29 protein-coding genes and 2 pseudogenes are annotated in these 43,956 nt (G+C 71.5%); 16 read left to right on the top strand and 15 right to left on the bottom strand.

All coding sequences use genetic code 11. From position 1 onward, the window contains the following. The 8 genes from EBH09_RS39465 to EBH09_RS32160 form a co-directional block, all read right to left on the bottom strand. Positions 1-1,280: condensation domain-containing protein (locus EBH09_RS39465; protein WP_238697581.1), on the bottom strand; the 1,280-nt coding region annotated here is incomplete at its 3' end. 5 nt (positions 1,281-1,285) lie between these two features. Next, positions 1,286-9,031, bottom strand: coding sequence for a non-ribosomal peptide synthetase (locus EBH09_RS32190; protein ID WP_121750370.1), 7,746 nt, complete (start codon positions 9,029-9,031; stop codon positions 1,286-1,288). After that, positions 9,028-16,800 (bottom strand): non-ribosomal peptide synthetase, encoded by a 7,773-nt coding sequence (locus tag EBH09_RS32185; protein ID WP_121750369.1) that lies wholly within the window; start codon positions 16,798-16,800, stop codon positions 9,028-9,030. The genes EBH09_RS32190 and EBH09_RS32185 overlap by 4 nt, the downstream gene beginning before the upstream one ends. Before the next feature lie 44 nt (positions 16,801-16,844). Beyond that, positions 16,845-18,032 (bottom strand): NAD(P)/FAD-dependent oxidoreductase, encoded by a 1,188-nt coding sequence (locus tag EBH09_RS32180; protein WP_121750368.1) that lies wholly within the window; start codon positions 18,030-18,032, stop codon positions 16,845-16,847. Between the two features lie 61 nt (positions 18,033-18,093). Further along, positions 18,094-18,336 (bottom strand): acyl carrier protein, encoded by a 243-nt coding sequence (locus EBH09_RS32175; RefSeq protein WP_121712959.1) that lies wholly within the window; start codon positions 18,334-18,336, stop codon positions 18,094-18,096. Between the two features lie 34 nt (positions 18,337-18,370). Continuing rightward, a complete protein-coding gene (locus EBH09_RS32170) occupies positions 18,371-19,957 on the bottom strand; it encodes an amino acid adenylation domain-containing protein (RefSeq protein WP_121750367.1) in 1,587 nt (528 codons plus the stop codon). A gap of 78 nt (positions 19,958-20,035) precedes the next feature. Continuing rightward, complete coding sequence (locus tag EBH09_RS32165) at positions 20,036-20,779, bottom strand: LmbU family transcriptional regulator (protein ID WP_274595155.1); 744 nt, start codon at positions 20,777-20,779, stop codon at positions 20,036-20,038. A gap of 51 nt (positions 20,780-20,830) precedes the next feature. Next, the gene (locus EBH09_RS32160; RefSeq protein WP_121750366.1) at positions 20,831-21,046 is read right to left on the bottom strand and encodes an MbtH family protein; all 216 of its coding nucleotides are present in this window, start codon (positions 21,044-21,046) and stop codon (positions 20,831-20,833) included. 551 nt (positions 21,047-21,597) lie between these two features. Here EBH09_RS32160 and EBH09_RS32155 point away from each other — a divergent pair. The 12 genes from EBH09_RS32155 (at position 21,598) to EBH09_RS32100 (ending at position 31,505) form a co-directional block, all read left to right on the top strand. Next, on the top strand, positions 21,598-22,503 hold the full coding sequence (locus EBH09_RS32155) for a thiamine pyrophosphate-dependent enzyme (protein WP_238697502.1): 906 nt from the start codon (positions 21,598-21,600) through the stop codon (positions 22,501-22,503). Next, positions 22,503-23,480, top strand: a complete 978-nt coding sequence (locus EBH09_RS32150; RefSeq protein ID WP_121750364.1) for a transketolase C-terminal domain-containing protein — start codon at positions 22,503-22,505, stop codon at positions 23,478-23,480. Before EBH09_RS32155 ends, EBH09_RS32150 begins: the two co-directional genes overlap by 1 nt. Next, positions 23,477-23,740 (top strand): lipoyl domain-containing protein, encoded by a 264-nt coding sequence (locus tag EBH09_RS32145; RefSeq protein ID WP_121750363.1) that lies wholly within the window; start codon positions 23,477-23,479, stop codon positions 23,738-23,740. Before EBH09_RS32150 ends, EBH09_RS32145 begins: the two co-directional genes overlap by 4 nt. A 52-nt stretch (positions 23,741-23,792) precedes the next feature. Further along, positions 23,793-24,041: a phosphopantetheine-binding protein gene (locus EBH09_RS32140; protein ID WP_121712949.1), complete on the top strand. Its 249-nt coding sequence runs from the start codon at positions 23,793-23,795 to the stop codon at positions 24,039-24,041. Next, a complete protein-coding gene (locus EBH09_RS32135) occupies positions 24,038-24,976 on the top strand; it encodes a ketoacyl-ACP synthase III (RefSeq protein WP_121750362.1) in 939 nt (312 codons plus the stop codon). Before EBH09_RS32140 ends, EBH09_RS32135 begins: the two co-directional genes overlap by 4 nt. Positions 24,977-25,057: 81 nt before the next feature. Continuing rightward, positions 25,058-26,188 carry a zinc-binding dehydrogenase gene (locus EBH09_RS32130; protein ID WP_121750361.1) on the top strand — a complete coding sequence of 377 codons (1,131 nt, stop codon included), beginning with the start codon at positions 25,058-25,060 and terminating at the stop codon, positions 26,186-26,188. 23 nt (positions 26,189-26,211) lie between these two features. Continuing rightward, complete coding sequence (locus EBH09_RS32125; RefSeq protein WP_121750360.1) at positions 26,212-27,372, top strand: acyl-CoA dehydrogenase family protein; 1,161 nt, start codon at positions 26,212-26,214, stop codon at positions 27,370-27,372. A gap of 352 nt (positions 27,373-27,724) precedes the next feature. Next, positions 27,725-28,240 carry a toxin-antitoxin system HicB family antitoxin gene (locus tag EBH09_RS32120; RefSeq protein ID WP_121750359.1) on the top strand — a complete coding sequence of 172 codons (516 nt, stop codon included), beginning with the start codon at positions 27,725-27,727 and terminating at the stop codon, positions 28,238-28,240. An 82-nt stretch (positions 28,241-28,322) separates the two neighbouring features. Then, the gene (locus EBH09_RS32115; RefSeq protein WP_121750358.1) at positions 28,323-29,165 is read left to right on the top strand and encodes a DUF4097 family beta strand repeat-containing protein; all 843 of its coding nucleotides are present in this window, start codon (positions 28,323-28,325) and stop codon (positions 29,163-29,165) included. 71 nt (positions 29,166-29,236) lie between these two features. Beyond that, positions 29,237-30,214, top strand: a complete 978-nt coding sequence (locus EBH09_RS32110; RefSeq protein WP_121750357.1) for an ATP-binding cassette domain-containing protein — start codon at positions 29,237-29,239, stop codon at positions 30,212-30,214. Continuing rightward, positions 30,211-31,002: an ABC transporter permease gene (locus EBH09_RS32105; protein WP_121750356.1), complete on the top strand. Its 792-nt coding sequence runs from the start codon at positions 30,211-30,213 to the stop codon at positions 31,000-31,002. The genes EBH09_RS32110 and EBH09_RS32105 overlap by 4 nt, the downstream gene beginning before the upstream one ends. 302 nt (positions 31,003-31,304) lie before the next feature. Further along, the gene (locus tag EBH09_RS32100; protein ID WP_121750355.1) at positions 31,305-31,505 is read left to right on the top strand and encodes a hypothetical protein; all 201 of its coding nucleotides are present in this window, start codon (positions 31,305-31,307) and stop codon (positions 31,503-31,505) included. 164 nt (positions 31,506-31,669) lie between these two features. Here the strand turns inward: EBH09_RS32100 and EBH09_RS38065 are convergent, their stop codons facing one another. From EBH09_RS38065 to EBH09_RS32075, 5 genes are all read right to left on the bottom strand, one after another. Continuing rightward, positions 31,670-31,825: a hypothetical protein gene (locus EBH09_RS38065; RefSeq protein ID WP_193776642.1), complete on the bottom strand. Its 156-nt coding sequence runs from the start codon at positions 31,823-31,825 to the stop codon at positions 31,670-31,672. Between the two features lie 444 nt (positions 31,826-32,269). Next, a complete protein-coding gene (locus tag EBH09_RS32090; protein WP_121750354.1) occupies positions 32,270-34,321 on the bottom strand; it encodes a beta-galactosidase in 2,052 nt (683 codons plus the stop codon). Positions 34,322-34,373: 52 nt separating this feature from the next. Continuing rightward, on the bottom strand, positions 34,374-35,711 hold the full coding sequence (locus EBH09_RS32085; protein WP_121750353.1) for a sugar ABC transporter substrate-binding protein: 1,338 nt from the start codon (positions 35,709-35,711) through the stop codon (positions 34,374-34,376). Between the two features lie 88 nt (positions 35,712-35,799). Then, positions 35,800-36,744, bottom strand: a complete 945-nt coding sequence (locus EBH09_RS32080) for a carbohydrate ABC transporter permease (protein WP_121750352.1) — start codon at positions 36,742-36,744, stop codon at positions 35,800-35,802. Positions 36,745-36,749: 5 nt separating this feature from the next. Then, entirely contained in the window at positions 36,750-37,676 is a 927-nt protein-coding gene (locus EBH09_RS32075; protein WP_121750351.1) for a sugar ABC transporter permease, read from the bottom strand. A gap of 261 nt (positions 37,677-37,937) precedes the next feature. Here EBH09_RS32075 and EBH09_RS32070 point away from each other — a divergent pair, with 261 nt between their 5' ends. Next, positions 37,938-38,930 (top strand): LacI family DNA-binding transcriptional regulator, encoded by a 993-nt coding sequence (locus EBH09_RS32070; protein WP_121750350.1) that lies wholly within the window; start codon positions 37,938-37,940, stop codon positions 38,928-38,930. Between the two features lie 122 nt (positions 38,931-39,052). On the opposite strand, the gene EBH09_RS32065 is transcribed toward EBH09_RS32070, so the two are convergent. Both EBH09_RS32065 and EBH09_RS32060 read right to left on the bottom strand, forming a co-directional pair. Further along, the gene (locus EBH09_RS32065; protein WP_121750349.1) at positions 39,053-39,445 is read right to left on the bottom strand and encodes an SgcJ/EcaC family oxidoreductase; all 393 of its coding nucleotides are present in this window, start codon (positions 39,443-39,445) and stop codon (positions 39,053-39,055) included. Between the two features lie 148 nt (positions 39,446-39,593). Next, positions 39,594-39,815 (bottom strand): annotated as a pseudogene (locus EBH09_RS32060) (DUF2071 domain-containing protein); the annotation flags it as partial. A 295-nt stretch (positions 39,816-40,110) separates the two neighbouring features. Between EBH09_RS32060 and EBH09_RS32055 the strand changes: the two are divergent. The 3 genes and pseudogenes from EBH09_RS32055 (at position 40,111) to EBH09_RS32045 (ending at position 43,712) form a co-directional block, all read left to right on the top strand. Beyond that, positions 40,111-41,211, top strand: coding sequence for a MerR family transcriptional regulator (locus tag EBH09_RS32055; RefSeq protein WP_121750348.1), 1,101 nt, complete (start codon positions 40,111-40,113; stop codon positions 41,209-41,211). Positions 41,212-41,395: 184 nt separating this feature from the next. Continuing rightward, a pseudogene (locus EBH09_RS32050) lies at positions 41,396-42,573 on the top strand (AAA family ATPase). A 101-nt stretch (positions 42,574-42,674) separates the two neighbouring features. Continuing rightward, positions 42,675-43,712 carry a LacI family DNA-binding transcriptional regulator gene (locus tag EBH09_RS32045; RefSeq protein WP_121750347.1) on the top strand — a complete coding sequence of 346 codons (1,038 nt, stop codon included), beginning with the start codon at positions 42,675-42,677 and terminating at the stop codon, positions 43,710-43,712. Positions 43,713-43,956: the final 244 nt, after the last annotated feature.

Here is a 43,956-nt window from a genome sequence, read left to right as displayed (position 1 = left end):
GCGGCCACCTGTTCCAGCACGCGCACGAACCGCGCGACGACGGCTTCCGCCGTGTCCCGGTCGAACAGCTGGGTGGCGTACTGGAGGTCGCCCCGCAGGGCACCCGTCTCGTCCATCGCGATGCTGAAGAACAGGTCGGACAGGGCGGTCTGGGTGAGGTGCTGCTCGAACTCCACCTTGAGTCCCGGCAGTTCGAAGTCCTGACGGGCGAAGTTCTGCCAGGCGAACATCACCTGGAACAGCGGCTGGTAGGCCAGGGAGCGTTCGGGGTTGATCTGCTCGACCAGGGTCTCGAACGGCACGTCCTGGTGCTCGTAGGCGGTCAGCGCCTTGTCCCGGACCTGCGCGAGGAGATCGGCGAAGGTGGGATCGCCGGAGAGGTCCACGCGCAGGACCTGGGTGTTGACGAAGAACCCGACGAGATCGGCCAGCGCCTCGTCGGTCCGCCCGGCGATCGGGCCGCCGATCGTCACGTCGTCCCCGCCGCCGAGCTTGCCGAGCAGCACTCCCACCGCGGCCTGCAGCACCATCGCCATGGTCATACCGCGCTCGTCGGCCAGCTTCTGCAGGCCGGCCGCCACCGCGGCCTCCACCACGACGTCGACCGCCTCGCCCTGGGAGCTGCGCTCGGCGGGCCGGGGCCGGTCCAGGGGGAGGTTCAGGGGCTGGGGTACGCCGGCCAGTTCCGCGCGCCAGTAGTCGATCTGCGCGGCTGCCAGGCTGCCGGGGTCGTTCACGTCGCCGAGCAGTTCGCGCTGCCAGAGCGCGTAGTCCTTGTACTGCACGGGCAGCGGCGCCCACCGCGGTGCCCGGCCCTCGCGCCGAGCGGTGTAGGCGGCCGTCAGGTCACGCGCCAGCGGCCCTCCGGAGACCCCGTCGGAGGCGATGTGGTGAATGACCAGCACCAGAACGTGCTCCTCGGGCGAGCAGCGGAACAGGTGCGCCCGGAAGGGGATCTCGGCGGCCAGGTCGAAGCGGTGGGCGATGACCTCGTCGATCGCGCCGGGCAGTTCCTCGGGGGTGACGTCGGCCACCGGCAGCGGCACCGGCGCGTCCGCGGCCGCCAGGATCCTCTGGTGGGGCTCGTCGTCCTCGTCGGTCACGTACGTGGTGCGCAGGGTCTCGTGGCGGCCGACCACGTCACGGATGGCCGCCGCGAGGGCGTCCCGGTCGAGCGGCCCGGTCAGCCGGAACGCCGGGGAGATGTTGTAGGTCTCCGCCCCTCCCTCGATCTGGTGCGTCAGCCACATGCGGCGTTGTGCGAACGACAGCGGAATCACGGGTGTCACTCCTCGACGGTCATCTGGCGGAGATTGGGGCGAAGGGGTACGGCCGACTCCTCGGACCAGGCGGCGAGCGCGGACACGGTCGGCAGGTCGAAGATCTTGCGGATGGGTATCTCGGTCCCCAACTCGGCGCGCGCCCGGCTGATCAGCCGGGTGGCGAGCAGGGAGTGCCCGCCGAGCGTGAAGAAGTTGTCGTCGACACCGACCCGGCCGACGCCCAGCACTTCGGCGAACAACCCGGCCAGCGCCGCCTCCCGGGCGCTGCGCGGCGCCCGGAAGGGGGTGGTGGGGGTGAGGTCGGGGACGGGCAGGGCCTTGGTGTCGAGCTTGCCGTTCGGCGACAGGGGCAGCCGTTCGACCGGCACGTACGCGGCGGGCACCATGTAGTCCGGCAGTCGCTCCGCGAGGTGGCGTTGCAGTCCGGCCGGGTCCGGGGCGGTTCCGCCCGGGGCGGGGACGACGTAGGCGGCCAGGTACCGGGTGCCGCCGGCCTGCCGGGGCACGACGGCGGCCTGGGCGACGCCGGAATGGGCCGTCAGGGCGGCTTCCACCTCCCCCGGCTCGATGCGGTAGCCGCGGATCTTGACCTGGGTGTCGATGCGCCCGAGGTGGTCCAGTTCCCCGTCCGTGGTCAGGCGGGCGAGGTCGCCGGTGCGGTACATGCGGGAGCCGGGCGGCCCGAAGGGGTCGGCGACGAAGCGGTCGGCGGTCATGCCGGGCTGGCGGTGGTAGCCGCGTCCCGCTCCGGCCAGGTACAGCTCGCCCGGGGTGCCCGGGGGCAGCAGAGCGAGGGCGGGGCTCAGCACGTAGGCCCGGACACCGGGGAAGGGACGGCCGACGGGAACCCCGCCCGGGTAGGGCTCGTCGGGGTCCAGGAGGTGACTGGTGGCGTAGAAGGTCTCGCTGGGCCCGTAGCTGTTGATGACGCGCGCTTGGGGCCACAGGGAGCGGACTCGGGCCGCCAGGGCCGGTGTCAGCACCTCACCGGAGATGTTCAGGGCCGTGGGGCTGATACGGCCGGGCAACTGGTCGACGAGTTCGGCGAAGGCGGACGGCACCGAGCAGACGACGTCGACGTCCCAGTGGTCGCGTTCGGCCAGTTCCAGCACGTCGCGGACGATCTCGGCGCTGCCGCCCGTGGTGAGCGCGGCGAACGTCTCGAAGGTGGCGACGTCGAAACCGAACGAGGCGGCGACCAGGATCCGGGCCCCGTGTTCGGCTCCGGCCTGCGCGACCATGGTGTCCACGGCGTTGACGACCGTCATGTGGGTGACGGCGACGCCCTTGGGCACGCCGGTGGAGCCGGACGTGTAGACGACGTAGGCGAGGTGGTCGGGGCCGGCCACGGACCGCGGGGCGGCCGCGGTGCCCGGCGTCGCCGAGAGCACGAGGTCGTCGAGGAGGACGACGGGGGTGTCCGTGGCGGGGACGAGCGCTCGGGTCTCCTCGTCCGCCAGGAGCAAGTCCGGCCGGGCGCCGGGCAGCACGTGCCGCAGGCGGGCGGTGGCGTAGGCCGGGTCGACGGGCAGATAGGCACCACCCGCCTTGAGTACGCCCAGCAGGGCCACCACCGCGTCCATCGTGCGGGGCAGGACCACGCCCACCACGCTCTCCTGGCCGATCCCGCGCCCGGCCAGCCCGGCCGCGAGCCGCTCGGCGCGGGCGTCCAGCTCGGCGTAGGTCAGCGTGTCGCCGCCGGCGCGCACGGCGACCGCGTCCGGGGTCCGCGCCACCTGTGCCTCCACGCGCGCGGTGATCGTGTCGTGCGCGGGCGGGACGGCCTCGTCGGCGAAGAGGCCGAGGACGCGCTCGCGCTCGCCCGGTCCCAGGGTGTCGATCTGCGCGACCCTCAGCCCGGGGTCGGCGGCCAGCTGCCGCAGCACACGGGCGAGGCGGGCCGCATACGTCTCCACCGCCCCGCGGTCGAAGACGCCCGGTGCGTACTGGAAGGTGAGCTGCAGGTGCGGGTCGGCCGCCGCCAACAGGCACAGCGGGTAGTGGTTGCCCGCGGACGGGCGCAAGCCCGTGTAGGAGATGCCGCCCGCGGCGTCGGTGGCGGCGCTCAGGCCCTTCCGGTCGACGGGGTACGACTCGAAGACGAACAGAGTGTCGAAGAGCGACTGCAAACCGGTGGCCCGCTGGATCTCCGCGAGTCCGTGGAAGTGGTGCTCGGCCAGCCCGGCCTGCCGCTGCTGCAACCGGGTGAGGAGCGCGGCCACGGTCTCCCCGGGCCCGTACGTCACCCGCACGGGGACGGTGTTGATGAACATGCCGACCATCGACTCGACGTCCGGCACGGCGGGCGGGCGGCCGGAGACGGTGGTGCCGAACACCACGTCCGGGCGGCCGGTCAGCTGCCCGAGCAGCAGCCCCCAGGCGCCCTGGACCAGGGTGTTGAGGGTGAGGCCGAGCTCGGTGGCGCGGCGGGTCAGCGCGCGTGCCTCCTCGGGCGTGAGGGTGACGTCGACCTGGCCACGGCTGCCGTCGTCGGCGCCGGAGGCGTCGGCGGCGAGCAGGGTCGGCTCCTCGACGCCGTCGAGTTCGTCCGCCCAGGCCCGTGCCGCCGCCTCCCGGTCCTGCCGGGCGAGCCAGCCGAGGAAGTGGCCGGGGTCGCGGGGGGCGGGCAGCGCGGACGGGTCGCCGTCGGAGGCGTAGAGCAGCAGCAGGTCCCGCATGAGCAGGGGGGTGGACCAGCCGTCGTACAGCGCGTGGTGGGCGGTCAGGACGAGTTCGGGCCGGCCGGGTTCGAGGACGGCGAGGGCCAGCCGCAGCAGGGGCGGGGCGTCCGGGTCGAAGTACCGGGTGCGGTCCTCCTCCAGGAACCGCTCGAGCACCTCGGTGCGCTGCGCTTCTTCGGTTCCGGTCAGGTCGAGGTGCTGCCACGGCAGGGTCACCGCGGCCGGCACCACCTGTACGACGTCGCCGTCGGCGCGGTCGGCGAACGCCGCGCGCAAGCCGGGGTGGCGGTCCAGCAGCGCCTGTCCGGCCCGGCGCATCCGGTCGGGGTCGACCTCTCCGGACAGGTGGAACACCAGCTGGATGTGGTAAGGGTCGAACGAGGTGCCGGCCAGGGTCGCCTGGAAGAGGATCCCGGACTGCGCCGGGGTCGCCGGCCACACCGCGGCGAGCCGTCCGTAGCGTGCCTCCCAGGCGTCGATCTCGCTTTGGTCGACGGTGACCAGGGGCGCGTCGCTCGGGGTCAGTCCGCCGGCCCCGGGGCGTGTGGCGTGCCGGGCCAGGGCGGTCAGGGCCTCGACCCACAGCCCGGCGAGTTCGGTCACCTCGTCCCGGGTGAGCACGCCCGTGGGGAAGCCGAAGTAGGCGGTGAGTTCGTCACCGTCGGGGGCGGCGGTGGCGACCACGTTCATCTCCAGCGCCGACAGCACCGGCATGTCCGGGTCCGGTGCGGCGATCAGGTCCCGGTGCGTGGTGTCCGGCGCCCAGCCCAGGCCGCGCAGGTCCTCGGGGAGGTCCGCGCCGGAGGACCTCCCCAGGTAGTTGAAGCCGATCTGAGGTTCCCGCAGCCCGGCCAGTTCGTCGGCGGTGCGCGGGTTGAGGTGGCGCAGCAGGCCGTAGCCCAGGCCGTGGTCCGGCACACCGCGCAGTTGTTCCTTGACGGCCTTGACGGCCTGACCGGCGGCCGGGCCGGCGGCGAAGGCGTCCGCCAGGTCGATGCCGGCCAGGTCGAGGCGCACCGGGTACATCGCCGTGAACCAGCCGACGGTGCCGGACAGGTCCGCCCCGGGGGCCAGGTACTCCTCCCGGCCGTGTCCCTCCAGCCGGACCAGCGCCGCCGAGCCGCCGCCGCGCGTCTGCCTCCGGCGTGCGAGGGCCAGGGCCAGCCCGGCCAGCAGCCCGTCGTCGGGCCCGCCGCGGAACAGCTCGGGCACGGTGTCGAGCAGGGCCCGTGTGACGTGGGCCGGTACCTGGACGCGCACGGTGTCCACGGTGGCGGCGACATCGCGCGCGGGGTCCGGCTCCCGTGTTCCGAGGACCGGTTCGTCCGCGCTCAGGATCTCTTGCCACACGGGCAGTTCGGCGACCCGTGCGGGGGCGGCGGCCTCCTCGGCCAGGGCGTGTGTCCACCGGCGCAGGGAGGTACCCGCCGGGGCCGGTGGCAGGGCGCGGCCCTCGCGCACGGCCTGCCAGGCGGCCACCAGGTCGGGCAGCAGGATCCGCCACGAGACGCCGTCGACGACCAGGTGGTGCAGCACGATCAGCAGCCGGTCGCCCTCGGTGGCGGAGGTGAGGTGCACGAACTGCGCCATCACGCCCGCGTCCGGGTCCAGCCGGTCGGCGGCCGCGTCCAGTTCGGCCTGCATCCCGGCCGCGTGGTAAACCGCCTCCCGCACCAGCGCGTCGGCGTCGACGCTGCCGGCGGGCCCGATCAGCAGTGCGGGTCCCTCGCGGTCGAGCCGGGAGCGCAGGACGGCGTGGCGGTCGAGGACCGCCCGGACGGTCGCGACGAGTCCCGCTCGGTCGACGTCCGCGGGCAAGGTCACAAGTGCGGACATGCAGAAACGGCCGAGGGCGCCGCCGAGGGCCAGTACGTGTGCCGCGGTCGGCGGCAGGGGGGCGGGTCCGACCGAGCCGCCGGGCAGTTCGGCCAGGACCACGCGGTCCTCGTCGCCGCGCTCCTCGGCCAGTTCCGCGAGGCGGGCCACCGTGCGGTGCTCGAAGACTTCGCGGGTGCTGACGGTGACGCCGCGCGCCCGGGCCCGGGCGACGACCTGGATGGAGCGGATGCTGTCGCCGCCGGTGGTGAAGAAGTCGTCGTCCAGGCCCACGCGCGGGACGCCGAGCACGTCGGCGTACACCTCGGCCAGGACCTGTTCGGTGGCGTTGCGTGGCGCCCGGTACTCGCCGCCGCCGAACTCCGGCGCCGGCAGGGCGCCCCGGTCGACCTTCCCGTTGGCGGTCAGCGGGAGTTCGTCCAGGACCACGAGGTGGGCGGGGACCATGTAGTCCGGCAGCCGCCGGGCCGCGTACCGGCGCAGGTCGGCCACCGGGAAGGGGGAGCCGGTCCGCTGGTCGCCGTCCCCGGCTGCCGCCGAGGTCACGTAGCCGACGAGCCGTCTGGCGCCGGCGGAATCCTCGCGGGCCGTCACCACGGCGCGGGCGACCGCGGGGTGACGGGCGAGCACGGTCTCGATCTCGGTCGGCTCGACCCTTATGCCGTTCACCTTGACCTGGGTGTCGGCGCGTCCCGCGTAGTGCAGCAGGCCGTCACGGTCCCACCGGGCGAGGTCGCCGGTGCGGTACATCCGCGCCCCGGCGGGGCCGAAGGGGCAGGCGACGAACCGTTCCGCGGTGGCCGCGCCGGCGCGGTGGTACCCGCGGGCGAGCTGCCCCGCGACGTACAGCTCGCCGGTCACCCCGGGGGCGACGGGGGTGAGTTCGGGGCCCAGGACGTAGGCGCGCATGTGGAACAGGGGCCGGCCGACCGGTACCGCGCCGCTCGCCTCGGAGCGCGGCGGGACGGTGTGGGTGGAGGCGTAGAAGCTCTCCGTCTGCCCGTACGCGTTGACGACGCGGACCCCGGGCAGGGCGTCGCGTACGCGGTGCACCAGGTCGGCGGAGAGGGCCTCCCCGGCGAAGACGACGGTGTCCGCGTGCAGTGCGACGCCGTCGGCGGCGATTTGGTCGAGCAGCGCGGAGAAGACCGCCGGCACGGCGCTCACTGTGGTGCCGGACCAGCCGTCGCGCGTACCGAGTTCCAGCACGTCGTGGACGAGGTCGACGCATGCCCCGGTGGTGAGCGCGGTGAACGTCTCGAACACGGAGACGTCGAAGTTCACGGAGGTCGCGGCGAGCATCCGGGAGCCCTCCCGGACGCCGGTCACGCGGCGCAGGTCCGCGACGCCGCGCACGACGCAGGCGTGGGTGACGCCGACGCCCTTGGGCGTCCCGGTCGATCCGGACGTGAACATCACGTAGGCGAGGTGGTCGGGTGCGACGTGGACGTCCGGCGTCCCGGGTGCGGGGCCGTCGAGGTCCAGGTCGTCGAGGCACAGCACCGGTGGCCGGCAGCCCGCGACGGCCGGCTCGGTCACGCGGTCGGTCAATACCAGGGCGGGCCGGGCGGTGTCGAGCAGTTGGGCGACGCGCTCGGCGGGGTAGTCCGGGTCGACCGGCAGGTAGGCGCCGCCCGCCTTGAGCACACCGAGGAGGGCGACCACCAGGTCGGCCGTGCGCGGCAGTGCCACGGCCACCAGCACGTCCGGACCGACCCCGTCGTCACGCAGGACCGCGGCCAGCCGGGCGGCGCGGGTCTCCAGCTCCCGGTAGGTCAGCGCGGTACGGCCGGACACCACCGCGGTCGCGTCCGGGGTCCGTGCGGCCTGGGCGGCGACCAGTTGCGGCAGCGTCGCCAGGTCCTCGGGCCGCACCGGCTCGCCCGGACGGATCAGTCGGTCCCGCTCGGCGCCGGTGAGCACGTCCGTCGCACCGAGCCGTGTCCCGGGATCGTCGACCACCTGCCGCAGCACCCGTGCGTACCGCTCGACGAGACTCTCGGCCGTGGTGTGGTCGAACAGGTGCGTCGCGTACTCCAGGCGTCCGCGGGCGCCCCCGGAGGGGTCCGGGACGATGTTGAAGAACAGGTCGAACTTGGCGGTGCCGGTCCCGACCGGGACGGGAGTGACCCCGAGGCCCGGCAGTTCGACGTCCGACCAGGCGAACTGCCAGGCCAGCATCACCTGGAACAGGGGCTGGTAGGCGGTGGTGCGGTCCGGGTCGAGCAGTTCCACCAAGTGCTCGAAGGGGACGTCCTGGTGGTCGTAGGCGGCGAGGGCCCGGTCTCGTACCTGGTCCAGCAGGTCGGTGAAGGCGGGGTTGCCCGACAGGTCGGCGCGCAGTACCCAGGTGTTGGCGAAGAACCCGACGAGGTCCTCCAGCTGCTCGTCGGGGCGGCCCTCGATCGGGCTGCCGATGGTCAGGTCGTGTCCGGCGCCGAGGTGGTGCAGGAGTACGGCGAGAGCGGCCTGGGCGACCATCGGGGCCGTGGCTCCGCGGTCGGCGGCCACCTTCCTGATCCCGGCGAGCAGGTCCGCGTCGAGCGCGATGTCGACGTGGCCGCCGCGGTGGTCGGCCGCCGTGGGCCGGGGCCGGTCCAGCGGCAGCTGCACCGGCTGGGGCACGCCGTCCAGCTCCTCGTGCCAGTAGGCGAGTTGCTCGGCCACGACGCTGTCCGGGTCGTCCGCGTCGCCCAGCATCTGCCGCTGCCACAGCGTGTAGTCCTTGTACTGCACCGCGAGCGGAGCCCAGTCGGGCGCGGCACCCCGGCGGCGCGCGGTGAACGCGGTGACCAGGTCCCGCAGGAAGGGCGCCATGGACGCCCCGTCCGCGGCGATGTGGTGGAAGACGAAGACCAGCACGTGCTCCTCGGGGGAGACGCGCAGGACGGTGACGCGCAGGGGCAGTTCGGCGTCCAGGCGGAAGCCCGCGCTCACCGCCTCGTGCAGGGCGTCGTCCACCGCGTCCGAGGCGACGTCGGTGACCCGGAACGGGAAGACGGCCTCCTCGGGGGGCAGGATCCGCTGTTCGGGCGTGCCGTCGGCGTGCTCGACGATCAGGGTGCGCAGGGTCTCGTGGCGGGTGACGACGTCCGTCACCGCGGCGCCCAGCGCCGCGGTGTCCAGCGTGCCCTCCAGACGCAGCACGAACGGAACGTTGTAGGTCGCGGAGGGGCCTTCCAGGCGGTGCAGGAACCAGAGACGGCGCTGAGCGAAGGACAACGGGATCATCGACGGTTCTCCTCTACGGTCATCTGGCGCAGTCGGGGACGGCTCGACCGGGTCAGCTTCCGGATCCGGCCCGCCAGTTGGGCGACGGTCGGATTGCGGAACACCGTGGTGACCTTCACGTCGACGTCGAACTCGGAACGGATGCGGCCGACCAGCCGGGTGGCCAGCAGTGAGTGCCCGCCCTGGTCGAAGAAGTCGGCGTCGACGCCGACCTCGTCCACACCGAGCAGGTCGGCGAAGAGCCGGCAGAGGACCTCCTCGTCGGGGGTGCGCGGTCCTCGTCCCACCGGGGCCTCGGTGTGGCCGGGCGCGGGCAGGGCACCGCGGTCGAGCTTCCCGCTCGGTGTCGCGGGGAACGCGGCGAGCGGGACGATCGCGGAGGGGACCATGTACTCCGGCAGGCGCTCGCGCACCGATTCCGTGAGGGTCGCGGTGTCGAGGGCGGACGGGTCGCTCCCGCCGGCCGGTACGACGTACCCGACCAGCCGCTGGTCGCCGGCGCGGTCCTCACGGACCACGACGACCGCGCTGTCGATGCCGGGGTGCGCGGTCAGCGTCGCCTCCACCTCGCCCAGTTCGATGCGGAAGCCGCGGACCTTGACCTGGAAGTCGCTGCGGCCGAGGTACTCGACCTGGCCGTCCTCGTTCCACCGGGCGACATCACCGGTGCGGTACATCCGCGTGCCCGGTGCGCCCCAGGGGCAGGCCACGAACCGTTGCGCGGTCAGCGGAGTCTGTCCCAGGTAGCCGCGGGCCAGTCCGGCCCCGGCGAGGTAGAAGTCGCCGGCGACGCCGGGCGGGACGGGGCGCAGCATCGCGTCCAGGACGTAGACCTGGGTGTTCCAGATGGGCGCGCCGATCGGCACCCGGTCGGAGCCCGGGACGTGCTGCCATCCGGTGACCTCCACCGACGCCTCGGTGGGTCCGTAGAGGTTGTGGGCGGAGCAGCCGGGCAGCAGTTCGGTGAAGCGGTTGGCGAGTTCGGCCGGGAAGGCCTCTCCGGCGACCTCGATCCAGCGCAGGCTGGTGCACTGCTTGGCCAGCGGTTCGGCGACGAAGGCGGACAGCAGGGACGGCACGAAGTCGGCGCCGGTCACCCGCTCGCGCTGGATCAGCTCGGCCAGGTAGGCGGGGTCCCGGCGCCCGTCGGGGCGCGAGACCACCACCGCCGCGCCGACCTGCAGCGGCGCGAAGAGTTCCGGCACCGACACGTCGAAACTCGCCGACGTGCTCAGCAGCACCCGGTCCTCGACGCCGACGTCGAAGTGGTCGAGACCCCACCGGATCCGGTTCATGATCGACCGATGCGCCACCGGCACCCCCTTGGGACCACCGGTCGAACCCGACGTGTAGATCACGTACGCCGCATGATCCGGCACCAACTCCCGCACCGGATCCCACTCCGGATACCCCGACACATCCGGCAGCCCCTCCTCCAGCACCAGCAACGGCCGCGCACTGTCCAGCACATGCCGCACCCGGTCCTCGGGCAGATCCGTGTCCAAGGGCACGTACGCCGCCCCCGACTTCACCACCGCATACACCGCCACCAGCAGATCCACCGACCGCGGCACCCGCACCGCCACCAGCCGCTCCGGCCCCGCACCCCGCTCCACCAGCCAGTGCGCCAACCGGTTCGCCCGCCGGTTCAGCTCCCCGTAACTCAGCGACTCCCCCTCCGCGATCACCGCCACCCGATCCGGATCACGCACCACCTGCGCCTCGAACGCCCCCGGCAAGGTGCCCGGCTCCACGGCGACCGCCGTGTCGTTCACCCCCCGCACCAACCACTCCCGCTCCTCCACCGACAACACCTCCACCACGCGCACCGGCAGCAGCGGATCGTCGTGCAGCTGGTCGAGGATCCGGACCAGCCGGGCGGCGATGGCCTCGGCGTCCGCGCGGTCGTAGAGGTTGTTCTGGTAGTCGAGGGAGAGCCGCAGGTAGGGGTCGGAGGCGTTGAGGGTGAGGGGGTAGTGGGAGCCGGCGAAGGGGCGGATGGCGTCGATGGTGAAGCCGGCCGCGAGGTTGGCGTCGACGATGCCCTCGCGGTCGACGGGGTAGTTCTCGAAGACGACGATCGTGTCGAACAGGGCGGGCAGCCCGGCGCCGCGCTGGATGTCGGCGAGGCCGAGGTGGTGGTGGTCGAGCAGCGCGGTCTGCCGGTCCTGGAGGTCGGTGACGAGGTCGCCCACGCTGCGGTCCGGCCGGATCGTCACCCGGGTCGGCAGGGTGTTGATGAACAGGCCGACCATCCCGTCCGAGCCCGGTACGTCCGCCGGACGGCCGTTGACGGCGGCTCCGAACACCACGTCCTGCTGCCCGGTGAGCGTGGACAGCAGGATTCCCCAGGCTCCCTGGAGGAGGGTGTTGAGGGTGACGCCGAGCTCCGAGGCGCGCCGGGCGAGTCCGCGGCCCTTGTCGATGGACAGGGGCACCTCGATGCGGCCGAGGGCGGACACGTCCTGCTGGAGCGGGGCGTTGGGGGCGACGAGGGTCGGCTGGTCGAATCCGTCGAGCGCCGCGGCCCATCCGGCGGCCGCCGCCTCCCGGTCCCGGGTGGACAGCCACGTCAGGTAGTCGCCGTAGCTGCGGACCGGGGCGAGCTCCTCGCTGCCGGCGTAGAGCCGGACCAGGTCCGTGATCACCACCGGGGAGGACCAGCCGTCGAACAGGGTGTGGTGGGCGGTGATGATCAGCTTGGCCTGCGCCGGCCCGTAGGTGAGCAGGGCGAGGCGGAACAGCGGGGGGCGGGCGGGGTCGAGGCGGTCGGCCCGGTCCTCGGCGAGGGTCCTCTCGAGCGCCGCGTCCGTCTCGGCCGCGTCCCGACCGGACAGGTCGATGTGCCGCCAGGGCAGCCGGACGTGTTCCGGTACGACCTGCACGGGGTCGCCCCCGGCCGCGGTGACAAACGCCGACCGCAGGTTCGGGTAGCGGTCGAGCAGGGCCTGTCCGGCCGCGCGCATGCGCTCGGAGTCCACCGGGCCGGACAAGTGCAGCACGAACTGCATGTGGTAGACGTCGAAGGAGCCGTCCGCGAGCGCGGCCTGGAACTGGATGCCGGACTGTCCCGGGGCCTGTGGCCACACCTCGGTGAGCCGGCCGTAGTGCTGTTCCCAGGTCTCGATCTCGTCCTGTCCCACCGCGACCAGCGGTGCGTCGGCGGGGGTGAGACCGCCGGCCTCTGGGCGGGTGGCGTGCCGGGCCATGCCGTGCAGCGCCTCCACCCACAACCGGGCCAGCTCCGCGGCCCGCTCACGGGACAGGACGCCCGTGGCGAACATGAAGGCGGTCTGCAGCCGCTGGCCGTCGGCACCGTCCGTGGCGACCGAGTTGACCTCCAGCACGGACAGCGCGGGCAGGTCCGGGTCGGGTGCCGGGACCAGCTCGGTGGACCAGGGCGACGGACCCCAGCCGTCCGCGCGCAGTTCCTCGGGCACGTCGGCGCCGGAGATCCGGCCGAGGTAGTTGAACCCGATCTGCGGTGCCGGGTATCCGGAGAGCTGCCCGGCCGTGTCGGCGTTGAGGTGGCGCAGCAGCCCGTATCCCATGCCCTTGTCGGGGACGGCGCGCAACTGCTCCTTCACCCGCTTGATCGCGGCCCCGGCCGCAGGGCCGCCCGCCAGCACCTCGGCCCACCGCACTCCCCTTACGTCGATCCGGGCCGGGTGCATGCTGGTGAACCACCCGACGGTCCGCGAGAGGTCGGCTCCCGGGACGAGTTCCGTCTCGCGGCCGTGTCCCTCCAGGCGGACCGGCGTGGGGCGGTCCGCGCCACGCCAGCGGTCCACCGCCAACGCCAGGGCGGCGAGCAGCACGTCGGTGGCGGTGCCCCGGTACGCCGCGGGCAGGGTGGTCAGGACCGACTCGGTGACGTCGGCGGGCAGCTCCACCCGCACGTTGTCGACGGTGGCCATCACGTCCACCGCCGGGTCGAAGGGCCGGGTGCCGATCGGCGGGTCTGGCGTCTCCAGCAGGTCCAGCCAGTAAGGGAGTTCCTCCTCCCGCTGCTCGGAGTGCGCCTCCTCCTGAAGCGCCGCCGCCCAGCGTCGGGCGGACGTGCCGACCTCGGGCAGGCCGGGGGTCCGGTCGGCCCGGATCCGTTGCCACGCCTCGGCGAGGTCCGCCATGATGATGCGCCAGGAGACTCCGTCCACCACCAGGTGGTGCACGACCAACAGCAGTCTCCCCGCTCCCGACGGTGCGGCGAACCAGACGGCGTCCACCAGGATCCCGGCCTCCGGGTCGAGGCGCCCGGCCGCCGCGTCCAGCTCCGCCCTGGCCGCCCGCAGCGCGGCCGGCTCGTCCCAGTGGCCGTCGCAGGGCACCCGGTGGATCAGGTCCGCCGCCCGTACGGTGCCCCTGGGGCGTGCCAGGAGGGCGGGTTCGGGGCCGCGCACCAGCCGCGCGCGCAACAGATCGTGCCGGTCGAGCACGGCGTCGAGCGTCGCGGCGAGTTTCTGCTCGTCGATGCCGGCGGGCAGTTCGAGCGTCATCGCCATGGCGAACCGGTCGATGCCGCCGCCGTGTTCGAAGACGTGCCGGGCCACCGGTGGCAGGGGCATCGGCCCGACGCCGCCGTCCTCGTCCTCGGCGAGGGCGGGGGTGCGGTCCCGGCGGGCGGACGCCACCTCGGCGAGGCGGGCCGCCGTGCGGCACTCGAAGATCTCTCGCGTGGTGAGGTCCAGGCCGCGGGCCCGGGCCCGCGCCACCACCTGGATGGACCGCAGGCTGTCCCCGCCCACCGCGAAGAAGTCGTCGTCGGCGCCGACGCGTTCCACCCCGAGCACGTCGGCGTACGCGGCGGTGATGACGGCCTCGGCCTCGGTGCGCGGCTCCCGGTAGGTCTCCCCGGTGAACTCGGGTTCGGGCAGCGCGGAGCGGTCGAGCTTGCCGGTCGGGCCGAGCGGCATCCGGCCGAGCGCCACGAACGCCGACGGCACCATGTAGTCGGGCAGCCGTGCCGCGACGAACCGGCGCAGCTCGGCGGGTGAGGCTCCGGCCATCACGTCCACGTCGCCGATGCCGCCGGCGCCGTCGTCGCCGACGGCTCCCTCGCCGGTGTGCACCACGTACGCGACGAGCCGCCGACCGCCCGACGGCGCGTCCCTGCCGATCACCACGGCTTGGCTGATTCCCGGGTGCTGCAGGCACGCGGCCTCGACCTCGGCGGTCTCGATGCGGAAGCCGCGCACCTTCACCTGGCCGTCGGCCCGGCCCAGGCACTCCAGCTCGCCGCGCGCGCTCCAGCGGGCGAGGTCGCCCGTGCGGTACATCCGCTCGCCCGGCGGGCCGAACGGGCTGGCCACGTACCGTTCGGCCGTGATGCCCGGGCGGCCGTGGTAGCCGCGGCCGAGGCAGGTCCCCACCACGTACAGCTCCCCGGTCACCCCCCGAGGCACCGGGGCGAGCCCGGGGCCGAGGACGTAGGCGCGCATGTTGTCCAGGGGCGTGCCGATGGGGGCGACGTCGCCCTGCGGCACCTGCTGGGCCGCGGTGAGGGAGAACGTCGTGGCGTAGAAGCTCTCGCTCTGGCCGTAGGAGTTCACCACCTGTACGCCGGGGAGGGCCTCGCGCACCTGGCCGACGAGGGCGGCGGGGAGGACGTCGCCCGCGAAGACGACGGTGCGCACGCCGCTCATCCGGTCCAGATGGCCGACCAGTTCCGCGAGGACCGATGGCACCGCGCTGATCACCTGGCCGTCCCAGCCGCCGCGCTCGACGAGGGCCAGCACGTCCGGCACGATCTCGGCCGTGCCGCCGGTGGTCAGGGTGGAGAGCAGCTCGAAGACCGAGACGTCGAAGTTGACCGAGGTGCCGGCCAGCATCCGGAAGCCGGCCGGCGCGTCGAGCACGCGGGCCAGCGCCCGCACGCCGTTGACGACGTTGCGGTGGGTGATGGCCGCGCCCTTCGGCGTGCCCGTGGAGCCGGAGGTGTACATCACGTACGCCAGGTTGTCCGGGTGCGGCGTGCCGGTCCGGCCGGGTGCCGGTCCAAACGCGTCCCACTCCGCGCGGCGGTCGAGGTCGACGACCGCCATGGCGTGGGGCGGCAGGGCTGCGGCCGTCGCGGTGTCCGTGACGACGAACCGGGGGCGGGCTTCGGCCAGTACGGTCGCGGCCCGCCCGCCGAGGTGCCGGGGGTCCATCGGCAGGTAGCCGGCGCCGGACTTGAGGATGCCGAGCAGTCCGGCGACCAGGTTCTCGGTGCGCGGCAGGGCCAGGACCACCAGGTCCTCGGGTCCGGCGCCGCGTCGGGCGAGTTCCCGGGCGATGCCGTCGGCCCGGTCGTCGAGCTCGCGGTAGGTCAGCGTCCGGTCGTCGCACACGACGGCCGGGGCGTCCGGTGTACGGGCCACCTGGCGTTCGAACAGGCCCGGGACGGTCACCTCCGGCACTGCGGTCGCCGTGTCGTTGAGCCGGATCAGCAGCAGGTCCCGTTCGGCCGGGTCGAGCACGTCGAGCCCGCCGATGCGCTGCCCCGGGTCGGCCACGAGACGCTGGACGACGCGCACGAAGCGGTGCGCGAGGGACTCGGCCGTACCGGGGTCGAACAGGTCGGTGGCGTACTCCAGGCGGCATCGCGCTCCGCCCGTGCCGTCCGGGAGCATGTCGAAGAACAGGTCGAACTTGGCCGTCGCCGTCTCCAGCCGCTCGGCCCGCACGCCGAGGCCGGGCAGTTCCAGGTCCGGCACGGGCGGCTGCCAGGAGAGCATGACCTGGAAGAACGGGTTGTAGGCGGCGGAGCGTTCGGGGTTGAGCAGTTCCACGAGCCGCTCGAACGGCATGTCCTGGTTGTCGTAGGCGGCGAGGGAGGTGTCCCGTACCCGCTCCAGCAGGTCCCTGAAGTTCGGGTCGCCCGACAGGTCGACGCGCAGCACCCAGGTGTTGACGAAGAAGCCGACGAGGTCGCGCAGCTCCTCGTCGGTGCGGCCGGCGATCGGTGCGCCGATCGGGATGTCGTCGCCGCAGCCGAGGTGGTGCAGGAGGACCGCGAGTGCCGCGTGCATGACCATCGACACGGTGGTGCCCTGTTCCGTGGCCAGTCGCTCCACGGACCGGAGCAGTTCCGGCTCCACGGTGAACCGGATCACGTCGCCGTGCGGACCGACGGCCTTGGGGCGGGGGCGATCGGTGGGCAGGGCCAGCGGCTGCCGCAGATCGGCCAGCGTCCGTCGCCAGTAATCCAGTTGGCGGGCGGCCAGGCTGGCAGGATCCGACTCGTCGCCGAGCACGTCCCGCTGCCACAGCGTGTAGTCCGCGTACTGCACGGCGAGCGGCTCCCACGCCGGGGCCCGGCCCTCGCGGCGGGCACCGTAGGCGAGGGCGAGGTCACGGAACAGCGGCCCGAACGACTCCCCGTCCACCGCGATGTGGTGGGCGACGATCACCAGGGTGTGCTCGTGCGGCCCGGACCGCAGCAGCCGGGCGCGCAGCGGGACGTCTGCGGCCAGGTCGAAGGGGGCGGTGGCCGCTTCGTGCACGGCCGCCGCCCGCTCCTCCTCCCGCGCGACGCCGACGACCGGCAGGGCGAGGGGCGCCGTGTCCGGCGGCAGCACCCGCTGATGCGGAACGCCGTCGTCGTCCTCGGCGATCACCGTGCGCAGGACCTCGTGCCGGTCGACGAGGTCGCGGAGCGCCGACTCCAGGGCGCCCACGTTCAGGTCACCGGTCAGCCGCAGGGCGAAGGCGCCGTTGTACGTCGACGACGGACCCTCGAACTGGTGCACGAACCACAGCCGACGCTGCGCGAACGACAACGGGATCATTGTTTCTCCAAAATCGGCGGGGCCGCCGCGCAGCGAGCCGTCACTCAGCTCTGGTCGAGCAGCGTCAGCAGGTCGGTGTTGTAGAAGTCGTCGATGGAGCAGGCGCCCGACAGGGTCGAGAAGTACCGGTCGATCAGGTCCTGATGACCGACCAGTTTCCGGAGCATCTCGGTGCGCCCCTCGGGCTTGAGCTCGGCCACGTTCAGGGCGGCCTGGTAGAAGCTGGCGTGGTCCTCGTCGAGGTCTTCCTCGTACCGCTCCAGCGCCGCCTCGAGCGCCCCGGGGTCGTGGAGCCGGTCCCCGATGTGCTCCGTGAGCGTCCGGGCCTGGAGGAACGCCTCGGTGATGCCGCGGGCGGTGATGGAGTCCTTGTGATTCACCGCGTCGCCGACCAGGGCCCAGCCGGGGCCGTAGGCCTTGCGGAAGAAGTTCTCCTGGTGCCCCGTGCCGTAGAGCTGCTCCATGCGCTCGCCCGCCCGCATCCGCTCGTACAGCTCGGGCGCCGTGGTCCGAAAGGCGTCGAGGTAGGCGGGTTCCACCGCCTTGCGCACGTCCGAGAACTCGTCCTGCGGGAAGTAGGCCATGAGCAGCGTGAGGTCGTCGTTGGTCGGGATGACGCCGATCCAGCGCCCGGGGCGCGCGTAGGACTCGAAGTGCGCGGGCACCCCGGCCCAGTAGCTGTAGTAGGTGCAGGTCTGGCGGGGGTGTTCGACGACGTTGCGCGCGCCGGCCTTGCGTGCCACCAGCGACCGCATCCCGTCCGCGCCCACGACGAGCAGGGCCCGCTCCGTTGCCGTGGACCCGGCGGGCGTGGTGTACCGTACGCCGACGACCCGGTCGTTCTCGAAGACCAGGTCGGTGACGGCGCAGGATTCCCGGAACTCCGCACCGGCCGCCACGGCGCCGCGTGCGAGGATCGGGTCGAGGACGTACCGCCGGGGCGCGTACGTGGTGCGCTGGCCGTCGACCGGCAGGGAGAAGCCGTCCAGGCGGACACCGGGCGCCTCGTAGCTCTGGTGGTCAATCGGGCGACAGCCCGCCGCGCGCAGTTCGTCGAGTAGTCCCCACTGGTTGAGCAGGGCCACACCCGGCTGGTGGATGTAGTGCGAGGACAGGGTGTCCTGCGGGAAGCGCGCTTTCTCCAGGAGCAGGACCCGATAGCCCCGACGTGCGAAGAGCATGGCCGTCGGCGCTCCCGCGCAACGGGCACCTATGACAATCACGTCGTACATGGCGCCTCTCTCTTGCCAGGCAGTCTGTTGTTCGGAGTGACGCGGAGTGACGGGGCACCGCTCAGGTCCGATGCGGAGGAGCCACCGGGTCGAGGGACCCGATGTATGCGGAGATCGAGGCGATCGTCGGGTTGAGGAAGAGCCGGTCCATGGGCACCTCGACGCCCAGCTCGTCGGCGAACGCGCCCTGGATCCTGGCCATGATCAGGGACTGGCCGCCCAGGGCGAAGAAGTTCTGGTCGTCCGCTATGTGGTCGCGCCGGAGTTCCCGGCACCAGATGGCGCGCACGTCGTCGCTGATCATTTGCGTTCTCCTCGTAGTCCTCGCGGTCCGCGAATCAGGCCGCCGTGCCGCTGCCGGCGGGGCCGTTGCGGTAAGCGTCGAGCAGCGCCGCGCGGTCGACCTTGCCGTGCGGACTCAGCGGGATGCGCGGAATGCCGATGAACCGGGCCGGGACCATGTTCCGCGGCAGTGACCGCAAGAGGCGCTCGCGCACCTCGTCCTCGGCGAGGACGTCCCCGTCCGGCACGACGAACGCGGTCAGCTCGGCCTCGCCCGACTCGGCGGGAGCGACCACGACCGCGGCCTCCCGCACCCCGGCCAGGCGGCCGAGCGCCCGCTCGACGTCCGCGGGGTCGATGCGCATGCCCCGGACCTTCACCTGCGCGTCGATCCTGCCCAGGACGACCAGGTCCCCGGCCTCCGTCACGTAGCCGCGGTCGCCCGTGCGGTACAGCCGGCGGGGCACACCGTCGACCTCGGCCGAAGTGAACCGCTCGGACTCGGGACCCGAGCCGTTGAGGTAGCCCGCGCCGACGCCGGTCCCGGCGATGCAGATCTCGCCTCTCTCTCCCGGAGCGACGCCGCGCAACTGCTCGTCGAGGAGGAGGATGTCCGTGTTGTGCACGGGCCGGCCCACCGGAGCCGCCTGCCCGTCGCCGGGCCGGTGCCCGGCGAGGTCGAAGGAGGTCGCGACGTCCGTGCACTCGGCGACACCGTACTGGTGCAGGAGGGTGCACGTGGTGCCCTCGCGCGCCGCCCAGTCCGCGATCCGTTCGCTCTTCAGCGGCTCGCCGCCGAACAGCAGGTAGTCCAGCCGGGCAAGCGCGTCACCGCCCCGCGCGGTCTCCCGGTCCACCAACAGGTACAGCGTGCTGGAGGCGCAGTGCACCACGCGGATGTCGTGCTCGGTCAGCATGCGGTAGGCCATCATCACGTCGACGTTCCGGCTCGCCATCAGGTGCTGGGTGGCGCCGCAGAAGAGCGGAGCCATCAGGCTGCGCTGGGAGAGGTCGAACCCGAAGGCGCTGACGACCAGGTGGTGCGAGCCGCGGTGCAGTCCGTACTCGTCCGTCAGCCAGTTCAGCAGGTTGAACCAGCCCTCGTGCCGGACGGCGGTGAGCTTCGGCGTCCCGGTCGAGCCGGAGGTGAAGACCGCGTAGCAGATGTCGTCCCCGGTGACACGGACGTCGGGGCCGGTAGCGGGGTGGCCGGCCGGAGGGCCGGGCAGCCGGCGGACGTCGATGACCTCGGCGCGGGACGACGCGACCAGCGGGGCCGTCGCCGGGGACGCCACGATCAGGGCGAGATCCGGGATCTGCCCGAGCAGCAACCGTAGCCTTGCCTCCGGGTAGGCCGGGTCGAGCGGCACGTAGGCCGCCCCGGCCTTCAACGTGCCGAGGACGGCGACGAGCATGTCGATCGAGTAGTCGAGGCAGATCCCGACCTTGGCGCCCCGCCCGTGTCCGCGGGACAGCAGGGCGTGGGCGAACCTGTTCGCCTCCGCGTTCAGCTCCGCGTACGTCATCCGGTGCCCGGCGCACAAGACGGCGACGGTGTCGGGGGTCGCCTCGGCGTGCGCCTCGAACCGCCGGTGGACGACGGGCTCCGGGGGCAGGTCGACCCGCTTGCCCTGAAGGATCATCAACTGACTCCGATGTGAGGGGTGTGGGGCCGGTCGGGTCGGCCCCACACCACCGGGGAAGGGGCCTTGACCGGCGCACTAGGCGGTACGCCGGTCGACGGCGTCGAGCATCCGGGTCACCCACTGCTCCAGGGGCAGACCGTGCGCGGCGGCCACTTGCGAGTAGTGGTCCAGTTGCCCGGCGGACAGTTCGATGGTGAGGGTGGCGACCTTCCCGCGCGGTTCGGCGGTGGCCCTTGGGGCGCTGGTCCGGGGCGCCGTGTCGCGCGTGCCGTCGCCGGCCGCCGCGGCAGCCCCGGCCGACGGGATGCCGCCCGGGACCGATCCGGCCGCTGCGCGACGCTCGGCGGGTCCGGCGCGCAGAGCCCTGCGCAGCTCGTTGCGCGACCACTTGAGCCGGTCGGCCTCGTGCAGCCAGTGGTCCTGCTCCGCCGGGGGCAGGCTGGTGACCTCCGCGTGGTGGGCGAAGCTGAGGCTGTCGCGCCTGCGGTGGTGCTCGAACCTGCGGGCCACCCACGCGTAGTTGCGCAGCGTCTGGTAGTCGAGGCCGGTCCGCTCGACGGCCTCCCGGTAGCGCCGCGCCCTGTAGGTGGTCTCCCCGTAGATCAACCAGTCGCCGAGCCACCACGCCGAGGAGTTCGTGAGCTCACGCAGGCCGCTCCCGATCCGCTCCCAGGACCGCTCAGGCAAGCCCTGCGGGAAGGTCATCCCCGACGTGCCCACCGTGGCCTGTCCTCCGACGAAGGACAGCACCGCGTCACGCGGCGCGCCTCCCCCGCCGGCTCCGGCCATGGTCGTCGTGTACCGGCTCACCGTCGTCACAGGATGCCCTCCCCACCGTCGTCTCCCCACCGCGGTCCGTACGGCCGGAGTTCAGCCCTCCGCCATCGCCTCACGCAGGCTTCTCGGGCGCAGGTCCGTCCAGTTCTGCTCGACGTACTCCAGGCACTCGGTCCGGGACGCCTCACCGAAGACCACCCGCCAGCCCGTGGGTGTGTCCACGAACACCGGCCACAGGGAGTGCTGGTCCTCGTCGTTGACCAGCACATGGAAGCGACCGTCTTCGTCATCGAAAGGGTTCGTGCTCATTCCACCGTCCTTGAACGTCGCGGGGACTCGGCAGGAATAAACGCCAGGCCGAGTTCGGGAAAGCGTCAGGGGCGGGTTCGCCGATGGGCGTCGTCCCGTCGACGGGACATCCCGGCATCCGCAGCGCCCCTGGAATGCCAACGCCAACTTAGGTCTCGGCCGCCGACCTCACAAGGCGGAAGAACACCGGCCTCGTGGTCGTCCGCCGCAATCTGTATCCGCCGGGGTTCTTGTGCCACCATGACCGATCAGCGGCCCGGGGCGGGCACACCCGTATTCGGCTGGGTCCATTCCCCGCAACGGATCGGGACCGTTTCGGAGAACGGTCGGCCGAAGGTTTCTCTTTTCACCATTCCGCACCGGACGACTACCGGGGTGGACACGCACCGACGTACGCCTCACCTGCGCGCGAGCACCGGTTTCTCCTATTCACCGGTATTCCGCGTCCGGCCCGCGCCGTGCGGTTTCCCTTTGCGCGGGAAGCCCTCCGGTGTGTTCCGCACGCATCACGGCAGAAAGCTCCTCGACGGACCTACGACTGGTGATCGGACTTGACGTCAGAATCCGAGTACACGACAGATCCAGACGACGACACGCGGCGGTCGCTGTTGCGCCACATGCTGGTGGCGAGGGGCGTCGACGAGGAGGCCCGGCAACTGCAGAAGCAGGGAGCGCTGGACCTCTGGTTGTCCTGCCAGGGGCAGGAGGCCGCCCAGGTGGGCTCCGCGCTGGCCGTCGGCCCGGCCCCGACCGTCTTCCCCAGCTACCGTGAGCACGCCGTCGCCCTCCTGCGCGGCGTGACGCCCGCCGAGCTGGTCGCGCAGTGGGGTGGCCGGACCTTCTGCGGCTGGGACCCGCTCAGCCTGCGCTTCTTCCCCTACACCCTGGTGCTGGCCGCACAGACGCTGCACGGCGTCGGCTACTCGATCGGACAACGCCTGCAGGGCCGCGAGGACTTCGTCGTCGTGTACATCGGGGACGGCGCCACCAGCGAGGGCGACATGTCGGAGGCGATGAACCTCGCGGCCGTCGAGTCGGCTTCCGTGCTGTTCGTCTGCCAGAACAACGGCTGGGCCATCTCGAAGCCGGCCCGGGAGCAGATGCGCACCTCGCTGGCCGAGCGCGCCCGGGGCTTCGGGATCGAGGCGGTGCGGATCGGGGGCAGGGATCCGGAGACCGTCTTCTCCGCCTGCTCACAGGCCGCCGCTCACGTGCGCGCCGAACGCTCGCCCTGCCTCGTGGAGATCCAGGTGGCACGCATGCACGGCCACTCGACCTCCGACGCCCAGGAGATCTACCGCTCCGGCGAGGACATCGCAGAGGCCAGGGCGGCGGACCCGGTGACCGCCTACGCGGCCCGGCTGCGGGAGTCGGGCCTGGTGGACGCAGCGTGGTTCGACGGCGTCGAGGCGGAAGTCCGGTTGTTGCGCGAGCAGTTGATGAAGGAGTACACGTGATGAGCACCGCGTCCGCGCCCCTGGCGGAGTCCATCAACGCGACCCTCGCCGACCTGCTCGACAAGGAGCCCGCCCTGCTGCTGCTCGGCGAGGACATCGGCCGGCTCGGGGGCGTCTTCCGGGTGACCCGGGGCCTGCGGGACCGCTTCGGAGCGGACCGGGTCCGCGACTCGCTCCTCGCCGAGTCCACGATCGTCGGCCAGGCGGTCGGCCTGGCGATGAGCGGGCTGGTCCCGGTCTGCGAGATCCAGTTCGACGGGTTCACCTATCCGGCGGTGAACCAGCTGGTGACCCAGGCGGCCCGGATCGGCGAGCGGTCGAACGGGCAGGTCAGCCCGAGCCTGGTGGTGCGCATCCCGAGCGGCGGCGGCGTCCGGGGCGTCGAGCACCACAGCGAGTCCAACGAGGCGCTGTTCGCCCGCGTTCCGGGGCTGTCTGTGGCGTGCCCGTCCACGGGCGAGGACGCCGACCAGATCCTGCGGTACGCGGTACGGCTCGGTTCGCCCGTGGTGGTGTACGAACCGATCCGCCTGTACTGGCGGCGGAACGCACCCGTCCGGGATGCCGGGCCCGCGAAGTCGCCGACCGCGGCCCGGGTGGTGCGGCGCGGCACGGACCTGACGATCGCCACCTTCGGCGCGGTCACCCACGAGGTGTTGCAGGCGGCGCACGCCCTCGCGCCCACGGTGGACGTCGAGGTGGTGGACCTGCGCTGGGTGGCCCCGCTCGACATGGACACGGTGATGGAGTCCGTCGCCGGCACCGGACGGCTGCTGATCGTGCACGAGGGATCCAAGGACGTCGGCATCGGCGCCGAGATCGCCGCGTTCATGGCCGAGCACGGATTCGGTGTCCTGCGCGCTCCCGTCCGCCGGCTGGCTCCTGCCCGTCGGGCCTATCCCCCGGCGGATTTCGAGAAGGACTACCTGATCGATGTGCAGCAGATCACGGACGAGGTGCTGGTGATGACGAAATGACCGACTCATCGGTGGACATGTACGTTCCCGGCTTCGGCCACGGCCTCGGCGAGGCCCTGCTCGTCGAGTGGGTCGCCGCCGTCGGCGACCTGGTCGAGCGGGGGGACGTGATCGCGGTCGTGGAGACCGACAAGGCCAGCACGGAGATCGTGGCGGAGCTCGCGGGACGGGTCACGGGCCACACCGCGACGGCCGGCACGGTTCTGAAGTCCGGTGAGCCCCTGTACCGGCTGGCGCTCGGGCAGCCCGGCCCCGCGTGAGAAGCCCGACACCCCAGCCCTGTGAGCCATTCCCCCCGAACGGAGAACGAGTATGAGTGACATCGAGAGCCGTATCGCGGACACGATGCTGGCCAAACTGCGCGAGCGCGACCCGGCGCTGGGGCCCGACGACCTCACCCGGCCGGTCGCCGACCTCGACCTCGACTCCCTCGACCTGGTCGAGCTGCACCAGCAGCTGGAGCGCGAACTCCAGGTCAAGGGAGACTTGCAGGAGACCGCGGCCTTCGCCTTCCTGGACGACTTCAGCAGCTATTTCGTGAAGCTGGCGAACGGGCAGTGAGCGCCGGCATCGTCGATGTCGCCACGGCCAAGCTCGGACGGACGGTCACCAACGACGACTTCGAGTCGATCGGCCTCACCGACGAGTGGATCCGGCGCCGCAGCGGCATCGCGTCCCGCTCGTGGCTGCCGGACGGGACGCCGCTGACGGACGTCGCTGCGGAGGCGTGCGCGCCGATCGTGACCCGGCTGTCGGACCCCTCGTCGATCGGCGCCCTGGTCGTCGTCAGCACTTCCGTACGCCGGCGCGTCCCGGGCATCGCGCAGCAGGTGGCACGACAGGCCGGCCTCGACTCCGCAGTGCTGGCCTTCGACATGAACGCGGCCTGCTGCGGGTTCGTCTACGGACTGGTCACCGGGCTCTCGCTCTGCGAGTCCCGACAGGCGCGGTCGGTTCTGGTGTGCTCGGTGGAGGCCATGTCCCGGCTGGTGGACCGCACTGACCGGCAGACGGCGTGCATCTTCGCCGACGGCGCCGCGGCCGTCCTGCTGGAGGACCGCGCGCCGTTCGCGCCCTTCCGGCAGGTCGCGGGCTGCGACGGCTCGCAGGAGGCGCTCATGCGGGAGACCGGTGAGGGCGGCATCCACCTGGACGGCATGCAGGTGTACGACCGGGCCGTGCGCCGCATGTCGGAGTCCGCGCAGTACCTCTTCGACCACGGCCCGGCGCCGACCGTCCTGGTCGGCCATCAGGCCAACGGCCGCATCCTGGAGCAGGTCCGCGGCTTCACCACCCATCTCGGCGTGCCCTTCGTGAACCGGATCGAGCACTCCGGCAACACGTCGTCCGCCTCCATCCCCCTGGCCTTCGCCGAGGAGCTGGACTCCGGCTCCCTGCCCGCCTCGGGCCGGCTCGGAGCCGTCGCCTATGGCGCCGGCGAGGCGTGGGGCGGGGTCGCGGTGGACTACCGGGTGCCGGGCACCGCGGCCCGCTGACCGCGCCCGTCCCGAACCCGTACTCGAACTCAGGAGGTTGTCATCTACTCGCCCGATGCCTGGGTCCTGCGCTCCGGCGCGATGACCGGCCCTCACGACGGCAGTCCCGGCAGCGCGCTACGGCGCGACGTGTTCACCTTCGGCCCGTTGGAGGAGGGCGAGGCCCTGGTGGAGCCGATCCTCGGCTCCTGGGAGGCCAACGTCGACCACGCGCTGGCCCGTTCACCGATCGACGTGTGCAGCAGCCGCGGCGAGGACGTGGTGGTCGTCGGCAACATGGGAGTGGTACGCGTGCTCCAGGTGAACGCGGGCGGCCGGAACACCCCGGTCCGCGAGGGAGACCTGTGCATGCTGATGCCGTTCGGCAAGCTCGACCGCTTCGGCTACGCCGAACTCGCCTACGCCTACGACGCCCCGCACACCATCGGCCTGCTGGCCAAGCAGTCGAAGATGGACGTGCGGGTGCTGCTGCCCATCCCCGACGGCACCCCGTACTCGCTGGCCCAGTGGGCCACGTACGGGCGCTACTACACGGCCTGGGACAACTGGCACAAGGCCTACGGCTGCTGGCGCACCCAGGTGGCCGACGACCCGGCGAACCACCTGGTGTTCGGCTGGGGCGGCGGTGTGGCCTTCGCCGAACTGCTGCTGGCCAGGCGTGCCGGGTTCCGGGTGGCGATGACGGCGGGCTCGGACGAGCGTGTCGCCTTCCTGCGGGAGAACGGGATCACCCCGGTGGACCGCCGCCTGTTCCCCGATCTTTCGCTACCCACCCGGGAGCAGCGCACGGACCGGGAACGCCACCAGCGGCGGCGGGACTCGGTGCGCAGGTTCGGGGAGCTGGTCGACGAGCTGAGCGACGGCCACGGAGTCGCGATCTTCGTGGACAACATCGGCCAGCCCCTGTACGACATCACCCTGGCCTCGCTGGCCCGCGCGGGAGTGGTCACCACCTGCGGCTGGAAGGCGGGGATGCGCCTGACCCATCTGCGGGGCGCCGAGTCCATCAGCCGCCACATCCTCGTGAACACCCACGTGTGGCAGCTGCAGGAATCGCCCGCCATTCGCGACTTCCAGGAGGCCGAGGGCTGGATCGCGCCGAAGGGCTCGGAGGTCGTCTACGACTTCGACCGGGTGCCGGAACTGGCCGACGACTACGCCCACGGAAGGATCGCCTCGTACTTCCCCATGTACCACGTGAACCCGGTCTGACCGGCCCGAAGGGAGAAGGTGCCATGACAGCGGAACTGCTGTCCCGGATAAGGGACTTCGCCGCGGCCGAGCTGGCCGGGAAGGACGAGCACTTCGACGGTCTGCCGGAGCAGCCAACGGCCGAGGCGGCCCGGCTGCACGACCTCGGGCTGGCCAACTGGTGGGTGCCCCGGCAGTACGGAGGGCTGGGCCTGTCCGTGACGGACAGCGTCGACGTCGTGTCGGAACTCGCCTACGGTGACGCCGGGTTCGCCTTCGGGGCCTTCCTGCCGGTCCTGGGCGGCGTCATGCTGCAGCACTTCGGTCGCGAGGAGCTGGCCCGCCCGGCCCTGGAGTCGCTGGTGACCGAGGGCGGACGGATCGCCGTGCTCGGCAGCGAGGAGGAGGCCGGCAGCGAGCTGGTAAGGATCACCACCACCTTCCGCACGGAGGGTGACAGGTTGGTGCTCAGCGGCGAGAAGTACTTCTCGACCAACACCGACGCGGCCGGACTGCTGCTGGTCCTCGCCCGGTCCGCCGACGACGCCGCGGACTTCGCCGTCGTCGCGGTACCACGCGACACGCCCGGGGTCGAGATCGTCAAGCGCTGGGACCTGCTCGGCGTCCGGGGCGCCGGAACCTACCGGGTGCGTCTGGACGATTGCGCCGTTCCCGCCACGCACCGCCTCCACGGCAGCGGCCTGCGCATCCTCGAGGCGAGTTTGAACGCGAGCCGCATCCTGATCGCCGCATGCGCGGTGGGCATTGCCAGGCGCGTGCGGGACCTGGCGATGGACTACGCGGCCGGCAAGAAGCTCAGGGGCGCCCCGCTCACCGAGAACGCCGTGTTCGCCGGGAAGCTCGGGCAGACGGAGACGCTGATCGACGTGATGCGCAACCAGTGCCGGGCGGCGGCGGCGGAGTTCGACCGACTCCTCGAAGCGGCCGCGAGCGGAGGAACCGGCCTGCACCGGGCCGGCACGCTCCGTTCCGCGCTGGTCGCCAAGCTCTTCTGCGGCCAAGCGGGCTGGGAGGTGGTGTCGACCGGCTCGGAGCTGTTCGGCGGTCTCGGCTACACGCAGGACCATCCGATCGGCAAGCTCGTCCGGGACATGCGGTACGTGGCCATCGTCGAGGGCGGCGAGGACATCATGCGGGACCTCGTCTACGCCCGCTACGTGGTTCCTGCCCGCAAGCGGCGGTGAGCGGCGGGCCCGGTCGGTACTCGTCGCCCCTGTCGCACCCTGGACCGGTGCGATCGCGCTGACCCGCGATCGCACCGGTCCGTCGCCTCTTCGGCCCCCTCCACGACCGTGTCCCGCCGCCGGTCCGCGGTACAGCTCTGATGTCACGAGACGACACGGATGGCATCATGCGGCGCCATCGGGTGCCACCCGGAGTGTTCGCCCACGCGGGGGTGCCCGCATCACTTGGTGGCACGGTAAGGGCGTGGTGCGCCTTTCCGTACCACGGAAGGGACACTCGCCCCGGAAGCCGTCACCCTTGTAGTGCCATTCAGGCTTGCGCACGGCGCCATTGTGGTGCCATGCTAGCGGCATGGACCTCAGCCCGTATGTCGACAACCTTCGCCGCGAACTCGCCGTGGCCGCCGAAGCCGGAGGGGAGGAAGCTCGCGAGCTCGCCGAGCGTCTCACCGCCCCGCTGGAGTCGGCGACCCGTCTGACCCTGCTCAACGTCCTGTCCGCCGCGATGGACGAGATCACGCGTGAGCTCGCCCCCGGCTCGGTCGACGTACGGCTGCGCGGTCTCGAGCCCGACTTCGTCGTGACACCCCCGCCCGCCGACGACACCACCACCGAACCGGTCAAGACCGTCGAAGCACCCGTCGCACATGTGCCGGCCGACAGCGAGGGCGGTGGCCCCGCCCGCATCAACCTGCGTCTGCCCGCCCACCTCAAGGCGCGGGCCGAGGAGACGGCGAACCGCGAGGGCCTCTCGGTCAACGCCTGGCTGGTCCGGGCGGTGGCCGGCGCGGTCGAGGGCGGCACCCCGACACGCACCACGGAGAAGACCCGTACGGTCGGACAGAGCCTGACGGGCTGGGTGCGCTAGCCCCGCTCGCGTCCGCACCGCACCACTGACACCACGTCCCACCAGCAGGGGCGGTCCGACGACCCACGAGGACAGTACTGCCATGCCTTCTTTCGACACGCCCGAGCCCATCTCGGTCACGGCCCACATCTACTCCGGATCCATCCGATTCACCGCCGGCGACCGCACCGACACCGTCGTCGCGGTCGAGCCCCGCAACCCCAAGCGCGACCAGGACGCACGAGTGGTGGAGCAGACCGAGATCTCCTTTGCGAACGGCTCTCTGATCATCAGGACCCCCAAGGCCAACCTCGTCGGGCGCTCCGGCACCGTCGACGTGACGGTGGAACTGCCCACGGGCTCGAGCATCGACGTCTCCGGTGCCAGTGCCCAGCTGCTCGGCGAGGGCCGGCTGGGCGAGGTCCGCCTCAAGACCTCGGCCGGCGACGTCCGGCTCGACACGACCGGACCGCTCCACCTGGCCGCCTCACACGGCTCGATCACCGTGGACCGGGTCGAGGGCATGGCGGAGATCACCACCAGCTCCGGCAGTCTGCGCATCGGAGTCGTGAACGGGCCCGCCGTCCTGGAGAACTCCCACGGCAGCACCACCGTCGACGCCGTGACCGGCGAACTGCGCGTGAAGGGCGTCAACGGCGGTGTCGACATCGCGCGCGTCGAGTCGTCGGTCACCGGCACCACCACCAACGGCCACCTGCACGTCGGCGACGTCGCCCGCGGCACCGTTCACCTGGAGACCTCCAACGGCCCGATCGAGGTCGGGGTGCGCGAGGGCACCGCCGCCTGGCTCGACGTCAGCTCCAAGCGGGGGCAGGTGCGCAACACGCTCGCGACGTCCGAGGCGCCGGAGGAGACCGAGGAGACCGTCCGGGTTCACGCACGGTCCAACTGGGGGAACATCGACATCCGCCGCGCCCGGACCTGAGCACCACCCGCCCCCGCTCAATCCCCGTCACGAAAGCCTCCGAAAGGGAGTGCTCCATGTCTTCTCCTGTCATGCCCACGTCCAGGAAGGGTGAAGGTGTGCCGCCCCCGGCCGCGATCTCGGCCGTCGGGCTGCACAAGTCCTTCGGTGACAAGACCGTCCTCGACGGCATCGACCTGTACATCCCGACCGGGACCGTGTTCGCCCTGCTCGGGCCGAACGGCGCGGGCAAGACCACCGCCGTCAAGATCCTGTCCACGCTCATCACCGCCGACGCAGGTAAGCTGCGCGTCGGCGGGCACGACGTCGCCGCCGACCCGCAGGCGGTGCGGGCCGCGATCGGTGTCACCGGGCAGTTCTCCGCCGTCGACGGCCTGATCACCGGCGAGGAGAACATGCTCCTCATGGCCGATCTGCAGCATCTGCCCCGGCAGGAGGGCCGACGCGTCGCTGCGGAACTGCTGGAGCGCTTCGACCTCACCGACTCGGCGAAGAAGCCTGCCTCGACCTACTCCGGCGGGATGAAGCGCCGACTGGACCTGGCAATGACCCTGGTCGGCAACCCGCGGATCATCTTCCTGGACGAGCCCACCACCGGGCTCGACCCGCGCTCCCGACACAACACGTGGCAGATCATCCGCGAGCTGCTCGCCGACGGCGTCACGCTCTTCCTCACCACCCAGTATCTTGAGGAGGCTGACGAACTTGCCGACCGCATCGCCGTACTGAACAACGGCAAGATCGCCGCCGAGGGAAGCGCCGAGGAGCTGAAGCGGCTCATCCCGGGCGGGCACATCCGGCTCCGCTTCACCGACCCCACGGCCTACCAGACCGCCGTCGCCACGCTGAGCATCGCCAACCGCGACGACGAGGCACTGACCCTGCGCATCCCCAGCGATGGCACCCAGCGTGAACTGCGCTCCCTTCTCGACTGGCTGGACTCGGCCAGTATTGAGGCGGACGAGCTGTCCGTGCACACCCCCGACCTCGACGACGTCTTCTTCGCCCTGACCGGCGGCTCCGACCAGCACAAGGAGGCCACCCGATGAGCGCCCTGTCCCTCGTCGTCCGCGACTCGAACACAATGCTGCGCCGCAATCTGCTGCACGCCCGGCGCTATCCATCCCTGACACTGAACCTGCTGCTCACGCCGGTCATGATGCTGCTCCTCTTCGTCTACATCTTCGGCGACGTGATGAGCGCGGGCATCGGTGACGGCGGCGCCGACCGATCCGAGTACATCGCCTACATCGTGCCCGGCATCCTGCTGATGACCATCGGTAGCACCGTCATCGGAGCCGCGGTGTCCGTCTCCACCGACATGTCCGAAGGCATCATCGCCCGCTTCCGCACCATGGCGATCCACCGCGGTTCGGTACTCATCGGGCACGTGATCGGCAGCGTGTTGCAGGTGCTCATCAGTCTGATCCTCGTCGGGGCCGTCGCCGCGGCCATCGGCTTCCGGTCCACCGACGCGACGGCGCTGGAGTGGCTGGCGGCGTTCGGGCTGCTCGCGCTGTTCGCCCTGGCGCTCACCTGGATTGCGGTCGGCATGGGACTGGCCAGTCCCAACGCCGAGGCGGCCAGCAACATGGCCATGCCGTTGATTCTGCTGCCCCTCATCTCCAGTGCCTTCATCCCGGCCGACACCATGCCGGGCTGGTTCCAACCGATCGCCGAGTACCAGCCCTTCACCCCCGCCATCGAGACCCTGCGCGGACTGCTCCTCGGAACCGAGATCGGTCACAACGGATGGCTTGCCATCGCCTGGTGCGTGGGTCTGTCCGCCCTCGGCTACTTCTGGTCGAAGTCGCTCTTCGAGCGCGACCCCAAGTAACGGGCCACACCCACAATCGAGCGTGATCCGTCCCCCGGTGGCGCGCGCCGAGACCGTCTCGGCGTGCGCCACCCTCCCGGCCTTCCGGCCCTCGCCCCCGGCTCACCGTCGACCACATCGAGGAGACCGACGGAGCAGTCCGCCTCCGCCTCGGCGCCGTCCCCGTCGACTTGCCCGCCACCGTCGCTGAGCTCGCCCTTCAGCAGGTTGCGGTTCGCCGCAGCCATGCCGTCCTCGCCCGGACAGACTCACCCTGGATCTTCCCCGGCGGCCAGCCTGGCCGCCCGATCGGCGTCTGGGCCATGGGCGAACGTCTCCGCAAACTCGGCATCCGGCTCGCCGAGACCCGGTCGACAGCCCTGTTCCAGCTCGCCACCGAGCTGCCCGCCGCGGTCCTTGCCCGCACACCCGGCATCGACATCACCGTCGCCGTCGAATGGCAGCGAGCCGCCGGAGACTGGGGCGCCTACGCGGCCGAGGTCAGCCGCCGGAACGGCTCCTGAGATCCGTCCCCCTGGTCAGCTCCCGCCGACGAACCCGTTCCGGACGGAACCAAGGTCGACCGGCGTCGCCGGTGCACCGTCTTTCCGCACGTCGGCGAGGAGTTCGGGCAGCTGCGGCGGCCACAACGGCTCACGACCACCAGACAGATGACCCGAGCACACCATTACGGATCGCCGACCGGACTGTCGCCGACGATGGCCACGGTGTGGTTCGGGTCGCTTCCGAGGGCAGCAGCGAGCCGTTCCGCAGCCTCGATGACGCGGCGCTCGGAGTCGAAGAGCTTCATGGAGACCATGGCGCCGACCCCAGATCGATCCAACTGGACTGACTCCTCGACACAAGGTTCTGATGGGCGCCGAGGCAACCGCCACGCAGCCTATTCGGGCTGGTTGCAGCCGCGGTCCGCACGCGCTCGTCCCTGGTTCCCTGATGAGGTGGAGGACCCATCTCCGGGTTGCGCCCATCAAATCGATCAAGACGAAGATCCGGACCACACACGGGCCAGCATCCAGCTCACAGTGAGCCCAGTTTACGTTTTCCCTGGTTACACCACTGCTCATGAAGTACCACCAGCAGACGAAGAACCTGCTGGTGTCGTACTCCCCGAAGAAGCCGGGCTTCTTCTGGACGCGCGGTCGGACCGGGCGGATCGGGCCGGGCCGGTTCACGGGCGGCCACCGAGCACGACTGACCGCGTGCGGGCCGCGCCGGCCTGCGGCGCCTTGTAGCGCCTCGGCGCGGCCCGCACGTGCGACCGCCTCTGTCAGTGTGCCGCTTGGCGGACGACCACGACTCCGCGTGGCGGCAGGGCGATGGGCTCGTCGGCCTTCGCGCCGACGAGTACGTCGCCGGTGAAGCCGGGCACCGTCACCGGTGTGTCGCTCCGGTTGACCAGGAAGACGTAGCGGTTGTCCGCGTCACGCCGGACGACCTGTTCCACCTGGCCCCGGGCGTCCTCGGGAAGCTCACTGGTGACCCCGGTCGGGACGAGCAGGTCCGGAAGCAGCCCGAGGAGGCCCGGTACACCGAGACGGGTCGAGACATACGTGGCGGAACCCTGGCTCGTCGTTCGGCGCGTCACCGCGGGAAGTGCCGCGTACGGGCCGGTGCGGTAGCGGGCGAGAACCTCGACGTCGTGTCCGGTGACGGTGATCCGGTCGGTCCACAGGCTGCCGGTCGTGGCATTGTCGAGGTCCACCGTGGCGCCGTCGGGCAGGGGCCCGAACTCCTCGATCCGCAGACCGAGGAGTTCGCGCAGGGCCCCGGGATAGCCACCGAGCCAGATGTGGTCGTTCGCGTCGACGATGCCGGAGAAGTAGGTGGTGATGAGGTGCCCGCCGCCCTCGACGTATCGGGTGAGCTCCTTGGCGAGTTCCTGGGGGACCATGTGCAGGACGGGCGCGATCACGACGTCGTAGGAGGGGAGGTCGCTGTGGTTCACGGGTACTACGTCGGCGCGGATTCCGAGTCGTAGCAGCGCGGAGTACCAGTCGAGGGCCTCTTGGTGGTAGTCGAGGTGCGAAGTGGGGTGTGAGTCCTGCTCGCTCGCCCACCGCGAGTCCCAGTCGAACAGTACGGCGACACGTGCCGGTTCGCGCGCAGTCCCGGCGAGCGGTGACAACGTCCGCAGTGTCCGGCCCAGGTCCACGACGGAGCGGAAGAGATCGCTGTCGGCACCGGCGTGCGGCACCATGGCCGAGTGGTACTTCTCGGCGCCGGCGGCGGACTGACGCCACTGGAAGAAGCAGACGGCGTCGGCGCCGTGCGCGACGTGCAGCAGCGAGTCCCTCGCCAGCTCTCCCGGCAGCTTGGGCGTGTTGACCGGCTGCCAGTTCACGGCGCTCGTGGAGTGCTCCATCAGGAACCACGGCCGGTGACTCGCGATGCCGCTGGTCAGGTTGGCGGAGAAGGACAGCTCGTCGCGGTCCTGGGGCCCGGGGATGACGTAATGGTCGTTCGCGACGAAGTCGACCGCGCCTGCGTCCGTCCAGTCCGCGTAGTCCATCCCCTTGGTCCCGCGCATCACCATGAAGTTCGTGGTGACGGGCACGTCGGGGGTCAGTTCCCGCAGCACGTCGCGCTCGGCCAGCAGATGCTCCTTGAGCGCGTCGGAGGAGAACCGCTTGAAGTCGAGTTGCTGCGTGGGGTTGGGGTGCGAGGCCGCGAGGCGCGGCGGCAGGATCTGGTCCCAGTCGCTGTAGCGCTGGGACCAGAAGGCGGTGCCCCATGCGTGGTTCAGCGATTCGAGGGTGGTGTACCGGTCCCGCAGCCAGTCCCGGAAGGCGCGGGCCGCGTCGTCGGAGTAGTCGTAGACGTTGTGGCACCCGAGTTCGTTGCTGACGTGCCAGGCGACGAGGGCGGGGTGACCGGCATAGCGCGACGCCAGTTTCCGTACGAGCCGGAGTGCGTGCGTGCGGAACACCGGTGAGGTCGGGCGCCAGTGCTGGCGTGCGCCGGGCCACAGGGTCTCACCGGTGGCGGTGACCGGCAGGATCTCGGGGTGCGCGGTGGTGAGCCACGGCGGCGGGGAGGCGGTGGCGGTGGCCAGGTCGACGCCGATGCCCGCCGTGTGCAGCAGGTCCATCGCCTCGTCGAGCCAGGTGAAGTCCCAGGTGTCGGCCGTGGGCTGGATCCTGGCCCAGGAGAAGATCGCCAGAGAGACGATGTTCACGCCGGCCTCTTGCATCAGCCGCACGTCCTCCGCCCACACCTCCCGAGGCCACTGCTCGGGGTTGTAGTCGGCGCCGTAGCCGAGCCGTCGGGTGCCGTCGCTGCCCCTGGGATGGGGGAAGCGGGAGGTGAGGGGGGAGGTCATGGAGGTCCTTTCACGGGCCTGTTGGTCAGTGGAAGCTGCCGGCGCTCCCGCACTACTTGTCGATGGTGAAGCCCTGCTCGCTGCCGTACCGAAGGGAGGCTTCCTGCCAGTCCGCCAGCCCCTGCGACAGCTTCGTGCCGGATACGTAGGCCTTGCCGACGGTGTCGTTGAAGATCGAGTTGGCGTACACCTGGTACGGCAGGTACTTCCAGTCCGCGGGTACGTTCCTGGCGGACTCGGCGAAGACCTTGTTGGCCTTCTGGCCACCGAAGTAGGGGAACTCGGTGTTCTGGAACGCCTCGGAGTTCAGGTCCTTGGTGGTCGCCGGGAAGGCGCCGTTCTCGATGCGGGTCTGCACGCCCTCACCGGAGTTGGCGTACTCGACGAAGGCGTAGGCGAGTTCCTTGTTCTTGCCGAGTTCGGGCAGCGCGAGCGAGCTGCCGCCGTTCTCGGAGCTGGTGTCGGCTCCCTTGGTCCACTGGGGCAGCGGGGCCACGCGCCAGTCGCCCGATCCGTCCTTGACCCCGGACACGAAGTTCGCGGGCATCCACGCGCCGATGGGCAGGGTGGCGATGGTTCCGTCGCCCAGGCCCTTGTACCAGTCGTCGCTCCAGCCCACGACGGGCATGAGGAGCTTCTCGTCGATGAGCTGCTGCCAGGTGTCGGTGTACTTCTTGGCGCCCGCGTCGGTGAAGTCGATGCCGACCTTGGTCCCGTCGACCTTGTAGGGGTGTGATCCCGCCTGCCACAGAAGGCTGGTGGCCAGGCCGGCGTCACCGACGTCGCTGGTGATGTACGCCTTCGGGTCCGCCTTGTGCAGCTTGCGGGCCGCCTCGACGTACTCGTCCCAGGTGGTCGGCACCGCGATCCTGTGCTTGTCGAAGACCTTCTTGTTGTAGAAGAGCGCCATCGGCCCCGAGTCCATCGGCAGGCCGTAGACGCCGTCGCCGGATTTCACGGAGTTCCACGGTCCCGGCGAGTAGGAGCCGGCCAGTTTGTCGGCGCCGTACGCCTTGAGGTCCGTGACGTCCTTGGTCAGGGCGTACTGGCCGAGCGCGTAGTACTCGATCTGTGCGACGTCGGGAACGCCCTTCTTGGCGGATATGGCGTTCTGCAGGGCCTTGTACTGGTCGTTGTTGGTGCCGGCGTTGACGAGGTTGATGTCGACCTTCGGGTACTTCTTCTCGAAGTCGGCGGCGACCTGCTTCAGGGTGGGCTCCCATGCCCATACGGTGACGCTGCCGCCCTTCTTCAGAGCGGCCTGGATGTCGGCGGCGCCCACCGCCTTCTGGTCGGAGTTGTCGTCGTCGGAGCCGCAGGCGGTCGCTCCGAGCGCCAGGGCGCAGAGGAGACCGAGGCCGCGCAGCAGGCGGCGGGAGTGCTTGGGCATGGTGGCTTCTTCCAGTTCCTTTTGGTTCGGCAGGGACGTGCGGGCCCAGAAGCGGCCCTGCGGTGACTCTCCTTGACGCTTGCGGCGACTACTCCTTGACGCTTCCGGCGGCGAGACCGGACTGCCAGTACTTCTGAAGCAGGAGGAAGGCGGCGATGAGCGGCGCGATGGTGAGCAGCGAGCCGGTGACGACGAGATTGAAGACGGCCTCGCCGCCGGCTGTGGCGGCCTGCTTGTTCCAGGCGTCGAGACCGAGAGTCAGGGGGTACCAGTCGGGGTCCTTCAGCATGATCAGGGGCAGGAAGTAGTTGTTCCACGTGGCGACCGTGGTGAAGAGCAGCACCGTGACGGTTCCGGGCGCCAGCAGCGGCAGCGCGACCTGGAAGAAGGCGCGCAGCTCGCTCGCCCCGTCGATCCGGGCGGCCTCCATGAGCTCGGTGGGGACCGCCTCGGCGGCGAACACCCACATCAGGTACAGGCCGAACGGCGAGATCAGGGACGGGAGGATGATGGCCCAGGGGGTGTCGGTCAGACCGAGCTTGCTGAACATCAGGAAGGTCGGGACGGCGAGCGCCGTGGTGGGTACGGCGACGGCTCCGATGACAACGGCGAACACGGCGCGTTTGCCGGGGAAGTCGAACTTGGCGAGCGCGTAGCCGCCGAGGACGGCCAGGAGGGTGGCCCCGCCTGCCCCGACGACCACGTACAGGAGGGTGTTGAGCAACCAGCGGCCGAAGACGCCGTCCTGATAGGTGAAGGTCTCGGTGATGTTGTCCCAGAGGGCGAAGTCCCCGTCGAACCAGAGACCGAACGACCGGGCGAGGCCCTGTTGCGTCTTGGTGGCGCTGATCACCAGCCACAGCAGTGGTACGAGGCTGTAGAGCAGCATGACGCCGGTGAGCACGGTGAGCAGAATGCTGCGGCGGGGACGGCCGGGGCCGTGTGGGCGGCGTGGCGCGCGCAGCCGGGGGGCCGCGGTCGGCTTGGGTGCGGCTGTGGGCCGCGGTGCGTCGGTGGTCCCGCTCATCGTCATCGCGCTCACGCTCCCTTGCGCATGCCGCGCAGCTGGACGACATAGGCGACGATCATGGTGACCACGCCCATGACGATGGCGACCGTCGCGGAGTAGTTGTGCTGCTGGCCCGAGAAGGACAGCGAGTACGTGTAGTAGTTCGGGGTGTAGTCGGTGGTGATCGCGTTCGGCGCGAGCTTCTGGAGGATGGCGGGCTCGTTGAAGAGCTGGAAGCTGCCGATGATCGAGAAGATCGTGGCGATGACGAGGGCGCCACGGATCGCGGGGAGTTTGATCGCGGTGATGACTCGCCACTGTCCGGCGCCGTCGATCTCGGCGGCCTCGTAGAGCGAGTGCGGGACGACGCGCAGCGCGGAGTAGAAGATCAGCATGTTGTAGCCGACGAATTCCCAGGTCACGATGTTGCCGATCGAGGCCAGGATCAGATCGGAGGAGAGCGGGTCGGGCAGCCGCACGCCGAAGGCGTCATTGATGTCGCCGACCAGGCCGAAGCGCGGGCCGTACATGAAGCCCCACATCAGGGTCGCGACGACGGCCGGCACCGCGTACGGCAGGAAGACGGAGATGCGGAAGAAGTCCTTGCCGAACAGACGACCGCTGTCGATCGCCAGCGCCACGAGCAGGGCGAGTCCCAGCATGATCGGCACCTGGACCAGCAGGAACAGGCCGACCCGCAGCACGCCGTCCCAGAACCGGCCGTCCTGCAGAGCCTGCTCGTAGTTGTCGAGGCCTACGAAGGAGGTACCGCCGATGAGCTGCGTCCGGAAGAGGCTCAGGTAGATCGAATACGCGAGTGGCGCCAGGAAGACCAGCGCGAACACGAGCGCGAACGGGCCGATGAAGCCCCACCCCGTCCAGGAACGGCGCGTCCGCCGCACCGGTGGCCCGGCCGGGCGGGCCCCTGTGGCCGCCGGCGATTGCAGCGTCGTCATCTCGCGCCCCTCGTTCGTCCTGCCGAACCCGAGGTTTACGCAAACGCCGGGCCTCGAAGGGAGATCAGCCGACCTTCCGACCAGGTGTTATGTTTACGTAAACATTCGATGGCGGCATGTCTACACTGCGTCCGTAGGGGCGGTCAAGGGTCGCTCGCGAAAGCAGGAGAGGAACCGGTGGACGGAACAGGCAGGAACTCCCCGACACCAGGCACACCGCTGCCTGCGACCCGGTCCCCGCGCCGTCGGCGGACCGTGTCGATGGCGGACGTCGCCCAGCTCGCGGGCGTCTCCTCGCAGACGGTCTCCCGCGTCTCCAACGGTTTCCCCGGCGTGAACGAACAGACGCGCCGGCAGGTCCTCACGGCCATGAAGGAGCTCGGCTACCGCCCCAACAGTGCGGCGCGTGCCCTCAAGCGCGGAGAGTTCCGCACCATCGGCGTGATCACGTTCACGCTCGCGACGACGGGCAACGTGCGCACGCTGGAGGCCATCGCCACATCGGCCGCACAGGAGGGGTACGCGGTCACGCTCCTGCCCGTCGCGGTGCCCACCCAGGACGAGGTGCGCGGTGCCTTTTCCCGGCTGGGCGAGCTGGCGGTCGACGCGGTCATCGTCATCATGGAGGTTCACCTCCTCGACGCCGCCCAGCTGTCTCTGCCGCCGCACGTGAAGGTCGTGGTCGCGGACTCGGACGCCGGGGACCGCTTCACGGTGGTCGACACCGACCAGGCGGGCGGGACGCGGGACGTCGTGCGCCACCTGCTCGAACTGGGGCACCGCACGGTCTGGCACCTCGCCGGTCCCGAGGAATCGTTCGCCGCCCAGCGCCGAACGGACGCCTGGCGCACCGAGCTGGAGTCCGCCGGACGCACGCCGCCGCCCCTCGTACGGGGTGACTGGTCGGCGGAGTCGGGCTACCGCGCGGGACTCCGTCTGGCAGAACAGCAGGACTGCACCGCCGTGTTCGCCGCCAACGACCAGATGGCTCTCGGCCTCCTGCGCGCACTCCACGAGCGCGGCCGCAGGGTCCCCGAGGACGTGTCCGTCGTGGGGTTCGACGACATTCCCGAGGCCGGTTCGTTCCTGCCCCCGCTGACCACGGTGCACCAGGACTTCGCCGAGGTCGGCCGCCGCTGCGTGGAAGGCGTCCTGCACCAGGTGCGGCAGAGCGAGCCGGAACACGGCACACGGCTTGTCCCCACCCGGCTCGTCGTGCGCAAGAGCACCGCGCCCCCGCCTCGCCAGGGGTGACGGCGTGCCGGTCCGGGGCGGCCCATGGACGACCGGCGACTGTCCCCTGATGGTGTCGTTTGGACCTTGCCGGTGTCGCAAGGCACCGTCGCCCGGAGCCGGCCTGATCCGAACAGCACCCCCTAATCGGCCCGTACTTCGGTGTTCTGGCAGGCGTGCAGCAGCCAGCCCCCGTCGTCCTGTTTGGTCATGACGTACAGCGGCGCGCCCTCCGCGTCGCCCTCGGCCGAGTGGTAGACCTGCCTGACCTTGACGGCCGCCACGTCGGTCCGCAGAAACTGGATGTGCACCACCTCGTAGGTGACGTCACCGTCCCAGACGGAGCCGGGCAGCACGGCACGGGTGAACTCGGCGATCGCGTCGAAGCCCAGCAGAACCTTGCCGTGGCCGGTCGTCCAGAGGGCGTCGGAGTGGAAGAGGGCGAGGAATCCCTCGGCGTCCCTGGCACGCTGGGTGCGCTCGACGGTGGCCACCACCTGCTCGATGGCCTTGATGTCCGCGGTGTCGGTGTTCATACCCGCCACTCTGGAACCTCGAGCACGCTTTAGGTCAAGGGCCGAGCGGCAGAGAGGGCAGGGACGGGCGGGGCGGCCGAGGCGGACCGGGACACCCGGTGAGTACAGGACGCCGACCGGGGCGTCGGTGGGGACCGGGACACCGGCGCCACAGCCGCACGTCGGTCTCCGGAAAGGAGCCGAAATACGGCGCCCCGGGCAGCCCCAGCCAGCCGACCCGGCGCATGCGGAAGGCGACGAGCCCGACGAACGTGAGCCCGTCACGCGTGTCGGGAACGGTGCCGCGCGGCATCAGCCCCGCCACGGCGGCGGGCTGGACGGCCCGGTGGACGAAGGCAAGATCGAGCCACTCCCGAGTGAGGAGCGGCATCCGTATCGCCGCGGGGGCGTCGGGAGTGACGGCGGTGGAGTCGGGGGTGACGCCGGTGGGCTTCCGCACGGCGCAGGAATGGCAGAGGGCCTGTGCGATTCGGTACGAGGTGTGTCACGAGCAGGGATGCGGCACGGTCGGCGTACGGCGGTGGTGTACGGCGGTGACGTGCGATGACGTGTGACGGTGGCGTGCCGCGGCGTGCGGCCGCCGGCACAGGGCGGCCGCCGCGGCCGAGGCCGGGATTGACCCTCGACCTGGTCAAGGGCTCAGGGTTGCCGACGTGGAGAGCGAGATGCGCAGCATTGGGGAGATGGCCCGCGACAGCGGCCTGGGCGTGAGCGCCCTGCGGTTCTACGACCGTGCCGGTGTGCTGGTCCCCGCCTGGGTGGATCCGGTGAGCGGCTACCGCTGGTACGCCCCCGGACAACTCGACGATGCCCGGCTGCTGGCCAGGCTGCGGCGGGCCGGCATGCCGCTGGCGGACATCCGGCTGGTGCTGGCCGGCTGGTCCGGTGCGGACACGGATCTGGTGCGCGGGCTCCTCCAGGCGCACCTGCGCCGTCTCGAACTGGGGCTGGCCGATGCCCGCAGCGAGTTCTCCACGCTCCGAGCAACACTCGATCACAGGGAGAACCCCATGACGGCTTCGCCGGCCACTGCCGCCTTCCGCCTGTCCGTCCCCGCGTCGGAGCTGGCCGCCGCGCTGGACGCGGTCCGTTTCGCGGTCGGCGCCGACCCCGGACTGCCGATGCTCGGCGGGGTCCTGTTCGACGTGGAGGGCGACGCGCTCCACCTGGTGGCCACCGACCGGTACCGGATGGCCGTCGCGCGCGCGGGTGCCGCCGGCCCCGGCGGGCAGGGGGCCCAGGTCCTCGTGCCCGCCCCGCTCGCCGACGCGATGCGCGCGCTGCTGAGCGGCGACGGCCCCGTCGGCTTCGCCGTGGACGGTGACCGGGTGACGCTGGAGGCCGGGGACCGTCAGGCGGCCGGACAGTGCCTCGCCCACGACTTCCCCGACTACCGCCGCCTCGTCCACCTGCCCTCCGGACAGCGCGTCCTCATCGACGTGCCCGCCTTCCGGCAGGCGTTGGAGACCGGTCCCGTCCGCGCGAGCGAGGCCCAGGAGGGCGCGGGGCGCGAAGAGGGTGGCGCGTCGCACGACCTCAGTGTGCTCCGGGTGCTCGAAGACGGCACGGTGACCGTCTGCGAGGACGGTGACGACCACCCCGCCAACGTCGCCGTCAACCGCGGGTTCCTGCTGGACGCGCTCGCCGCCGGGGGCCGGGACCGGCTGGTCCTGGAGTTCGGCGCCCCCACGGCCCCGCTCGCGATCCGCCGGACGGACGACGAGACGACGTTCTCACTGCTGATGCCGGTCCGCCTGGACGACTGACGGCGGGGCGCGTGCCAACGGCCGCCGGTTTCCCCTGGCGGCCGTTGGCACGCGCGGCGCCGTCAGCGGGCCGGCCCAGGGTTTCCGGCACTTGATCACTGCGGTGCGGGGAGGCTCTCACGGGGTGGACGACGGCCGGGACCACGAAGTCGCCCCGGACGACGGGAGGGTGGAGGATCCGTCGATGACCACCACCCACTCCCCCGGCACCGCTCGCCAGATCGTGCCGCCCGAGGATCGGTACGCCACCGAACTGGCCTTCCTCGCCTGCTACGACGACGGACCGCGCCCGCCCGCCTGGCGGCTCACGCCCCGGACCGTCGTCACGTTCGTCATGGGCAGCGAAGAGTGTGCCCTGCGGCTGCCCGAGGACGCCGAGGCACCCGAGGGCGTTCCGCGCCGCCTGGTGGTGAAAGGCAAGTTCGTCGGCGACCGCGCACTGGTCGAGCGATGCGTCGTCACCCTCGCGGGCGAGCGCGGCCTGGTGCTCGTCGGCGAGCCCGGCACTGCCAAGTCCATGCTGTCCGAACTGCTCTCGGCGGACGTGTGCGGCACCAGCGGCCTGGTCGTGCAGGGCACGGCGGGCACGACCGAGGACCAGCTGAAGTACGGCTGGAAATACGCCCTGCGACTGGCCCGGGGACTCAGCCGGAAGGCGCTCGTGCCTCCCCCCGGTCCTGACGGCGGTGCCCCGGGGCGGCATCGCCCGCGTCGAGGAGGTGACCCGCTGTCTGCCGGAGGTGCGGGACGCCCTGGTCTCCCTGCTCTCCGAGCGACGCATCGCCGTCCCCGAACTCTCGGGCTCCGACGACGCCCTGGCCCACGCCGCACCCGGCTTCAGTCTCATCGCCACCGCGAACCTGCGCGACCAGGGCGTCTTTTGAGATGTCCGCCGCCCTCAAGCGGCGCTTCAACTTCGAGACGGTCGGCCCCGTTCCGGACCTCGACGCCGAGACGGCGCTGGTCCTCGGCCGGGCGCGGGCCTCCGCCGGGACGGGCCGGCGCGCCGCTCCGGGTCGACGAGGCGGTCCTGGACGCCCTCGTCACAGCGTTTCGCGACCTGCGCGAGGGCGGTTCGGAGGAGGGATGGGAGGTCGAGCGGCCGTCCACCGTGATGAGCACCGCGGGGGCCGTGTCCGTCGCGGGCTCGCGCGGATTGGCCGCGGCGTACTTCCCGGCGACCACGACCTGCTGGGGCTGCTCCCGGGACACCTCCTCGGCGTGGTACGCAAGGACGACCCCACCGACGCGGCGCGGCTGCGCGGTTACTGGGACGGCCCGGTCCGGCGCCGCGCGGAGCAGGGTTCGGCCACCTGGCGGACCCTGTGGGAGCTGCGCACGGTCCTGGAGGGCCCCTGTTGAACTCCCGTTGAGCCCCGTCGATCGCGCAACGCCCTCGCGATCTGCCCGCCGAGCCGAACAGACCGCCGTAGTATCGGATGATCTCTTGGGGGGAGGCGGGCATGGGCAGGCAGCGTCCCGGTACGCCGACGCTGGAGGAGGTGGCCGCCCGCGCCGGTGTCGGGCGGGGCACCGTCTCGAGGGTCATCAACAACGCGGTCGGCGTACGGGACTCGACGCGCCGTGCCGTGCAACAGGCCATCGCGGAGCTGGGGTACGTCCCGAACCTCGCGGCACGTTCCCTGGCCGGGCACCGCGCGGACGCCATCGCGCTGGTCATGACGGAGCCGGACTGGCGGCTGTTCGGGGAGCCGTTCTTCACCGAGGTCGTCCACGCGGTCGGCGACGCCCTCACCGATACCCCGGTGCAGTTGCTGCTCACCCTCGTCCGCACCGATACCGAGCGGCGGCGCTTCGTGGAGTACGCGCGCGGCGGCCGGGTCGACGGCGTGCTGCTGATGTCCGTGCACGCCGAGGATCCGCTGCCGGACATGCTCGCCAAGGCGGGGCTGCCCACCGTCATGCTGGGGCGGCGTTCCGGGGACGAGGGCGTCACCTACGTCGACGCCGACAACGCCGGCGGCGCGCGTGGCGCGGTCACGCACCTGCTGAACGGCGGTCGGAGCACGATCGGGGCCATCAGCGGCCCGCTCGACATGTACGTCGCCCAGTGCCGGTTGCGCGGATACCGCGAGGCCCTGGAACTGGCGGGCGTCGAGGTCAGGTCCTCGCTGGTCGCCGAGTGTGCCGACTTCACGGAGGAGAGCGGGCTCCGGGCGGCGACCGGCCTGATCGCCCGTCACCCGGAGCTCGACGCGGTCTTCGCCGCCTCGGACACCATGGCCGCCGGGGCGCTGCACGCGCTGCGCGCTGCGGGCCGGCGGGTGCCGCAGGACGTCGCGGTGATCGGTTTCGACGACTTCCAGCCGGCCCGGCCCACGGATCCGCCGCTGACGACGGTCCGGCAGCCGCTGGAGGAGATCGGCCGGACGATGGTGCGGCTGCTGCTTGAGGAGATGGAGGCCTCGCCGGAGGACTCCCCCGTCGCCTGGCGGCACGTCATCCTCCGCACGGAACTGGTACTCCGGGACTCCGCCTGACCGGCCCGGCCGAGGGAACCACCGGGAGCGCTCCCGACCTGACGTCTCCCACCTGGGAGTTCGAGATTTCTTCGACAACTCCCGCGCGCACAGCCTTGTCAGGAACATGAACCGCTTCTACAGTCACCCGCAACCGGTAAGTGGGAGCGCTCCCATCAGTGGGGAGTTGGGAGCGCTCCCGCCCCGGCCCCTCCTTTCCCCCCGCACCCTCCCGGAGAGGCCCCCCATGAGACCGTTACGGCCC

Source organism: Streptomyces sp. E2N166 (assembly GCF_003671715.1).
GTDB classification, from domain to species: domain Bacteria; phylum Actinomycetota; class Actinomycetes; order Streptomycetales; family Streptomycetaceae; genus Streptomyces; species Streptomyces thinghirensis.
Note: the sequence above shows the minus strand (reverse complement) of the source record. Positions and strands in the feature narration are given on the sequence as shown.

Coding starts and splice junctions, on each gene's coding strand:
- EBH09_RS32190 (WP_121750370.1), bottom strand. CDS start 9,031: ATGATCCCGTTGTCCTTCGCTCAGCGCCGTCTCTGGTTCCTGCACCGC.
- EBH09_RS32185 (WP_121750369.1), bottom strand. CDS start 16,800: ATGATCCCGTTGTCGTTCGCGCAGCGTCGGCTGTGGTTCGTGCACCAG.
- EBH09_RS32180 (WP_121750368.1), bottom strand. CDS start 18,032: ATGTACGACGTGATTGTCATAGGTGCCCGTTGCGCGGGAGCGCCGACG.
- EBH09_RS32175 (WP_121712959.1), bottom strand. CDS start 18,336: ATGATCAGCGACGACGTGCGCGCCATCTGGTGCCGGGAACTCCGGCGC.
- EBH09_RS32170 (WP_121750367.1), bottom strand. CDS start 19,957: ATGATCCTTCAGGGCAAGCGGGTCGACCTGCCCCCGGAGCCCGTCGTC.
- EBH09_RS32160 (WP_121750366.1), bottom strand. CDS start 21,046: ATGAGCACGAACCCTTTCGATGACGAAGACGGTCGCTTCCATGTGCTG.
- EBH09_RS32150 (WP_121750364.1), top strand. CDS start 22,503: ATGAGCACCGCGTCCGCGCCCCTGGCGGAGTCCATCAACGCGACCCTC.
- EBH09_RS32145 (WP_121750363.1), top strand. CDS start 23,477: ATGACCGACTCATCGGTGGACATGTACGTTCCCGGCTTCGGCCACGGC.
- EBH09_RS32140 (WP_121712949.1), top strand. CDS start 23,793: ATGAGTGACATCGAGAGCCGTATCGCGGACACGATGCTGGCCAAACTG.
- EBH09_RS32130 (WP_121750361.1), top strand. CDS start 25,058: ATGACCGGCCCTCACGACGGCAGTCCCGGCAGCGCGCTACGGCGCGAC.
- EBH09_RS32125 (WP_121750360.1), top strand. CDS start 26,212: ATGACAGCGGAACTGCTGTCCCGGATAAGGGACTTCGCCGCGGCCGAG.
- EBH09_RS32120 (WP_121750359.1), top strand. CDS start 27,725: ATGGACCTCAGCCCGTATGTCGACAACCTTCGCCGCGAACTCGCCGTG.
- EBH09_RS32115 (WP_121750358.1), top strand. CDS start 28,323: ATGCCTTCTTTCGACACGCCCGAGCCCATCTCGGTCACGGCCCACATC.
- EBH09_RS32110 (WP_121750357.1), top strand. CDS start 29,237: ATGCCCACGTCCAGGAAGGGTGAAGGTGTGCCGCCCCCGGCCGCGATC.
- EBH09_RS32105 (WP_121750356.1), top strand. CDS start 30,211: ATGAGCGCCCTGTCCCTCGTCGTCCGCGACTCGAACACAATGCTGCGC.
- EBH09_RS32100 (WP_121750355.1), top strand. CDS start 31,305: ATGGGCGAACGTCTCCGCAAACTCGGCATCCGGCTCGCCGAGACCCGG.
- EBH09_RS32090 (WP_121750354.1), bottom strand. CDS start 34,321: ATGACCTCCCCCCTCACCTCCCGCTTCCCCCATCCCAGGGGCAGCGAC.
- EBH09_RS32085 (WP_121750353.1), bottom strand. CDS start 35,711: ATGCCCAAGCACTCCCGCCGCCTGCTGCGCGGCCTCGGTCTCCTCTGC.
- EBH09_RS32080 (WP_121750352.1), bottom strand. CDS start 36,744: ATGACGATGAGCGGGACCACCGACGCACCGCGGCCCACAGCCGCACCC.
- EBH09_RS32075 (WP_121750351.1), bottom strand. CDS start 37,676: ATGACGACGCTGCAATCGCCGGCGGCCACAGGGGCCCGCCCGGCCGGG.
- EBH09_RS32070 (WP_121750350.1), top strand. CDS start 37,938: ATGGCGGACGTCGCCCAGCTCGCGGGCGTCTCCTCGCAGACGGTCTCC.
- EBH09_RS32065 (WP_121750349.1), bottom strand. CDS start 39,445: ATGAACACCGACACCGCGGACATCAAGGCCATCGAGCAGGTGGTGGCC.
- EBH09_RS32055 (WP_121750348.1), top strand. CDS start 40,111: ATGCGCAGCATTGGGGAGATGGCCCGCGACAGCGGCCTGGGCGTGAGC.
- EBH09_RS32045 (WP_121750347.1), top strand. CDS start 42,675: ATGGGCAGGCAGCGTCCCGGTACGCCGACGCTGGAGGAGGTGGCCGCC.